Origin of the sequence: Microcoleus sp. B5-D4, from assembly GCF_036705145.1 — a bacterium.
In the GTDB taxonomy this organism is placed as follows: Bacteria; Cyanobacteriota; Cyanobacteriia; order Cyanobacteriales; family Microcoleaceae; genus Microcoleus.
In genome coordinates, this window is sequence record NZ_JAUBTV010000028.1 from 1 (window position 1) to 57,671 (window position 57,671).

Annotated in this window: 51 protein-coding genes and 3 pseudogenes (1 of these 54 running past the window's edge); 23 read left to right on the top strand and 31 right to left on the bottom strand. The window is 43.4% G+C overall.

What is annotated here, in order from left to right:
• Nucleotides 1-65: 65 nt before the first annotated feature.
• Complete coding sequence (locus QUB10_RS15120) at nucleotides 66-1,304, bottom strand: IS4 family transposase (protein WP_445300812.1); 1,239 nt, start codon at nucleotides 1,302-1,304, stop codon at nucleotides 66-68.
• Between the two features lie 878 nt (nucleotides 1,305-2,182).
• Between QUB10_RS15120 and QUB10_RS15125 the strand changes: the two genes are divergently transcribed.
• Together QUB10_RS15125 and QUB10_RS15130 are read left to right on the top strand one after the other, a co-directional pair.
• Nucleotides 2,183-2,317, top strand: coding sequence for a BBE domain-containing protein (locus tag QUB10_RS15125; RefSeq protein ID WP_333203309.1), 135 nt, complete (start codon nucleotides 2,183-2,185; stop codon nucleotides 2,315-2,317).
• A gap of 238 nt (nucleotides 2,318-2,555) precedes the next feature.
• The gene (locus QUB10_RS15130) at nucleotides 2,556-3,395 is read left to right on the top strand and encodes a hypothetical protein (protein ID WP_333203311.1); all 840 of its coding nucleotides are present in this window, start codon (nucleotides 2,556-2,558) and stop codon (nucleotides 3,393-3,395) included.
• A gap of 253 nt (nucleotides 3,396-3,648) precedes the next feature.
• On the opposite strand, the gene QUB10_RS15135 is transcribed toward QUB10_RS15130, so the two are convergent.
• Complete coding sequence (locus tag QUB10_RS15135) at nucleotides 3,649-3,954, bottom strand: Dabb family protein (RefSeq protein ID WP_333203313.1); 306 nt, start codon at nucleotides 3,952-3,954, stop codon at nucleotides 3,649-3,651.
• A 170-nt stretch (nucleotides 3,955-4,124) separates the two neighbouring features.
• On the opposite strand from QUB10_RS15135, the gene QUB10_RS15140 reads away from it, so the two are divergent.
• Nucleotides 4,125-4,310, top strand: a complete 186-nt coding sequence (locus QUB10_RS15140) for a hypothetical protein (RefSeq protein WP_333203315.1) — start codon at nucleotides 4,125-4,127, stop codon at nucleotides 4,308-4,310.
• A gap of 229 nt (nucleotides 4,311-4,539) precedes the next feature.
• Here QUB10_RS15140 and QUB10_RS15145 read toward each other — a convergent pair.
• Nucleotides 4,540-5,261, bottom strand: a pseudogene (locus QUB10_RS15145) (IS1 family transposase).
• 147 nt (nucleotides 5,262-5,408) lie between these two features.
• On the opposite strand from QUB10_RS15145, the pseudogene QUB10_RS34245 reads away from it, so the two are divergent.
• Nucleotides 5,409-5,585, top strand: a pseudogene (locus QUB10_RS34245) (helix-turn-helix domain-containing protein); the annotation flags it as partial.
• Nucleotides 5,586-5,622: 37 nt separating this feature from the next.
• On the opposite strand, the pseudogene QUB10_RS15155 reads toward QUB10_RS34245, so the two are convergent.
• Nucleotides 5,623-6,701: pseudogene (locus QUB10_RS15155) on the bottom strand (ISKra4 family transposase).
• Between the two features lie 346 nt (nucleotides 6,702-7,047).
• The gene (locus QUB10_RS15160) at nucleotides 7,048-8,721 is read right to left on the bottom strand and encodes an AAA family ATPase (RefSeq protein WP_333203317.1); all 1,674 of its coding nucleotides are present in this window, start codon (nucleotides 8,719-8,721) and stop codon (nucleotides 7,048-7,050) included.
• Nucleotides 8,722-8,882: 161 nt separating this feature from the next.
• Between QUB10_RS15160 and QUB10_RS15165 the strand changes: the two genes are divergently transcribed.
• From QUB10_RS15165 to QUB10_RS15175, 3 genes are all read left to right on the top strand, one after another.
• Nucleotides 8,883-9,614 (top strand): hypothetical protein, encoded by a 732-nt coding sequence (locus tag QUB10_RS15165; protein WP_333203319.1) that lies wholly within the window; start codon nucleotides 8,883-8,885, stop codon nucleotides 9,612-9,614.
• A gap of 284 nt (nucleotides 9,615-9,898) precedes the next feature.
• Complete coding sequence (locus tag QUB10_RS15170; RefSeq protein WP_015179737.1) at nucleotides 9,899-10,258, top strand: hypothetical protein; 360 nt, start codon at nucleotides 9,899-9,901, stop codon at nucleotides 10,256-10,258.
• Between the two features lie 185 nt (nucleotides 10,259-10,443).
• On the top strand, nucleotides 10,444-10,965 hold the full coding sequence (locus QUB10_RS15175) for a hypothetical protein (RefSeq protein ID WP_333203320.1): 522 nt from the start codon (nucleotides 10,444-10,446) through the stop codon (nucleotides 10,963-10,965).
• A gap of 250 nt (nucleotides 10,966-11,215) precedes the next feature.
• On the opposite strand, the gene QUB10_RS15180 is transcribed toward QUB10_RS15175, so the two are convergent.
• Together QUB10_RS15180 and QUB10_RS15185 are read right to left on the bottom strand one after the other, a co-directional pair.
• Nucleotides 11,216-11,836 carry a Uma2 family endonuclease gene (locus tag QUB10_RS15180; RefSeq protein WP_333118511.1) on the bottom strand — a complete coding sequence of 207 codons (621 nt, stop codon included), beginning with the start codon at nucleotides 11,834-11,836 and terminating at the stop codon, nucleotides 11,216-11,218.
• Nucleotides 11,837-11,988: 152 nt separating this feature from the next.
• A complete protein-coding gene (locus tag QUB10_RS15185) occupies nucleotides 11,989-12,222 on the bottom strand; it encodes a hypothetical protein (RefSeq protein WP_194012320.1) in 234 nt (77 codons plus the stop codon).
• A gap of 178 nt (nucleotides 12,223-12,400) precedes the next feature.
• Here QUB10_RS15185 and QUB10_RS15190 point away from each other — a divergent pair, with 178 nt between their 5' ends.
• Nucleotides 12,401-13,630, top strand: coding sequence for a hypothetical protein (locus QUB10_RS15190; protein WP_333203323.1), 1,230 nt, complete (start codon nucleotides 12,401-12,403; stop codon nucleotides 13,628-13,630).
• Here QUB10_RS15190 and QUB10_RS15195 read toward each other — a convergent pair.
• The 6 genes from QUB10_RS15195 to QUB10_RS15220 all read right to left on the bottom strand — a co-directional run bounded on the left by QUB10_RS15195 (nucleotide 13,572) and on the right by QUB10_RS15220 (nucleotide 19,448).
• Nucleotides 13,572-13,994: a hypothetical protein gene (locus QUB10_RS15195; protein ID WP_333083890.1), complete on the bottom strand. Its 423-nt coding sequence runs from the start codon at nucleotides 13,992-13,994 to the stop codon at nucleotides 13,572-13,574. The genes QUB10_RS15190 and QUB10_RS15195 overlap by 59 nt on opposite strands.
• A gap of 58 nt (nucleotides 13,995-14,052) precedes the next feature.
• Nucleotides 14,053-15,174 (bottom strand): DUF6753 family protein, encoded by a 1,122-nt coding sequence (locus tag QUB10_RS15200; RefSeq protein ID WP_333203325.1) that lies wholly within the window; start codon nucleotides 15,172-15,174, stop codon nucleotides 14,053-14,055.
• Between the two features lie 591 nt (nucleotides 15,175-15,765).
• Nucleotides 15,766-16,563, bottom strand: coding sequence for a mobilization protein MobD-like protein (locus QUB10_RS15205; protein WP_333083892.1), 798 nt, complete (start codon nucleotides 16,561-16,563; stop codon nucleotides 15,766-15,768).
• Between the two features lie 49 nt (nucleotides 16,564-16,612).
• The gene (locus QUB10_RS15210; protein WP_333083893.1) at nucleotides 16,613-17,125 is read right to left on the bottom strand and encodes a hypothetical protein; all 513 of its coding nucleotides are present in this window, start codon (nucleotides 17,123-17,125) and stop codon (nucleotides 16,613-16,615) included.
• On the bottom strand, nucleotides 17,118-18,758 hold the full coding sequence (locus tag QUB10_RS15215) for a hypothetical protein (protein WP_333203328.1): 1,641 nt from the start codon (nucleotides 18,756-18,758) through the stop codon (nucleotides 17,118-17,120). The genes QUB10_RS15210 and QUB10_RS15215 overlap by 8 nt, the downstream gene beginning before the upstream one ends.
• A 303-nt stretch (nucleotides 18,759-19,061) precedes the next feature.
• On the bottom strand, nucleotides 19,062-19,448 hold the full coding sequence (locus tag QUB10_RS15220) for a hypothetical protein (protein WP_333203330.1): 387 nt from the start codon (nucleotides 19,446-19,448) through the stop codon (nucleotides 19,062-19,064).
• A gap of 94 nt (nucleotides 19,449-19,542) precedes the next feature.
• Between QUB10_RS15220 and QUB10_RS15225 the strand changes: the two genes are divergently transcribed.
• The 6 genes from QUB10_RS15225 (at nucleotide 19,543) to QUB10_RS15250 (ending at nucleotide 22,799) form a co-directional block, all read left to right on the top strand.
• On the top strand, nucleotides 19,543-19,878 hold the full coding sequence (locus QUB10_RS15225) for a DUF3846 domain-containing protein (RefSeq protein ID WP_333203332.1): 336 nt from the start codon (nucleotides 19,543-19,545) through the stop codon (nucleotides 19,876-19,878).
• A gap of 164 nt (nucleotides 19,879-20,042) precedes the next feature.
• A complete protein-coding gene (locus QUB10_RS15230) occupies nucleotides 20,043-20,861 on the top strand; it encodes a siphovirus Gp157 family protein (protein ID WP_333203334.1) in 819 nt (272 codons plus the stop codon).
• A gap of 132 nt (nucleotides 20,862-20,993) precedes the next feature.
• Nucleotides 20,994-21,413: a hypothetical protein gene (locus QUB10_RS15235; RefSeq protein WP_333203336.1), complete on the top strand. Its 420-nt coding sequence runs from the start codon at nucleotides 20,994-20,996 to the stop codon at nucleotides 21,411-21,413.
• A gap of 14 nt (nucleotides 21,414-21,427) precedes the next feature.
• Nucleotides 21,428-21,667 (top strand): hypothetical protein, encoded by a 240-nt coding sequence (locus QUB10_RS15240; RefSeq protein ID WP_333103592.1) that lies wholly within the window; start codon nucleotides 21,428-21,430, stop codon nucleotides 21,665-21,667.
• A gap of 71 nt (nucleotides 21,668-21,738) precedes the next feature.
• Nucleotides 21,739-22,059 carry a hypothetical protein gene (locus QUB10_RS15245; RefSeq protein ID WP_333203338.1) on the top strand — a complete coding sequence of 107 codons (321 nt, stop codon included), beginning with the start codon at nucleotides 21,739-21,741 and terminating at the stop codon, nucleotides 22,057-22,059.
• A gap of 107 nt (nucleotides 22,060-22,166) precedes the next feature.
• The gene (locus QUB10_RS15250) at nucleotides 22,167-22,799 is read left to right on the top strand and encodes a hypothetical protein (protein ID WP_333203340.1); all 633 of its coding nucleotides are present in this window, start codon (nucleotides 22,167-22,169) and stop codon (nucleotides 22,797-22,799) included.
• A 218-nt stretch (nucleotides 22,800-23,017) separates the two neighbouring features.
• Here QUB10_RS15250 and QUB10_RS15255 read toward each other — a convergent pair whose 3' ends face one another.
• The gene (locus QUB10_RS15255; protein ID WP_041623929.1) at nucleotides 23,018-23,242 is read right to left on the bottom strand and encodes a hypothetical protein; all 225 of its coding nucleotides are present in this window, start codon (nucleotides 23,240-23,242) and stop codon (nucleotides 23,018-23,020) included.
• Between the two features lie 127 nt (nucleotides 23,243-23,369).
• On the opposite strand from QUB10_RS15255, the gene QUB10_RS15260 reads away from it, so the two are divergent.
• The 4 genes from QUB10_RS15260 (at nucleotide 23,370) to QUB10_RS15275 (ending at nucleotide 24,878) form a co-directional block, all read left to right on the top strand.
• Nucleotides 23,370-24,026, top strand: a complete 657-nt coding sequence (locus QUB10_RS15260; protein WP_333203342.1) for a hypothetical protein — start codon at nucleotides 23,370-23,372, stop codon at nucleotides 24,024-24,026.
• 45 nt (nucleotides 24,027-24,071) lie between these two features.
• Nucleotides 24,072-24,299, top strand: coding sequence for a hypothetical protein (locus tag QUB10_RS15265; RefSeq protein ID WP_333203344.1), 228 nt, complete (start codon nucleotides 24,072-24,074; stop codon nucleotides 24,297-24,299).
• A 34-nt stretch (nucleotides 24,300-24,333) separates the two neighbouring features.
• Nucleotides 24,334-24,546, top strand: coding sequence for a hypothetical protein (locus tag QUB10_RS15270; RefSeq protein WP_333103586.1), 213 nt, complete (start codon nucleotides 24,334-24,336; stop codon nucleotides 24,544-24,546).
• 176 nt (nucleotides 24,547-24,722) lie between these two features.
• Nucleotides 24,723-24,878 (top strand): hypothetical protein, encoded by a 156-nt coding sequence (locus QUB10_RS15275; protein ID WP_333083905.1) that lies wholly within the window; start codon nucleotides 24,723-24,725, stop codon nucleotides 24,876-24,878.
• Between the two features lie 138 nt (nucleotides 24,879-25,016).
• Here QUB10_RS15275 and QUB10_RS15280 read toward each other — a convergent pair whose 3' ends face one another.
• A complete protein-coding gene (locus QUB10_RS15280) occupies nucleotides 25,017-25,358 on the bottom strand; it encodes an HNH endonuclease (protein WP_333203346.1) in 342 nt (113 codons plus the stop codon).
• 420 nt (nucleotides 25,359-25,778) lie between these two features.
• On the opposite strand from QUB10_RS15280, the gene QUB10_RS15285 reads away from it, so the two are divergent.
• The gene (locus QUB10_RS15285; RefSeq protein WP_333103585.1) at nucleotides 25,779-25,970 is read left to right on the top strand and encodes a hypothetical protein; all 192 of its coding nucleotides are present in this window, start codon (nucleotides 25,779-25,781) and stop codon (nucleotides 25,968-25,970) included.
• Nucleotides 25,971-26,488: 518 nt separating this feature from the next.
• Here the strand turns inward: QUB10_RS15285 and QUB10_RS15290 are convergent.
• The 3 genes from QUB10_RS15290 to QUB10_RS15300 form a co-directional block, all read right to left on the bottom strand.
• A complete protein-coding gene (locus QUB10_RS15290; protein WP_333083908.1) occupies nucleotides 26,489-28,441 on the bottom strand; it encodes an AAA family ATPase in 1,953 nt (650 codons plus the stop codon).
• Between the two features lie 66 nt (nucleotides 28,442-28,507).
• Complete coding sequence (locus tag QUB10_RS15295; RefSeq protein WP_333083909.1) at nucleotides 28,508-29,011, bottom strand: hypothetical protein; 504 nt, start codon at nucleotides 29,009-29,011, stop codon at nucleotides 28,508-28,510.
• A gap of 155 nt (nucleotides 29,012-29,166) precedes the next feature.
• Complete coding sequence (locus QUB10_RS15300) at nucleotides 29,167-29,532, bottom strand: DOPA 4,5-dioxygenase family protein (protein WP_333083910.1); 366 nt, start codon at nucleotides 29,530-29,532, stop codon at nucleotides 29,167-29,169.
• A 130-nt stretch (nucleotides 29,533-29,662) separates the two neighbouring features.
• Here QUB10_RS15300 and QUB10_RS15305 point away from each other — a divergent pair, with 130 nt between their 5' ends.
• Both QUB10_RS15305 and QUB10_RS15310 read left to right on the top strand, forming a co-directional pair.
• Nucleotides 29,663-30,418 carry an alpha-L-fucosidase gene (locus QUB10_RS15305; protein WP_333203350.1) on the top strand — a complete coding sequence of 252 codons (756 nt, stop codon included), beginning with the start codon at nucleotides 29,663-29,665 and terminating at the stop codon, nucleotides 30,416-30,418.
• Complete coding sequence (locus QUB10_RS15310; protein WP_333203352.1) at nucleotides 30,336-30,866, top strand: alpha-L-fucosidase; 531 nt, start codon at nucleotides 30,336-30,338, stop codon at nucleotides 30,864-30,866. The genes QUB10_RS15305 and QUB10_RS15310 overlap by 83 nt, the downstream gene beginning before the upstream one ends.
• Nucleotides 30,867-30,989: 123 nt before the next feature.
• On the opposite strand, the gene QUB10_RS15315 is transcribed toward QUB10_RS15310, so the two are convergent.
• From QUB10_RS15315 to QUB10_RS15340, 6 genes are all read right to left on the bottom strand, one after another.
• Nucleotides 30,990-31,886 carry a GIY-YIG nuclease family protein gene (locus tag QUB10_RS15315; protein WP_333083913.1) on the bottom strand — a complete coding sequence of 299 codons (897 nt, stop codon included), beginning with the start codon at nucleotides 31,884-31,886 and terminating at the stop codon, nucleotides 30,990-30,992.
• A 207-nt stretch (nucleotides 31,887-32,093) separates the two neighbouring features.
• Nucleotides 32,094-32,798 (bottom strand): site-specific integrase, encoded by a 705-nt coding sequence (locus QUB10_RS15320; protein WP_333203354.1) that lies wholly within the window; start codon nucleotides 32,796-32,798, stop codon nucleotides 32,094-32,096.
• A gap of 301 nt (nucleotides 32,799-33,099) precedes the next feature.
• Nucleotides 33,100-38,667 carry an AAA family ATPase gene (locus tag QUB10_RS15325; RefSeq protein ID WP_333203357.1) on the bottom strand — a complete coding sequence of 1,856 codons (5,568 nt, stop codon included), beginning with the start codon at nucleotides 38,665-38,667 and terminating at the stop codon, nucleotides 33,100-33,102.
• 401 nt (nucleotides 38,668-39,068) lie between these two features.
• Nucleotides 39,069-41,402, bottom strand: coding sequence for an NAD(P)-binding protein (locus QUB10_RS15330; protein WP_333203359.1), 2,334 nt, complete (start codon nucleotides 41,400-41,402; stop codon nucleotides 39,069-39,071).
• 127 nt (nucleotides 41,403-41,529) lie between these two features.
• Nucleotides 41,530-42,777 (bottom strand): hypothetical protein, encoded by a 1,248-nt coding sequence (locus tag QUB10_RS15335; RefSeq protein WP_333203361.1) that lies wholly within the window; start codon nucleotides 42,775-42,777, stop codon nucleotides 41,530-41,532.
• Between the two features lie 380 nt (nucleotides 42,778-43,157).
• Nucleotides 43,158-43,433, bottom strand: a complete 276-nt coding sequence (locus QUB10_RS15340) for a hypothetical protein (protein WP_333203363.1) — start codon at nucleotides 43,431-43,433, stop codon at nucleotides 43,158-43,160.
• 25 nt (nucleotides 43,434-43,458) lie between these two features.
• Between QUB10_RS15340 and QUB10_RS15345 the strand changes: the two genes are divergently transcribed.
• Both QUB10_RS15345 and QUB10_RS15350 read left to right on the top strand, forming a co-directional pair.
• Nucleotides 43,459-43,638 carry a hypothetical protein gene (locus QUB10_RS15345; protein ID WP_333203365.1) on the top strand — a complete coding sequence of 60 codons (180 nt, stop codon included), beginning with the start codon at nucleotides 43,459-43,461 and terminating at the stop codon, nucleotides 43,636-43,638.
• Between the two features lie 15 nt (nucleotides 43,639-43,653).
• The gene (locus QUB10_RS15350) at nucleotides 43,654-43,830 is read left to right on the top strand and encodes a hypothetical protein (RefSeq protein WP_333203367.1); all 177 of its coding nucleotides are present in this window, start codon (nucleotides 43,654-43,656) and stop codon (nucleotides 43,828-43,830) included.
• A 733-nt stretch (nucleotides 43,831-44,563) separates the two neighbouring features.
• Here the strand turns inward: QUB10_RS15350 and QUB10_RS15355 are convergent.
• The 7 genes from QUB10_RS15355 to QUB10_RS15385 form a co-directional block, all read right to left on the bottom strand.
• Nucleotides 44,564-46,306: an EAL domain-containing protein gene (locus tag QUB10_RS15355; protein WP_333203369.1), complete on the bottom strand. Its 1,743-nt coding sequence runs from the start codon at nucleotides 46,304-46,306 to the stop codon at nucleotides 44,564-44,566.
• A 268-nt stretch (nucleotides 46,307-46,574) separates the two neighbouring features.
• Nucleotides 46,575-47,849 carry a response regulator gene (locus tag QUB10_RS15360; protein WP_333203371.1) on the bottom strand — a complete coding sequence of 425 codons (1,275 nt, stop codon included), beginning with the start codon at nucleotides 47,847-47,849 and terminating at the stop codon, nucleotides 46,575-46,577.
• A 302-nt stretch (nucleotides 47,850-48,151) separates the two neighbouring features.
• Entirely contained in the window at nucleotides 48,152-53,602 is a 5,451-nt protein-coding gene (locus QUB10_RS15365; protein ID WP_333203373.1) for an AAA family ATPase, read from the bottom strand.
• A 236-nt stretch (nucleotides 53,603-53,838) separates the two neighbouring features.
• The gene (locus QUB10_RS15370; RefSeq protein WP_333083927.1) at nucleotides 53,839-54,960 is read right to left on the bottom strand and encodes a 3-oxoacyl-[acyl-carrier-protein] synthase III C-terminal domain-containing protein; all 1,122 of its coding nucleotides are present in this window, start codon (nucleotides 54,958-54,960) and stop codon (nucleotides 53,839-53,841) included.
• A gap of 131 nt (nucleotides 54,961-55,091) precedes the next feature.
• The gene (locus QUB10_RS15375) at nucleotides 55,092-56,654 is read right to left on the bottom strand and encodes a long-chain fatty acid--CoA ligase (protein WP_333203376.1); all 1,563 of its coding nucleotides are present in this window, start codon (nucleotides 56,652-56,654) and stop codon (nucleotides 55,092-55,094) included.
• A gap of 7 nt (nucleotides 56,655-56,661) precedes the next feature.
• The gene (locus QUB10_RS15380; RefSeq protein ID WP_333203378.1) at nucleotides 56,662-56,994 is read right to left on the bottom strand and encodes a hypothetical protein; all 333 of its coding nucleotides are present in this window, start codon (nucleotides 56,992-56,994) and stop codon (nucleotides 56,662-56,664) included.
• Between the two features lie 230 nt (nucleotides 56,995-57,224).
• Nucleotides 57,225-57,671 carry the 3' end of an aromatic amino acid ammonia-lyase gene (locus QUB10_RS15385; RefSeq protein ID WP_333086334.1) on the bottom strand. Its footprint extends 1,251 nt past the window's final position, so 447 of the gene's 1,698 nt are visible here — the last part of the coding sequence; the start codon falls outside the window, past its right edge — the gene reads right to left on this strand; it ends in the stop codon at nucleotides 57,225-57,227.

Genomic DNA, 57,671 nt, shown 5'->3' on the forward strand with positions numbered 1-57,671 from the left:
AACCTCTTTAAATATACTTAATATTCTTATTATATCATATTAGTTATTTATGTAATTAATTTTGTTTAACTACTTAATTGACGCCATTGTCGCTGTTGGCGTTTTCCTGTAGTTGCCAACAGCGTCAATAACAGATTAAACTGCTGCCTAGTTGATTGGAATGAGAGTTCAAAAACTGTATTTTTTGACGAAGATACAGCCTGCCACATAATAGTACGCAATAAAGTGTAAGCTAATAAGTGTGTCCAAATTTCTTTTCTCACCATCACCGGAGTTTTAGCTGTTAATATCTCCATTTTTAACGTTGTTTTGAGATAGCGTAAATTGACTTCTGCTGCCGACCAACGAAACCCATATAAAGAAGTCAATTTTTCAACAGTGTAGCGTTTGGCATCCACTAATGTTGTCACTATAATGATCCGCTCAGCTCTGAAGCCGCGGCGCTTAATTCGTAAGCATACTTCCCGAACGATGAAACTAGACGGCAAGGCCTCGAATTCCTCATAAGTCATGTGGTTGGGACACTGTTGGGGCTTATTCCAGACGACTTTGTGATCGCCAATTCCCAACTTTTTTCCCCGTCTAAAGTCACTTTTACGGAGATGATTCTTACGGAAAACAGCATCTGCTCCTTGCTGTTTTACTAAAACTAAATCGACATAATTACCATAAGCTTGATCTGCCAATATCACATCGTCGGAGACTAAATTTGCATAAATCAAACGGCTCATCACAATCTCACTCGTCGCCAAAGAAGCTATGCCAGCGGATACCACAGCCCCAGTTAGTAATGAAAAGAGTACCACTATTTTAGCGATGGGAAATCCACACCCAGTTTTTTGATTGCTGTGTTGCGGATACTCAGCTTGATTGGCAGCAGTATCACTCATCAACACAGTTGTGCCGTCTAATACCCGCACCCGTCGTCCACACCATTGTTGTTCTATGGGAACTTGCTTTTCTAGTGCCTCTGCCACTATGGGTACTAACTGTTGGACAAGTCTTTCGGGTAGTCGCTTACGAGCTTTACTGTATGCCCCTGTGTCTGAAGAAGGAGACTTGACTCCGGCCGCACTCAACCACGTACTCATCCGCTTCACGGCTTGACTCAAACTTTTGTCGGGGTCGAGTACCTGGGATATCATCGCCCACAGGGTGACTATGGGTGTGTATATGCTTTGGTAGTACCTGATCTTCTCATTCGCTAGAAGCTCACCTACTAAGGAATCTGGCAGCAGCTTTTCCCAAGGTGAGGCAACGCTCTGCAAAAATTGTTGTTTGAGAATGCACGCACGATTTGGCATAATGGAGAGAGATATTTTGGTTTGTAAGGCAATTATCTATGTATATCTTGCCTTACAGATTTTTTTTGGCTCACTTTTTCAGTGCCATTGCTCCTAAGATAGCTATGCTGCATGAGTCTTCATAGTGTTGATACAGTTTGAGATTTATTGAGATGAAATCTAACAGTTTAAAGGCGAACAGTCACCAGAGCGATCGTAGGAATAAACCAACTTTCCGAACAACTTCCAACCCTTCGCCCGAACAAGTTACGAAGTTATCTAATTGATTTATTGATACGATTGTAAATTCGCACATTTTTGTAAATTTTACGATAAAACTTAATTTATAACTTTAGATAGATTTAACTTAGACTCGGTATAATTAAATATATTAAATGTTGTTGCCGATCGTTAAATTGGCTCGCGAGTAAACTGGAGAATAATTGTTGAATAAAAACTGTACTTACATCCTGTTCTACAAGCCACAATTATTTAAAGGAGAAAACGCATAATATTATGTCCGGTTGCATCGGCATCGCACGGGGTGGCGGGTTTAACTCGAAATAAATCGATTAAATTTACGTACATTTTCTAATGCTCCGCGGGTAGCGATCGAACGATAAAAAGCAAACTGCTTGCTTGTCCTCGACTTGTGAGAACATAAATATGAGATTGTTAGGAACACTGCTTCAAACTCGCTGAAAAATGTTTTTCAAGTTCGCGCACGTCTGGGAGAACACCCTGGTTGGCACCAACAGGAGCAGATGAATTGATGGTCAAAACCCAGATTTCTCACAAGTCTTGAATATCTAACCATGCCCACAACAACGCAGCAAAAGGAGAAATATCATGACAACACTGTTGAGCGAGCCAATTGAAAAGCTAATGCTGGTTCCTATGTGAATTTCATGACCGAAGACGAAGGCGATCGCGTTGCAGCGGTTTACGGAGCTAACTACGATCGCTTGGTACAGATCAAGAAGCGGTACGATCCCGATAACATTTTCCATCTCAACCAGAACATTAAACCCTGAGCTGGCTTTGCTTTTATGGGGCGGCAATCGCGATCGGATTTGCACAAACAATCGATCGGGGAGATCCACGAGGAGAAACAATGGACGGATGACTGCTTATATAACCCATTTGGGATCTCTTTTTGAGTCCAAACATTGTAGTTTTGTAAAAATGTGTCAGCACGACCATTTGATGATGGTGAATCAGAGCTTTGTTAGACTTGCATCATATTGGCGAACATCACAGAGGGTTTTAAGAATGGGATTCTTTCGGTGGTTTGGTTATCGAGAGCAAGAACGGCGTCAAGCGTATCAGAACTGGGCCGCAGAACATCCTGGGTGGACGTATCGTGATGATCGCCATGTTCGCAAGCTGTGGCGCGACTACCAGTTCCTAGCACCGTTGAAACTAGGGATTGGTCGATATGCGTTTGATGTATTTGAGGGACAATGGCGCAACTATATCAGCAAAGCTTTTACGTTTCGCTACGCAGTGCTTAGTCATAACGGTATAGGATCACAGGCTCAAGTACACTATCGCAGTGTAGTTCTGATGCATGCGCGTAGCACTTTGCCGTCCTTATCGATTCGACGTGCGGGACTATTGCACATGATTGGATTGCATCGTAATCCAGTGGGGTCTCAATCCAAAGAATTTGATCAGAAATTCGTTATCCAGACCACAGACCCAAAATTTGCAGGTGGCTTCCTCAATGAGACGATGATGCAGTATTTTTTACAGTCAGATAAAATCGAGCTTGAAGTCAAACAAGATGTTTTGGCACTTCATCAACCTGGTAGGTTACAGGTAGACAGCATTGAACCGTGTTTGGAGTTCCTTTCTGACATTGCAACTCTAGCTGAAGCGGCTAGTGAGATTCAGTACCGTCTAAAACGACTTGAAGAAACCAATCCTACGGCAACAGAGTATGAGCAAATTTCTTATGTCAATGATGCTGTTAAACCAGATATTAAACAACGTATGAGCGCTGCCTTTCGAGCAGGTACTGAAGCAGTGATTGATGAATTTGTTCTAGAGGATAAGCGCCTTAAAGTTGTGAAAGCTGTCATCAAAGGCTGGTTGCAACCAAATGGGTAAACTCCTCAAAAATGCAATACATCAACATTAAATCTCTAACCCATTTAATATCCTTTGTTGGGTTCTCAAGGCTAATATTCTCGATATTTTATGTTTTTTTTAGTTTTTGAACTACAATTTACCCCTCAATTCATAAGTTACTTGAAACGGCTTTCCCTAGCGAAGATGCCAGCTTCGTAACGTGCGTAAACCTGCCAGTAGATGGGGAACTGTCAGCGTCTAACGGTCAGCTCAGAATAGCGTAAGGTCAGTTTCAGTCAGCGATAAAATCAAATGCAACCGCGTCTTCAATGATGGCAAACAAAGCATTTTTAACGTTTTCGTGGTCAGGATGGGGTAAATAGCGATCTCGCGCTTCTGGATTGGCAAAGGTGGTGAGAAAACCGTGTGTGAAGCCTTTATTAAACCCTTCGGGACTGGAATAAGCACCACTAGAACAGTAATCAATTCCAGGAATAGATTGTTTTAATCCTTCCACTTTTTGCAGAACCTCAGCGATCGCAGTGTCGCTCACTTCTGGTTTGAATCTTAGGAGAACCATGTGATGTACTTGAGACATAGTATATGTACCTAGCGTTTGCTTAGTGTGTGCCAAAGTTTAGTCATTGATTCCTCGCAATGCCCAAACCGATCGTTGTCTGATGCAAAACCGAAAATGCTAGTCAACTAAGAGATTATCATCGTTGTCTGACGCAAAACCGAAAATGCTAGTAAACAAAGAGATGATCGATGAATACCACTCACTCCTCGTCCGCTCGTTTGCGAGAAACAATCTACATTCTAGGTTGCGGGAATTGGTTTCCCGTTGGCGAAGCAGCAGTGAAGTGGACAATGCGGGGTGAAAGTAAGAGTGGGAAATCCGTCACCATAGAACATCGTAAATTCAAAGGAGCAACATCATGTCTAAACCAGTAAAAACGCCATAGATATCGCAAATAGAGGTGCTAGCATCCGGTCTGGATAGTCCCCGCAAGTTGAGCTTCGGTCCCGATGGGGCAATGTATGTGACTGAAGCAGGACGAGGGGGAACAGGAGCAAGTATTCCATCTCCAAGTATACCGGGCGCGTTTTTGTCCTATGGCGCAACGAGTGCAATTACCCGAATTCAAAACGGGGTAGTGATAAATATGTAGTGATTAGATATTCATTGGCTCAAAACATAGTTGTAATGATGAATAAAATACCAAATAGCACCAATATGGTTTTCTAACTTTTTAGAAAATGAAAGAGTCTTTCTTACGAGACGAGAAACACGTTGGCGCAAAGTATTATTAAATCTTTCAATGTGATTAGTTTTTCCACTGTCTTTACCAACTGGCTGATGGCGTTTGCTTGGAAAAATACAAGCATAAGCCTGCCAAAAATCTGTATAGCAAACAGCACATTGTCGATATACAGGAGGTAGAGAATTCCATAATTGTTTTGCTCATTTTTCGCTACGAGCGCCAATATAAACACCAATAATTTCTCTGGTTTCTCTATCCATTGCTAACCACACCCATTGCTTATTTTCTTTGCAATCTACAAATGACCACAGTTCATCACCTTCAACATTCAATCTGACTTTTTTTTAGGTTTAACCTTTACTGTGCGTTCGATTGAGGCATATTTATTATTTATGTAATCCTGTAACCATTTTTGAGAAACACTTGTGCTTCTAGCTATACCAGCCAAAGAAATCTTCTCCAAAAGAAGTCGATCTATTAAATCTTTTGTTGGTGAGCTAATTAGTTTGTTGGTCGGATTTTCGACAAATTGGCGACCGCAACTTTGACATTTGTATTTTGGTTTTTTATTATGAATTTTACCATTTTTAACTATGTGATTTGAGCCACAATCAGGGCAGTCTGGTCGTAAAAATAGCATATTACATGACTAAACTAATGTTGGCAGATATCAAGGATTCCCGCAATAGTTACTTATGATACCATAAGTGTAACTAAATCTACATTCGAGCGCGTAAAGAAATATTAAAATCAAAAATTTTGATTGTGTTATTTATAAAATAATCCTATGTATTCAATTACTGTAATTAAACTTCACTACATATTTATTACTACCAAACTGAGAACTACGGATGTTCCACAAAAAGTCAAAGATCGAGCAGAAGTAATTAGATTAAATGCACATGGCTGGTACGTGGAAAAAATAGCTGCTCATTTTAATTGGACTCCACAAACAGTGAGAGAGGTTGGGAGCATATCCCTTTTGCAGTGAGTAATTATACTCATGCAGGTTTTACCTGATTACCAATTAAGCCGTTTAAGTAAGCACAACGATGAGCTAATACTTGTCCCACATGTTCTGATTTCCAACTCGCTCCTGATATTTTAATTCGTCTGCCTATTTGCTTAATCCCTGATTCTACCGCTCCTGAACCAATTGAACAGATGCCATCCCTTGAGCAAACTTCATAGTTAATAATCCTTTCTTTGTGCTTTTCTAAATATTTGCAAAAATTCCCTGCTGATTTTTTCTTGAGCTTTGTAAATAGAGCGATGGCACTCTCTACATTCCCTGTCCACAAGTATGCTTCTGCTTGCTTGAGTCGCTTAATTGAACCGCCTACTTTCTGAAGATTTTCAGTGAGATGATACCAATCGAGAATTTCTCTTCTCTCCTGTTCACAACTGATTTCCTTAAATATATTCCACACTCCATCATGTCCATCACCGTCTGACAAGTTACAGGTTTTGCTAGGGGTTGTTTATTTGCCCAATTAATGATGATATCATTTTGATTGAAACTAGCCAATATACCAGCTTCCGACACAATTGCTTTATAGTCTTTCCATTCAGACTTTTCTCCTTGAGGTGCCCGAGCGTCGTACTTTTCCACCATCTGCACTTAGCTCCGAAATATCTTCGGTTGATATCGGTTCGCTGAAGTCTTGATAATGTACTAATCTTTGTTGTGTTTTAGCCGGAACAGTCACTCCCGTTAGATACTTAATATCTTGGGCGGCATGCTTATAAGCAACATTGGCACTCAGTCTTAAGCAACAGTTTTCTAAATGTGGACTCAACCTACTAGCACTACCGCAGCCTAGTTTATCTGCTTGCTTCTGGGTGATACTTAAATTACCTAGGGTACTTTTTAATGTCTTTATTCTTCCTGCTTTTGTACCGCTAGCTTCTGAGATAAAAAAAATCCGATATGCGGTGTGACATGAGTCAAAACTTGCTCTCTGACTGCGAGTTCAATATCTTCTAATGTCTGCAAGGATTCAGGATTACAATCAGCATACAGGATGGCAGAAAGAGCATCTACATGTGTTTTAATTGCCTGTTGTTGTTCGGGTGTCAGGATTCTATCTCAAGTGGGAAGACATAATAATTATCGCCTATTTTACTGATGATAGCTAAAACCGTGATTCTGGTCTTTGTGGGTATAAATACTCATCGCACAAGTGACACGCTCCCTATCAGTTGGTTGTGGAAGTCGAAGGAGATTGAAGGGAATTGATAGCTATATCACACCGATGTATTGTATCCCACAATGGTTTTAAGCAATAGCGAGATAAATGCGTCCGAAGTAATAAGAGTAAGATGCGAATACTTCTCTTGTTTGCACCGCACCATCTAATGCGGCCGAAATCTTGGAATTGATTTTCGGTCCCAATAAAACCCTGCTATTGCTGTCGATCGTACACTCAAGTTTTCTCGTAAGCAGGTGGTCGATACTCGAATAATTCTTGCTCTGCCGCCGCAAATTTAGACCCATCCCTCCCAGAAGCAGGCCGAGCAAAGGACGCTTTGTTGCGAATCCCCTGGATATCTTCAGAAGAACGCTCAGACGACAGCACAAACTGAGTTCTCTGATAACGCAGATCGGCCAATTCAATTTTACCAGGTCGCCCTTCACAATAAGCTCGCTGGGCACAGCGTTTAACTGCGATCGCAATCTCAGCACTCGTTGCTCCCGCATAATCAGATAGTAGCGAATACCACTGCCTGTCGCTCCAAAGGTTCTCTTTTCCTTCCCCAAATTGCTCTGGGAAATACTTAGCCAAATGCAAATTGAAAATCTCATAGCGAGCGCCGCTGTGTGGCAAATCCACAAACCAGATTCCGCCGTCGTCAAATCTGCGAATAAGTTCAGCCGGCAGCATTTCTAAACGGTTAACAGTAGCTAACATTAACACGGGGCTTTCATGCTCCTGCATCCATGTGAGCAATTTCTGTGACAGCCGCCTAGCTGCACCGCCATCAGCATTTGATTCCCAGCCAGAAAAACCCTTGTCAAAATCGTCAAAAAATAGCACGCAGCCGCCCAAATTATCGGCTGTATCCAGCATTTTGTTGAGAGCGCGATCTGGATTAGAGGAACCTAGAATATTGCCCCAACTTGCTGCTAAAAGCGCATAACCTAGCTTCTTAGCAGCTAGCTTTGCGCTCAAACTTTTGCCAGTCCCCGGCGGCCCCCACAGCAGCATTCCTTTGGGAGGTCTGAGGTGATATTTCTTGGCATCAGCTTCTGACAGCTTTACGACTTCGCTCAAATAAGCGTCTAATAAATCTAAACCGCCAGCATGAGGCACCTCTGGAGAAGCAATGAACTCCAACCCCTGGTCTCGAAGTTGCGATATTTTATGCTCTAATACCAACTCTGCGATATGGACAACTGAAGCAGTCATAGAGAGCGATCGAGCTAACACTAATTCAATTTCAGCAGTTGGCAGCCCTAAACTAGAAACAGCCAGCCGTTTTTTAGCAGCTACCGCATCCGAGCCAAAATCAAGGGAACAATTGCGATCGCAAAAATTATCTACAAGAACTTCGACTTCAAAACGATCGGGTAACGGACATTTGAGTAGAGGAATTAATGGACTTAGCTTTGATGGCAATTGGATGTACTCGCCCAGCAGTACCCAATATTGGTGGGCCCAACGCCCTTTCAGCTCAAAGAATGCGTTAGCCAATTGAGAATAACGGCGGACAAGAGGCTGTTCGGTACTGTCTGATTCCAAAATATCCTCTAACAAAAAGATACCGGGGCAGTCATTTTCCAGCAGAAATTGCAGGACATCACTTTCGACAGATAGCTCAGTTTTGCATAAGACGCATTCACTATTATACATCTGGGAAATATCTGAAACGCTTGTCCTATCTGAATGACAACCTAAATTCGGGAGAGGTTTATCCAAACACCGCACCTGTTGAAGAGTTGCATAGCCTGGATTCCAATAATAAACAGGTAAACAACACTCACTGGCGTACTGATGAAATGATGACAAGATTTTTTGGCGATCGGCACTGTAATATTCAATGGCAACTATGGGAGTTTGAATGACTCTTAACTTAGACCAAGTATTGCAAACGTTCATGAGTTGATACAACTAAATAGACGAGGTTTAATATAATAATTTAACTAAGGTAATTAAAATTTAACTTCCTGCTAATGAGCGAAATACGCCCCTCAACTGGAGGGGGGAATTGTGCCTAACGGCACTCATAAATTGATGTTAAGCAAGTTAAATTGTCAATCATGGTCACAGCTAAAAAACAAACCGCAGCCACTCCTATTCGCTCTCAGTCACCAGTGCCTGCTAAATCTAAACCGTCTGAAAAGCAGAACAGTCAAACAGTCGCCAGTAACAATGGAGCAAAATCAAAACCTCAATCTAACCTCAGCCCGGAGCAACTTGCTGGCGAACTAGTCAAACAGATTCGCAATACAATTCATAAGAAGTACGGTGTGACAATTCAGCGTCGCGATAGCCGTATTTCGACAAAGGTTGGCCACGCAATTCGCGAAAAACTGGGATTGGATATTCAAGCTCAGTTGAATAAGCGCAACGGTAATGGCAATGGTAAAAAGTTCGACTGGCAAGAGTGGAACAATACTGTGTTTCCCAAGCTAGTTGGCCGGCCCGAGGAACTCAAGTATGGTGTCGAAGTTGTTGCCTTAGCGATGAGCCAACTTTACGATACAATTGCTGACAACCCGCAAGCTGCCATTGCCGATTTAATGGAGTTCAATGCTCAAAGCTTAAAGCGTCGCAACGAGTTAGCTAAATCCTCAGAAGAAGATACTGAAGAACTCGATGAGGACGACGAACTCGATGATGAAGATGATGAAATTGATGACATACTCGATGAAATTGATGAGGATGACGAAGACGAGGAAGGCGATGAGGATGAGGAGGAGGATGATGACGATGAGGAGGATGATTTTAGTTTAGACGAAGAGGAAGAATTTGAGGAAGACGACGAATAATTGCTAAAGTTTGATTAGAAAGCTCTGCTGAAAAAGCAGAGCATTTTTTTGCCTCTATCGAGGCCTTTTCCACGAATCGCGATGCTGGGTAATGATTGTCGCCACCGTCCGAATCAGGACGCTCTGGGAAGCATACCCAACAAATTCACAATCAAGGAAATTTTGACCTTGATTGTGAATTGGATTTTACCCACTCACCCACCCACTAAATTTTTTGAATTAATTGTAATTAGCGAACTGTCGTCGCTTTAGTTGTGAAGAAAAAACACGCTTGAGGGTTAATCATGGCTAATCGCAAATCAGCTCCAACTCCGATGCAAAAGCAATTTGCAGAAACTCTTGAAGAACAGCGCTTCGAGATGTTTTTGCACGTTGCCCGCGAGTTAACGGGACGTGCCAAACAACGACAGTTGCAGAAAGGTAAAGCTCTTGACTGGGAAGCGTTCAATACTTGGTTTAACAAGCAATATGAAGGCTACTCGGCTGACGAGATGCTTGAAGAAATCTTGAGCAACGTTTACTGGCTTTCATCTGAGCAAGCAGTGATTGACTTGCACTTCCGTTATATCGAATCGGCAGTCAAAGCTTCTCATAAGAAAAAGGCAACTGACGATAATGAAGAGATTGATGATTTTGTCAAATAATCAATGACGACCCCCGATAAAGGGGATAAAATCCTGCTCCAAGCAGGATTTGTTTTGCCCGCCCACCCACCCCGCCAGTTCCCTTTGCGATATTTGCGATCGCATTCTCAGAAGGCTTTAGTAATGTTTTGATATTAAACGCGAGCGCGTTTGAGAAATGTTCCACTTGCAAATAAATTATAATCATGTACGAACATATTCAGCATTTTCTCACCCTCACAATTGAAACAGTGGTAATTTTTGGTTATGGTGGCTTAATTGTTCACTATATCGCTACGCTGTTAGCATCGAAGCGGATGAATCCTTCTGAAAAACTCTCAGCAGAACTTGCCCCAGATTTTGTGCCTCTTCTCAATGAAATTGCTTCCTTTCCTGCTGTTGCCGAATGTGCAGCAACTCCAGAACCCACAGAAGAACAGCGCCTCACCTCTTCGCTACAATTTAAAGCCGAATTTGCTTCTAATATTCAACTCGATACCGATACATTAAATCTACCTTTCATTCAAGTCGATAGCCTGACTCTTCGACAATGCCGCACCGTTATTCGAGCGCTCAATTCCACTCTCCCACGAAGTGAGCATATTCGCCTGAAACTCAACAAAAAATATGTGCCAGCAAATTCGTTAAAATTTCAAATCAAGAAGCACTTTGACCATCGACCGCAGCAAGTTGTCTCCCTAATTGAGCAAATTTTGAAAGCTAGTTAAAATGGTCGGAGAATCAACGACTAAATTAGTGTTTTTTTTCAAAAAAACTTCTGGTAACGAGTTGATAGAAAGTTTTTTTGAGTGAACCCTCTCTTTCCATATCTGGCGATTAGTTACTTTTTTCACCATTGCCAAAGGGAATCAGACCCCTGCCAATCTGTTCTATCAACTCGTTGAGACTCAATCCCAGTTCAATGGCGATCACACCGCACGAATTTCCTCCATCCTACCGACGTTACCTGGATATAAGCTACATAGCAGCATATCTGCCGGCAGCGAAGATTTTTTGTGCGGTTAATTGCAAGTCGGGAAAGATTGAGGAAATAAGCCGATCGTCATTTTGAAACAACTGTTTTTGATACTCGTCTTCTCGCAGCGTACAAATAGTAACTGTCGGTTGTTTGGGTTTGCCAATATATTCTCTGCCACCAATGCCCAGATAGTCAACAATCCAATACTCAGGCACTCCTAGTATGGCGTAATCTTCAACTTTGCGAGCGTAATCGTTCTGCCAGTTGGTACTAACAACTTCAGCAATCAGTTTAATAGAAGAACCTGATGTAATTACAGGTTCTTGGTGCCATAAAGGTTCATTAATTAGTCGAATTTGGTCTAATACAAGCACATCGGGGCGAAAGGCTGTTGCTGTTCCTAATAGTTTGATGAGACAGCGAGGGGGGATAAGGTAGGGTAGATCCAGGCGGTCAATTTCTACATTCAGTTTTCGTCCCAGAAAACCGGATACTTGTTCGTGCGGCCCTGTTGGTTCCATTTCGGTTAATTCACCATCAATCAGTTCGTAGCAATCGCTGTCGCCGTAGTTAGTAATAAATTCATCAACAGTTATAAGTTTTGGAGGTGATTGAACCATTATATTTTTTCCTGATACATTTATACGGCAAAAAACCGTAATTTTTAACAAGTTTTTACAGATAAAAACCCCGTCATTACTATCAATAAAACTTCTAGTAACGAGTTGATAGAAAGTTTTTTTTATCTAACCTCCCTTTCCATATCTGGCGATTAGTTACTTTTTTCACCATTGCCAAGGGGAATCAGACCCCGGCCAATCTGTTCTATCAACTCGTTGAGACTCAATCCGCGTTCAATGGCGATCGCGCGAATTCCTTCCCATCCTACCGATGTTACCTGAATATTTCTTTGCTTCTTGGGTTCTTCATAGCGGGGTTGTCCCCCAGAGCGGTTGAGGTTGGCTAGTGAGTTGGGATGGGGGTGAATTCCTTTCCTGGGTGACATAGCGTCGATAGCATTTCCTTTTTTTTACTATTTTCGCATTTTCTGGAGGCTTCTCGACGATAACTATGTTAGTGTTGAATAGTTCAAGAAAATTCCTGCCCGCGCTGACTCCCCTACTCCGGTTGCGGTCGAGCGCGGGCGAGCCTTGCATTCAACAAACTCGCCAGGAATGCGTCAAATGCAATCAGAAGCAGACGATCGGGAGCAGCAAGCGTTAATTGTTTTGCCGGGGGGTATTGGAGGGTGTACCTCTTGTGCTGCGAAACAACTGCGAATCGACCCCGAATTTCAATCTCTCATTCCTCCCCTGAGTAAAGACGAAAAAGCCGCCCTGCAAGCGAGCATTCTGGAGGAAGGATGCCGCGATCCGTTAGTAGTCTGGGCCAAGGAAAAGCTTCTCATCGACGGCCACAACAGGTTCGCCATCTGTACCGCGCACGGCATACCATACAAAATTGTAGAGATGTCTTTTGACAGTCGGAATGCAGTCAAGGTCTGGACGATCGCCAACCAACTGGGACGGCGCAGCTTGACGCCAGAATCCGTTAGCTACCTGCGCGGCACCTGGTACGAGCTGACCAAGGAATCTCACGGGGGCAAGCGTTCGGCAAACTGTCAAAATGACAGTTTGACAGACAAAATATCGCCAGATAGAGCAAGCTGTCAAAATGGCAGCTTGACAGACAAAACAATGCCAGATGAGGCAAGCTGTCAAAATGACCACTTGACAGACAAAACAATGCCAGAAGGAGCAAGCTGTCAAAATGGCAGCTTGACAGACAAAACAGCACGAGAGTTAGGAGAACGGTTCAAAGCTTCCCCCAGAACGATTTACCGGGATGCCCAATTTACTCGAGCTGTGGATGCTCTCAGTTTTATTGGAGGGGACGAAGTGAAGTGGAAAATACTGAATCGCTCTGCTGGGCTGACCAAGAAGCAGGTCATCGCTTTGGCAAACGACACTCGCAGCAATCCGGCTCAGGTTGCCAAAACTTTACAGGGGCGCGACAAAAAAGTAAAACCTGAAGGCGAACCTAAGATCGCCCACCACCTGACGCTCAAAATTGGTTCCTTGGTGGAAGTGTACGCGCCCGATCGCCAGGACGTTAACGGTCGGTTGGGGCGCATTCAGTCAGTGGGCGAGAAAACGGCTACCGTGTGGATGCGGCACATCCCTACTCTTGCCATGAATTTGCATACCTTCAAACACTCGGCTCTTACTGCTGTACCGCTCGAAAATCAACCCGGACTTCAAGAAATTTGCGATCGCACTGACCGACTTCACAAATTAGGAAATCTCGATCCGTTTGAAGTAGAAATTCTGAACTTGTTAGAAAGAGCAACGGCTCTTACTCCCACCGAATTGCAGTATTTAGAACACATGGAGAACAGACACAAGCTTGATTGAGTGCCTCACAACTATTTTCCCTTTTGAGAACAGCAATAACTTCGGAAATTTTAGTTGATTCACTTGACAGTTCAAACACAGATTCAATCAATTTTTGTTGAGCTGCTAATTGTCGCAGTGAATAACAAGCGAGCGCTCGCACTCGCTCGGGAGACTTGCTAGCATTTTTAGCAGCAAACGGCCCCCAGAAAGCACTCAGCACAATCTTAATCTGTTCCGATATTGGGTATGTTTGACTCAAACAGTAATCCCAAACCATCTTATCGAATGGGTCGTCTAGTGCAACTAAAACACCCGATATTTGCGACTGCACTTGCTTCTGATTTTGGTCAGGTAACGGCTGATTGTTCAAATTGGCAATCATAGATTTCTCCTGTTAAGCTAACTTATTTACATCCCTTTCGCGACTTTACTATTGGCCATCAAGGAACAAACTCTCGTTCTTGAGGGGAGCGAATCCACAAAGTACAAAATCCTTTTTGTGCAGGTTTCCCCTCTACTGTCAGCGTCACCCCCAATCGATTTATCTCAGTTTCACACAGTTTTTTGCCACCTTTCTCGCTCAACAAAGCTTGATTCCAGCTCATAAGTTGGCGAGCATATTTCCCTTCATTGCTTGTAGCCCACTGAATTGTATCCGCGTTCTTGCGAGCAAACTGACCCTCTTTGCTCAGCCCCCATTCGAGCGCTACGGCTTGTTCTAAAGTGAGCTGACGCGGCCCTTTTGGGTCGAGTTCTGGCGCTGGAATAAACCGGGGTAGCGCTAACCCGATAAACGCGCCGATCGCCATTGCCCCTAAAACCACCCCGCTCCCAAAAATCACCGACCAAATATCGTGAGCAACTTTCTCTAAAGCTGCTTGTCGCACTAGAGTGTAAACTGAGTTGGAAATGTGGCGATGTTGCACCTTAACAGCCGCTTTTCCCTGCCGTTCTAAAAACTCTCTGCTTTCTTTTTCCCAATTTTCAGTAAGCTGGCGAACTTGTTCCAATTCTTGAGAGATGACAGCTTGAGAATCTTTCAAATCACCTTGCCATTTAGATTGCCAATTCTTGAAAAACTGGTCAATCTCTTGCGGTTTTTTTTCTAACAGTAGTTCGAGTTGACCTGTCGCCAGCAATACGATAAAAAGTGGGTCATTTTTATTGAGACCGTATCGGTAAGCCGTCTGAATGACGTGAGAGCGAAATTTGGAGTCTTTGCTCTTGAGTACCTGGCTGATTAGTGACTCAGTATCTCTCTCGTACATGGGAGGGGCAGATAAAGGATGTCTGTTCAGAGCTTCTCTTTCCCTCGAATCATCGTCTATGAGTTCCCAAAACTCCTCTTCATTTAGCTTACTCCCATCTGATTTCAACTTTTCTTCTACTGCATCTTCTGGGAATGTATCTGGAGAATCGGGCAAATTTTGCGAATTTTCAGCGGATTGTATGGAATTATTTTTGGTATTATTAAGTCTGCCCTGTTCCCTTGGCGTTTCCAATATCTCGCCCAACTCTTGAGAGTCAACTTCGGAAAGTTCTTCTAAAAGTCGCTCGGACATTTAACCTCCTAGCTAATTAAAATCCAAATCTTTATGCTGTTCTGCATCGCGCATTCTCTAGTCTAATAGGCTTGGGATAACAACAATCTGACTTCCTTTCACAAGTCTCTATCTTCCAAAAAATATTGAAATGAAATTCGTCTGAAAGCGCTAACCCAAGCGTATTGTCTTATAGTCTGAATTCACATTTTTTCCCTCCCATAACGAGTTCATTACACATCGACTGTAAAATTTACATTCCTGGACGTAAATTATCGGTTTAGACACTACCTGTAGTAGTAAGATGCGTTTCGGCACACCCAGCCCGCTGGCCCAGTGGTGAAGAAGTTCTTGAAACCCTCGAAATCTCTTAGCGGGCGATCGATCAATCTTCTTATTTTCAGAATTTAAACGCAATAAGCAACGTTTATTGCTAAGAACCAACGCCTGGGATAACACAACTGCGTTGATTGCACTCAGCCAGCGGGCTGGTTTCGGCACACCCTATCAGTAGAGTCTGTGCGTAAGCCTTAATTTAGATTCTTAAAAGCTTACGATACCTTTTTTACAAATTACAGCCTCCTGAGATTTTACAACCTGTTGCTTATTTTGTTACTCATTTTGGGGCTCATTTTCTATTGGCATTTCCTCATTTTTTTTTCGTTCATAGGGCACAATGACTTCTTTTTTATTGCGATTAGGCGCGTTGTTAAACAAGCCTACATCTTCTATCAGACGGAAACAGTCTTCCAGAAAAGTATGCAATCGCTGCTGACTAATCAAGAAGAATTCAGAGTGTTTCATTGCTTGAGAAAATGACAACCGCTTCGTATCAATAAACTTGCGCTCTCTTGCACTCAGAGCCGGCAAATCTACCACAGGAATTCGGTAATTATTAATGAGCTTGTTCATTTCCTTATGGCTTTGTACGTGCGACCAATCTTTGCAAACTCCAAAATTGCGGACAAAAATGTGATTGAGCTGACCTTCAAAGTAGTTGAAAGAGTCAATAAACATTTCAATGCTGTCCGTCGTGCCCCCGCAAATAAACCACTTGCATACATCAACTCCTGACTGCTCTTTAAAATCAGGAGATGTTAAATTAGCTTCGTCAATCCATTTGTTGATAATGCTGTAAACCCGAGCTGGTAAATTGACAATCACAGGAGTTTCTACTGCTGTTTCAAAAATAATATCGATATCGAAAAACTTCTCTTCATCTTCAACTAAAGCTACGATTTTTGCATTGTGTTCAGGATAGCGCTGCTGCACATCAGGATTTTGAAAATCGCCATCAATTAACGTGTACAGCAGTTCATACTTCTGATTGAATTCAACCAGAATCCGAGTTAGCATCGACTTGCCAACGCCACCTTTCTCGCCGTCAACCAAGTGAATCATGTTAGTCATTTCATTCCTCCTTGCTGGATGTCGATATCTATTCAAGACTTAATAATTTTTAACTAAAGCTAGGCCCGACCATTGCTGGATCGAAACCAGCTAAGTTAAATGCGCTGTTTTCAAACTCAACTTCTCCCGAAAAGTCCTCTGGTTCTTTTTCTTCGGGCAAACTTGCTGACTTTGAACTCTCAGGGGCAGTTAATTCTGCAGCAATAGATGCACTTGAATTCGATAAGTGAGGGAAAGTAGCTAAAGGAATTAAACCCGAAGAAATACCAGGGGCAATTACTCCTAACTCGGTACAGTTAAATCCCGCATCTCGGCAAACTTCATCTATCTGCCTGAGCAAAAAATTAATGCTTTCTCGCCTCAAATACTCTAAGTCTGTAGTAGAATGACTACCGCTATTGCGTAAAGATGCTAACAGCCACCGCGCTTTGATTAGAGGTAAAATCGTTTCCTTGAAACTAAAAAAAGGATGATTTTGCAGGTAAGATAGCAAGATAGCGTCTTCGGAATCTGGCAAAACTTGACAGCGCCAGCAAAATTCCTTGTAGCGTTTTCTAGGCATAATTCCTCACCTTTTTTCCAGCACCTCGGTAGGGCCCTCCCAATAAGAGAGCTGCATCTAAGTTTGCTTCTGATTCCTCTAATGAAGGTTTTGTATTCGACGACGACTCATCACTCAATTTATTAGAATCATCTAAGCAGCTATGTTTGATACTTGAATCAGCCTTTTGTTGAGCGCAGTTTTCAGTGTTTTGTTCAGTAATATCTTCAGTCTTTTGTTCAGTGGGTTCCTCAAATTTTTGTTCAGTAATATCTTCAGTCTTTTGTTCAGTAGATTCCTCAAATTTTTGTTCAGTAGATTGCTCGGATTTAGCGTGAGTAAATTGCTCAAATTTTAATTGAGTAGGTTGCTCGGATTTTAGGTGAGTAGGTTGCTCGGATTTTGGGTGAGTAGGTTGTTCAGATTTTGGCTTTGTAGATTGTTCAGCACATTCTTTTACACTCTGTATATCAGTCGTAGGGACTAGAGCATCTCCTGAACTGGAAGTTGTATCTTCTGCCCTCTGAGAAGTTGCCGCAACAGAGCTTTGCCTCAGTACCTCAAACTGAGATTTGAAGTAAGAAAATAGTCCGTAAACATCAGCTATGCGGCAACCTAAACCATCAGGATCGAGCGTTTTTGGCACTGTTATACCTGCGTGCCAAGACAGCGAATAATGGGAAAACTGATTTCGCAGTTCTGGCTTCATATATTCAGAAGTCCCCCCGCAAAATACAATTTCATCTAAATCGGGCGGCAGCACTTCATTAATCCAATGAGATAGCATTCGAGCGTAGTCGAAGCGAGACAGCTTGACTGCTTCAATCAATTGGTCAACTTCTCGATCTTTCGCTGTCTCCTCTCGATTCCGAGCAATTCGGTAAAAGTAAGGGCGGTTGTAGCTTACGCCCGCTTGAGCGATTGATAAAGCTAAACGGGAAGCATCGTAGTTAGAGGTTCGCTCTTGAACTAGATCCACCAACCTTACCATTCCTAAGTCTGAAGTTTTGCCCTTACCGACAGCACCGCGTGCCGAAACTATTACCGAAGCATTGCGAAATCCCACCATCACAAAGGCAGTTACCCGCTGCTTGAAGGCTGAACCTAAATTACTGTTGTGGATCAAAGCAATGCCGCCGCCTTCTTGCAAAGCTTGGGTTTTGTCCAGTGTGACGGAGAGCTTGCCGGTGGGTGTCTCAAATGAAGCAGAGTATTGACTTAATAGCTCAAAAAATTGCTTGGAGTCATTAAATTCGCCTGGGGGCAAGAAAACGGAGATCGCAGCGCTAAATTGATTGCCTAAATCTAACTTCCGCGACACTACCCACAAAGCTGCTAGAGCTTTGTACAAAGCGCTACTGTACTTCAGTCCCGCCAAACCGATGTGAGCATTGAATTGCGCTGCTGCCAGGTAGCCAACGGCTCGGCATTCATTACCAATTGCCACCCAAGCAATATTTTCGGGAGATGCTGATGCGAGGTTGGGTTGTGTGAAACAATTGGCTATGTCTTGGCTCACTGGCCCCACCTGCGATTCCATTACAAAGGAGTTCGCTTTACTGCCTGCTTGCGAGCTTTGGCAGAAAACTCTAGTAGATAAGCCGCCAAAATCTATAGCCAGAATCGCATCTGGTATTGATGGTTTTTTCTTCATAAATGCTGGCTTTTATTACGTTATAAAATAATAGTATTGGCTTCAGTTTAAGTCTGACCTCACCAAATCCGGTGGTTTTGGATAATTAAAATAGCCCCCTCCAAATGGCGGGGACAGACTGCCTTTCAAGGAAAAAATCTTGGGTGGATTATCAGGGAAAGAGCTTTAGAGTTGTGAGAAACGGTGTAGGTATTGTGAGTGACATACCGAGCAGGTACGCCCAAAGTATCTTCAATAAAGTGTTTGAGTTCCGTGTGGGAGTAGCACTTCTCGAACGTACCCCACTTGGTAATTACGCCATCGTTATAAGCAATACCCGCATGATTGGTCGATCGCGGGCGTGATAGCACTAACCACCAGAGTTTGGCGGGTTAAGTGGTAAGCAGAGATGAGCGCTTCATACCGAACCATGAGAGTTTCAATAGTGCTGAGGACATAAATCAGGGTGACAATATCAGCCGCTTTTTTGATTCGGGGAAAGTAGTAAGGCTCGTAACCCCGGGAGCGAAAACCCATTGCTTGGAGGAAGCGGACATCATCCCCACGACCACATCCATAATCCAAGTGTGTGTGGTGGTGTTGGAGTATCCCCCCATCAATAGTAGCAGCCATAGGTAAGCTTAATTCATTGCGCTTGAGAGCGGCTTTGTGTCTCGGTATTGTTCTCTGGTCTAGTTGAGTTGGTGTCATACTAAATCAACTTAATATCAAGAGTAATTTTAAATATACCAATAATTTAAATTAAAGGGCTACCGCTAGGGTGTAAAAAAATAGGGAGTAAGCTATGCTCTACGCTTTGATTAATTCAACAGGAATCCACCGGCTGGAAGTAGAAGAAAAGTTGGAACTGGCAGATTTGCAAAACCGAGTGGGCATTGCAGGTGAACCTGCGTTCATAGAATATGTCCGGAATCAATTTCCAGAACCCGCGATAGACCTAATCTGTGATGAGGAATTCTCATTCAAAGAATTGCCCTTAACCTGCATTACCAGCCGAAGGATTGCCCTCTACGGTCAAGTAATCGCTGCTGCATCTACGGATGATGGTGAAACAATAGGGTTGACCGAAGTTCAGTTTCAATTAGTCGCGACAAATCTGATTATTGCGAGCCGGATCTAATCTATCATGCCTCAAGTTTGCGCTTGGGGCAACTTTTTTATTTAAAATAATATAATAATAACGTCTTACTAATAGCTAATAATTTATAAAATTAATAACTAAAATAACTTAAACAAAATGGCTAGCGCAATGGGTGTAAATCACAATTAGAACAATTGTGACACATGCCCAGAAAGAAGACACAATTACCCGCATCTCAAGAACCTGTCACATCGAGTGAATCTACGGCTAATACGCCCAATACGTCCTTATTGGATGTTATTTGCGCTCAATTACTAGCAACCTCAGAGCGGGGAATAGAAGCACTGACCGCCCTCAAAGCTCAACTAAAAGCACAATACGACACCCCCGAAACTCCTGAAACCGACTCAATTGTGCAGCAAGCATGGCAACACATGAACCCAGACCAACGTGCTCTGATTTCCAGTCGCTGTGAGGCTCACCGAGGACACACTAAGTCATTGCATCTACTCACTGTACAACTGGAGGACTTGGATAAGCTAATCGACAACATCGAAGGTGAAGAAATCACACCCGAATTAGAAGTAGCGGTGCAACAACTCTTAGAACAACGGGGTAGTACCTACGAGCAATGGCTTTCCAAGGTTGATAACTACTGCGCTGCCATTACCAACCGCCATGCCCTGAGCCAACAACGTAAATCTGAAGCAGAACGCCTGAATAAACTCGCAGCTACCGACAGCAAACGAGTGAATTGGATGAAAGCGCAGCTCAAAAAGTGTCTCAAATCTCAGGGTGTCAAGAAACTAAGCCTGCATCGCTTCCACTTAACTATCAGCAACAATGGCGGAGTTTTACCCCTCAAACTCCCTTGTGAAGTAAATCAACTTCCTCCCCAGTTTCAACGCATTGAAGTATCGCCCGATAATTCAGTCATCCGACAAGCCTTGGAAGCGGGAGATATCGAAGCTCAGAAAGTTGCACAATTCGGAGAAGGCGAAACTAAGTTGAGAGTTCTATAGATTGCCCTTAAGCAGGAAATAATCACTTTTTACAAAGGACTCTTTTCTGCTTAATGTTAACCTCAAAACCAAAGAAATTTTAATAAGATAGCTGTCGCTAGTGTAGAAAAAATAGTAAGTTAGAGGTACACAATGCACTGCTGTTTAGGGTTAGATTGTACTCAAATGGGTTTAGATGAAGGCGGAGAGTGCATCAACGAAGAAAGTTGCTACCGTTACACAGAAGCTTGGAATTTGTACGAAATAGTGCTACTCAAAGGATTCCCAGGTGCGGTGTATCTTTGCTGGCATAGCAAGGATAATGCGAACACCGAATGGACTGATGAAAAGTGGGGGTTCAAGCACCTCAACAACTGCGATTGGTTGCTGCACAGCAGCGCATCATTGAATGCCTTTGCAGAATGGCAACACGCCTATTACAAACTAAGCTCTAGAAACAACACCAAGTACGTTCGGAGTGAGTTATTTGATGAGTTTGAAGCGTTGAGAACGCAGGTAAACACGGAGTACGGGAAACGACAAGAAAGCAGCGCTCTCATCCTATTTGAATAACAGAACACATAAAAATGACCAGAAACATTCACACATTCCTCAGAACGGCTTGCTTCGTGAGATGCCGTCACCCTTCCCATCACGAACGAGGATACACCTTAAAGCATCATAAACTTGAGGGCATCATTCAAGTTTGGTTCAACTCTTTTGAGCTGTTGGATGAGGCAGAAAAAGTTTTGAGAACAGAAGGGCTTGAACTCAAGATAACTTTGGCTTATCAATCTAACGGCTGTTTTCTTTCGATCGATTGTTAGATAGCTACTACACTCTTGGATTAATGGAGTCATAAAATATGCAGATTTTCTCATTGAGAAAATACAATCCCATGTCTCATTCCAATCGGATGGTATCGCGCTATGAGTATCCCTACTGCTATCACGACAATGTGTATAACTTCAAAAAACTGATTTATCCAATCAACCCGTTTGATGATGGGGTATGGATTGAAGCTAGTCGGGTTCCGCCTGAAGTGTTCGTGCAGTCTATTAAAGTAGAGTTGATTCTGAGAGATGCGAAAAATCCTTGGCTGAATGCCATCAAAAATGATTCATCAGAAATGATGGTTCGTGTTGATTCCCACTGGATTCAAACATTTAAAACACCCCTATATCTGGGAGGAAACTCAAATGAACTAACAACAAAATAAAGAGCAATTCGTTGTTGAGCATTGACTGAAACAACGGTAGATATTGAATACACGAAAGGGCAAAAAACCAGCGTTTCCAGGCCCTTTTACTTGAACAAGGAGGAATCATGTTAGGAACACACTTCATCGAATTACCCGTAGCGATGCCACCCATGTTACCTGAGATGGTGGGAGTCAGCAACACTCAATACTTTGCTCTTTATTACCAAGGAAGCAAAGCCACATGGAGTAATGGCAGAGCAATGGCTACGTTTAGTTACTACGCCGTGTATGCGCCACTGATAGAACACATAACTCTCGCAATCCACTTAGAGCCTTATAACTTTGGTTCCGATGATGAGCTGCCAGAACACGCTATTTTATGCGACTGTGTTCACCATAAAATGTATGTCGGCGCGTACAAAGAAATTGATTATTTCCTGTTACAGCAGCATCCCCATGAGCCGTCCCAGTTGACCGCCCAAGAGTTTGAAGAAGCCGTGAAAGCGGTGGAAAGTATGACCTTAGAGCAAATGCAGCGTTTGGGAATGTTCGAGATGTTCGGCAACACCAATCCCCAAGCGCGCCTCGCAACCGCAGAATTGGTGCAGTGGCTAGACCAACAAATCACCGAAGAATTGATACAGCAATATATCCAATTAGCTAATCGGGGTAATTGGACAGCGGTGAGGGCATTAGACACCCTCAAGCGTAGAATCTCAGAAGGTAAGAAATACCACCAGCAATTAGAGAGCAACTAAATTATCTATGCCGGAGAAGTCTCGATATTACAGCCCCGGCATGGGTACAAAACACCCATAGTGTAGCAAACGCGGAGTTAGCCCATGAAGCGATTGACTTGCAGGGATAAAGCAATTTATTCAGTAATTTTCTTGATGCTTGGCAGCTTTCTAACAGTAACGAATACCTTTAATTCTGGGTGTCACCTCGTTCGAGGCGTTTTGACTGCCTCAACAGCTCAGGTGTCGAGTTTATCCTTAGCCTTGTTTGCCCTAAGCCGATCGTTTACCAAGCGTTTGTTGCTCTGTTCGGTATACGCTGCAAACCCGAGTACCCAGAGCATCCGGTGCAATTCGGCAGGCTTCCAACCCTCATCCTTGGCTAATTCTTGCATTTGCTCTAAAAGCGGAGCAGGCACGGAAAAATCTATGCGTACCATTTTAGGAGCATCAATGTCGGGCATTTTCAATTTCCACAATTCATATACTGCTTATCCTACAAGGATTTAGGGGTTCCTAAGTCCTTAAGGATTCTCCCTCATGCCCAATAGTTCACTTTGAGGGTATACACAGGGACTCAGAAGGGGTACAATGTGGAAATTCATCCAAAACCAAACCCCGCCCCCTCTGACTCGCAATCTTCTGGGGCGGGGTACGGCACTCACAATGGAGATTTCCTCTATGTTCGCAGATTACGGGCAGCCATCGCAACCCGCTCAGCCAAGCTTTGTAGAAATACCCAATCCCCGCGTCACCACCACAATCGGACGCATGGAAGTGACCGACGTTCGCCTTGAAACCGTCACTGGTCGTCTGCTGGATGATCAAGACAACCCGTTAGAGGAAGACGGACAGCCAGTTTACATCTGCGTTCGGAAGTTAGAGATTTTGTGTTCCACCGAACGAACCAACATGATGAGTTGGTGGGAACTGAGGGAACAAGCGATTGCGGGACACACAACGCCCCGAAAATATTCCCTCGAATCCTTAATCAACAGATTGGACGGGTTGAAGTTAGACCAACTCTACGCTTTGCGAACCTTCGTTTGTTTGGAGAGCGACCCCTTCCAAGCGTATTCCGGTAGCGTCAACAACGATTTATCCCACTTGCAGGCTTGGTTCCCGACGGTGCGAGCACTTTGCCGCGTCGAACAAAACCAACTAGCAAGCGCTCTGTGCTGGCGAATAGCTAGCGACTCCAACGCATCAATCCCACCCACACCGGGCGACGTCCGGGACGATCGATAGCGATCTCGCCAGTTTCTTCCATCAAGACACCAGTGAGGAATGACTATGACCAACGGCAATGGGTCTAACGGCGTGTCGCCCCAGCCAGATCCAATACAAAAGTTAACGGAATATGTCGAATCTTTGGAAATTTCTCTGGAAATTCAGGAGGATAAAACAGACGTTATTGAAGATCAGGTGGCAAATCTGACCGAGCAGATAACCGAGTTAAAACAACAAGTAAAACAGATGTATGGAGATGAAGAGGACTGGGAACGTATGTCAAAGACTTGACGGACTTATCGCACGCCGTCAGGCTAAAAACCGATTGCAACTGTCTAAGCTGGAGCGAACCAAGCGCTTGCGAGATGAAGCTGCTTTGGGTAGACCTTTTAGAAAGTCTCCCCTGCTAGACTTCGTTGATGACTTGGTGCATAGACCCCCAAATCAAGAACAGATGCGCCAGCTCAAAGAACTACTTCTAGAAGAACAGAAAGCGATCGCTAAACTCATTGCCTTAGTTGAGCAGCACCTAGAGTAGTGGTCTGCCGTTCGCGAAACAGCCCAGCCACATCCGCTGCTGGGTGAGTTTTGTTTTTTGTGGATGAGGCGCGAGATCGTTCGGGGCTTCTTAATTTCGCTCGGCAAACGCGCTGCTTGGATTAGCTGCAAATTGGATGAATTTCCAGCACTCGTGCCTGGCTTAAGTGAGTGGAAATGAGAGCTCCTGAAAGAACTATCCAACCAGAAATTTCCGTAAATATTGAAACATCCCAAGCAACTGAGTTGGCTCCGAATCAGGAATCAGAAGACTCTCAAGAACTGTGGGAATTAGCCAAGAAGCGGCTCAAGCGAATCCTGGCAAACCGATGAAGTTACTGCACGGGAAGATACTTAAACAAAAATACGAAATTTCCTCTTCAACGGCGAATACGCTCGCGCTGGAAAACTGTAAAGCTACCTTTAAACAAAGTAAGCGGACACCAGCGGATTCGGATCGGATACATTGTTTCATGCCGATTCCAGAGAGCACTCCATAATATCCCAGTCAATGCCATCATCGGGGAACAAGGATAATTGCCCTGGCGATACGTTTGATTGACCGCGATTGTGATAGGACAGGTGACACGCGGTACACAGAGCGATTAAGTTTTCAGGGCGGTTGTCCTCCGGTATCCGATTGCGATGGTGCACCGCCAAAGTTAAAGCACACCGTTCAGATTTGGTTAAGCCGCTTTGTTTACCGGGTCGGAGGCATTGTTGATGGCACTTTGCACAACGCCAAAGAGCGCTTTCTTTCACCGAGAGCGCAATCTCTTGCCAATTGTCGGGATACCTCTTTGGTTTAGGCATAGCGGTAAAAGCTCATCTTTTCAAAATAGGGCGATCGCTCTGTTAAGTAAATTCAATTCAAAATTATCAGCAGCTAATCAACTTCAACACTGTCTTGATTCTCCCACAGTAATTCTGCCAATAAGCGAAAATCTTCAACGGTGGGCTTATACTCACAAGCTACGAACCATGCTTCGGTTAAAGTAGCCTATTGTTCGGGAGTCTCAGGTTTTTGGCGCACGGCTGGTGAAGAAATTGGTTCTGATGCGGGCTTCTGATGGGTTAATCCCCGATCTTACCAGTTGTAGTTCAAAATTAAAAAACGAAATTGGAGTTTGTATTCTGAAGCAGGGTTTGCACAACTATCCGCCGATTGCAACAGGTCCAGTCGAACTCTATTTTGAATATATTCCCGACCTTGAAAGCCGAGGGGAAATCATCATGATGAGCTGGGAATTGGGAAAGTCTGGCGCGCAATATGTTAAAGATACGTCCATTCGTTATCCCTTTCCTCCTCCCAATCAAAATATGCCTTGCCGACGAAATGTCTGCATCAGGGCTTCTATGCGGAGTCGGGCCCAGAAGGAACGTATTTTGCGATCGGAACATCCCATCAAACGGATTGCCCGTTAAATGGTTTGTAGAAACGAGTATCTTGAAATGCTCGGTAAATTTAGTTTCACGAACAACTCAGGAGCGATCGCCTCACACCGAATCATCGATCCACCCGCAAGCCGAACAATCCCAATGCACCGGGGGCGTTTCATATTGGGGATAAGTCATTTCACACCGGGGACATCGATCGGTAAATAGTGGATGGGTATCCAGCAGCTCTAACTGTTGCAAGGCGTGTCCACCGCTGCCGGGCGTTGCAGGATAAGTTCGCCGTCATAGTAGCTTGCACCCTCGGGTTCCCAGAGTTCCTCCGGTTCAGCGTTAGGGTTTTCTTAAAAGTCGGGGCAAGTGTCGGTGTCTGAGCCTGTGGCGTGGACGGCACAAACTAAGTAAGGATTGATTGCGCGCGTAGAGAAGACAGCGATGGCTCCGCCCCGGCTTACGCCTACGCATTCGGGAAGTTTGGGCATGGCGGGTGGATTGGGGTTTGGTTTAGTTTCTCCCAGAATTGGATATTGGAAGCGATCGCACTCGCGTCAAGACACCGCTGCTTTACCCGCATCAAGGATACCTCGCAAAAACTGGACTAATTCAGCAAATTGCTCTGGGTTATTTTCAAGCAACCATTCTGTAAGCATTACTGAGTGCGTAGTTTTCCTAAACTCGACCCGCGCTTCGGATAACTCGGAAAATAGCACATCGAGCAGTTTAGCTGCGTTAATATTTGCGTCAACGTATTGGGGATTTGATAAATCCTGCTGAGTAGTATCTTTCGATAAAAAATCCTTCTTTTCCTTTAACTTAACCTTATTGGTTTCCAGCCCTTCTCGGACTGCTTCGCTGGTAAGAGGTTGTTCTCGCCCCGCATCTTCTCGATTGAGAACGGCTGCTATAGCATCGGGATAGAGCAGGTAATTTTCATACATACACCTTTCCAGAAAATGAATTGGCTCTGGACTCCTTTTCCGCAAATCCGTGAGATCCTGTTTAGTTCTATTTTCCCGGTCAAACACAAATCCAACAGCAGGAGGGTACAAATTATTCCCACCGCTGAGCCGTTGGTATAAGTCAAACATAACATCAGCAAAGTGAGCCTTCTTTCCCGATAAATCCCCCGTGTTTTTGATGCTGACAATTTTAGTTACTGTCAAAAGTTTTGGAGCTAGCTTTTCCAATATGAGCGGGAAGCACAGTTCCTCGGTCGGCCCTTCCACCCAGAGAATGCTATCAGCACCGAAAACATCAGACAAACTCACTCCCAGTTCGGCTAATAGAGAGCGCTGTTCCTTAATATCTTTTGCATTCATCGCTGATGCTTGGGTTTGGCCATCCTCATATCGAAGTTTCACAATAGTTGAAGGATTGGCAGCGGAAATAATCTCAGCCGAATGAGTGGCAATAAAATATTGGTGCTGCGGAAACTCTTTGAGAATTTGTATCAGCTTCTTGGCCGCCCCTGGATGCAAATAAGATTGGGGTTCGTCAATAATAATCGGTCTGTGTTCTGGGGAAGCCAGTACCGCGTAAAGAATCGCCAGCACTTGACCGGTACCAGTTCCACAGTCTGACAAGCTAAATGCCAAGTCTTCTCTGCCGCTTTCGAGAGATTTTGTAGGCCAAAGTAATATTTTAAGATCGGGAGGCTGACGAGTTTGCTTCGATAAAATTTTAGTTGAAACCCATTCAAACTGTGGAAACATGGTAGAGACGTGCTGATTGAAACTTTCGTACAACTTTTTTTTACTGGGCGATTCCAATAAATGAATAACTTCAGCCAGGTTTGAAGCGCTTGAATTGAGATTTTCATCATTTCCAATAGAGCATTGTCCAACGAACCGCTGGGCTTGAAGTTGGGAAACGCGGTTTGCGAATTCGTCAAAAAGCGTTACGAAAAAATTTTCCTCTATATGCCTGTCTGCTTCATCAGTTTCTTGGCAGAATGTAAAGCGATCGTTCGCATCTTTTTTTATAAGATTTTTTTGGCTCCCTCTATTAAACCCCATCCTCATTGGGTCTGGCCGGTAGTACGTTAACTCAACAGCCGGATCTAAATCTTTGATTGAAATGCCATCCCGGTTTACTGAATGAACCGTTGATTTTGAAACAGTTAACTCTACATCGCTGGGATTGTCCATCCACTTTTGGAATAAAGCAAGCACTTCGGATGCGGGCAAGTACGAATTGCGAGCCGAAGACAATCCTACATAGTAGTTGGGTGATAAATTATCGAACAGGCTGTGAATTTCTGCTTTTGTGAAGATTAAAGTTACTTTGGCGACCGATTCTCGGATTGGCGTTGAATTGGGTTGCGGAAGCGTTTCGATACTGCGGTGCGGGCTTGTCTCAAAGCTCAAGCTCAGAGCTTCCAGCAGCGCTGTTTTCCCTGAATTGTTGGCTCCCACAATAATATTGATGCCGGGTTGGAATTCTAACACCCCAGACTCCCGGAATGACTTGTAATTAAGTAACTGAAGACGAGAGATGTACATAGCTGTGTTTAGGGGCAAACTTTAATCAATAAACTAGCGCAGTTGCAGGAGCGATCGCACTCCTGGTCAGTTAATCCCATCTGGCAAGTACAAATCATCACCGGGCAATCTCCTGCCCGTAATCTCTTGCCGGTTCTCCAACATAACTGACTCAAAAGATTCACCAAACCGCAGATTGTACTCAGGTTCAGTACGCTTGATGCTGAATGCTGCGTCAGCCCGCCGTTCGATGGATTCTGCCATGCTGGCTTGCACTAAAGCTTGAGCTTTTACGTTGCCTTTACCTACTTCATGCAACCAATATGCTGTAGCTAATGCAATGGGAATAGGCTTGATTAATTGAGCGTTGCCTTCAACTGGAATGCTTTGAGCTTGCGTAAAATTATATCCGCCAAAAGGCAGAGCCAAGGGCGATTTCCCAGTGAGAAACCGGCTCAAGGCGCTGCCCTTTTTGTCCACCGCACCCATAACCCCAATCGCATCGACTTTGTAGCCGCCGTCGGGTAGTTGATAAACATGAAGTGGAATTGCACCTAAAAGGATGGTGGCGGAAATAGCTTTAACTGTCATTTGTTACTTCAAATAAATTACAATTGCCAAAGATTAGCCGGTTTTTGACTAATTAATCAACGATATCTCTGAGCAAATAATTTAGTTTGCGGACTACCGAACCTAGCAAGTAGTGTTTGCTCTACATAGAGCAATCCACCGCTGAGAATGATGACTTAGAACTTCGCGTTGGCTGTCCTAGGTCGCAGGACTTCGACATTCAGCTCTAGTTTTTCTCCCAGCCACAAAGAATGTGTTGTATGGTCTGCCAGATCGTCGCCTGTTTCGGGATGGACGAGAATATTTAGTTCCTCGCGGTGGAGCATCAACCAGGGAACTACCATGCCAAACTGCGGGGGTAAAAATGCAACTTGATACATCGCTTGGGGGTGGGGGCCGATGGGGCAATCGTGCCAGCGCCCTAGCTGCACCTCAAACCGAGCCAATCCTTCGCGCACGCGCTCTGCGGCATCGCGGCTGGCTGTGTCAAAGTAAATATGGGCGTGAAAACCAACAATTTTGATGGTGTCTGCTTTCATCATTTTCAGTGGGGTATTATGGGGAGGTTCATTGCAGCCAAATCCCACAAAGAAGTATACTCTAGCTGATTAATTTTACCTGCGAGTAAACATTACTCTTTCAGCAATGCCGCCTATATTTCAGCGTAAACCAATGACTCAAGAAAATAACTGGTTTGAGACAGCACGATTGGGAATGTTTATTCATTGGAGTCATAGCAGCCAGTGTGGGTACGAAGTATCTTGGCCGTTGGTGGGAGGCGTCTTTAGCTTGCCGTACTGCCAAGATGTCCCGGTAGCGGATTATCACCGCACCGCCCAAACTTTCAATCCAACTGAATACAACCCTCAAACTTGGGCACATTTAGCGAAACGCTTGGGGATGCAGTATGTGATTTTGACGGCGAAACATCATGATGGATTTTCCTTATTTCATACCCAGCAATCCGACTTTTCTATCGAGTATGCGCCGTACAAAAAAGATATTGTCCGAGAATTTGTGGAGGCGATGCGGGCTGAAGATTTGCGAATTGGGTTGTATTTTTCCTTGATTGACTGGCATTACCCTGACTACCCGGCTTTTACAGAAGCCGACAAACCGTATCAGTTTGGGAAGTTTCGACAGCCGACGAGTTCCCAGTGGGAGCGCTACCTTGAATTTATGTTCGCTCAAGTCCAAGAATTGTTGAGCAACTACGGAAAGATTGACTTGCTTTGGTTTGATGGGGGTTGGGAGCGAAAGCCAGAGCAATGGCAAGCTAGACAGCTACATGAAATGATTCGCTCGCTGCAACCGCATTTGCTAATCAACGATCGCCTCCCTGGATTTGGAGACTTCGATACCTGCTTTTCAATTCATTCCTCCCCAACCGCCTCCGCGTACTTGGGAAGCTTGCCTAACTCTGAATGAAAGCTGGGGGTACAACCCGAAGGACACCCAATTCAAGTCAGCTCGCCAACTTATTCATACCCTCTGTGAAGTTGCAGGTAAAGGCGGCAATCTGCTGTTGAATGTCAGCCCTATGGGCAATGGGCAGATTCAATCTGAACAATTGGAATTGTTGCAATTCGTAGAAGCATGGATGAGTGTCCATGCCCAGAGTATTGTAGGAACACAGCCGGGACTGGAACCTTGGCAATTCTACGGCCCTTCTACTCGGCGGGGCAATCGCTTTTACTTATTCTTGCTAATGAAGCCCTACGAGTCAGTAACAGTAAGAGGTGTACCCATTAAACGGATTCAAGCAGTTTATTTTGTAGGTGGAGGGGAATTATTACAATACTCAACTCGCTGTGCGATTGTCGATTCTATGTTAAGTGCCGATCCAAGGCGGGGAGTTAACGATTCAAGTGCCTGAAGAAGCTCTCAATTCCTATGCTACGGTGGTTGCAGTTGATATTGCTCCAGCCAACGATAACGATACTTAAAGGAAGATTTGACCAGTATAGCGATCGCACTTTTTCACTTCCTACCCCACTCGTCAGATCGCATCCACCTCAACCTCACTCAGCACTTTAGGTTCCATCCCATACAAATCATTCAGCACGGCTTTGACATCAGGAAACACAAAATATTCCGTCAGCTTGCCAATGCGATAATTAAACGCTTTGTATCGGTGTTTGAAGTACAGCTCCACATTCCCCCGATGTTCCCACAATCCTAGTAAGTTGACAACCACATCCGAGTAATGCGCTCTCACATCCCGCTGCACTTCGGCGATTCTCTCCTCAATCAATCGAGTAGTAATTCCAATTTTATAGAACGTGTTCCCGTCAGCTTTCACCTCCAGGAAATAGAGCGAATTGACCAAAATCCGACGAAGTTGTGCTCGATAAATCAGCAAATCAGCCCGCCGTTCTTCTAAACAAGATAACCCCGCAGCTTCAGCAATCTCTACAGAGCCTTCTAACTTCACTAACTCTGACAGCAGCAAGGGTTCTTGGACTTGGTTGAACAACGCCAGGGGAAGCGCACCCACTGGAATTTTGCCGAGGTGAGTAAACTGATAAGAGCGAGATCCCTCTGATTCCAGCAATCCTTTCAACTGCCACCGAAAGTTTACCAAGTCTTTGGGAATCGGTCGCTTTTGAGCCCCGTACTCTTTCCACAGCACTTTCAACTGTTCCAATTCCTCTCCCTTAAGCTGGATGGTGAAGTTGTCGTAGAGGGGAAGCGATGGGAAAGCTTTGGTTTTAATCCGCTGTGACACGGGCTTGCAAGTCTTTTCGGTGTGGGCGAAGTGATGTTCTTTCACCGAACCCTTTTTTGCTGTCAATCCGCCACCGCAGTAGAGACAAGTTAGCTGAGTTTTTCCGCGCACAACTTCATCAATGCTCGTCAGTTCACCACTGAGAGCAACACCAAATTTAAGCCACATTGTCTGTCAATTCTCCTTTGAGCCGGTTTTGTAGATGCACCTGCTCCACACGATGGCTTACGCCCCGCTTCGCTACGAGAATTGTAACAACAAATCCAGGGGGTGAAGGCTTCTGCCTTGGGTAAGAAAGCGATCGGCACTCAATGCTCTTGATGCGACTGTCAATCCAAAATCTAAAATCTAAAATCTAAAATCTAAAATTGCTCGTCACCAGTCGGGAATTTCTTGGGCCGCGTCGTTGGATTGGTCTTGTGACAGTTGCTCTCTCGCTAACGGCACACTGGGCAATTCATGCTCTAGACCGGGAAATGTACCTTTTCCGGTGTAGGAAAGCATCGATAAAGAGGCGATCGCTCCTTTGACTTGCTCCGGCTTCACCTCTAGGTAGTGCTGCAACTGTTCGAGGTTGTTGTGACCGCTGATTTCTTGAATAATTCGCAGCGGAATTCCCGCGTTGCTCATCTGGGTGAGAGCCGTTCTCCTAAAACTGTGGGTGGAGGCTCCCTCGATGCCGGCGCGATCGAACGCTTTTCTCAAAACCTTGTCCGCTGAGTCGGGATGCAAATGCTTCCAGTGGTGGGAAGGGTGGCGGCCGGGGAATAAATAAGTTTTGCCGGCGTGGGGTTTCCAAGATGTCAGGAGACTCCGCAAATCCTCGATCACCGGAATCGTTCGGGTTTGGAGTTGACCTTTGGTGTTGCCCTTGCGGAAGTTAATCGTAGGTCGGACTGTACAAGAGGCAGTGTAAATATCGATGACTTCCAGGGAACAAGCTTCGGCAATCCGGCAGGCGGTGTAGAGACAAACGCCGAAAAGCGTGCGATCGCGCTCAGAAAGCAAACCTTTGTTGAACAGCAGTTCGATTTCCTGTTGCGCGAGTATTTTTGCTTGTCCGTGCCGTTCTATCTTCATGCTTGGTGTATACTCGACCCGATGCTCCAAAGTCTTGCATACTTACTGCATTGCTGCACCGGTCTGGGGGTATTTCTTAACGCGGTGGCTGAGGGCGAGCGTCATAAATTAGCCCAAGTGCAGCTAACGCAGTAAAGATGCACTCATTCACATTTATCGGAGCAATTAGCTTAACAAAAGTAGTAGGATTAAGGATACTAAATGGGTCGATGCACTTCTAAAATTGGTTGACAACCTGCTGTTACTGTTGTAGCTCCAAATTGTCCTAAAAACTCAACTAAATCATGTACTAACATAACGTCTATATACCCCGAGATAGGGGAATCTCCAAAACAAATTCAGCTCCCCGCCTCGGTGCTGAAATGCACGTTAGCGAACCGCCGTGTTTTTGTACGATAATTGAGTGCGAAACAGACAAGCCCAGACCAGTCCCCGAACCTACAGGCTTAGTTGTAAAAAAGGGATCGAATACCCTCACGCGGACTGATTCACTCATTCCAAGTCCGTTGTCTGCAATTGAGACGATCGCGCTAGTGCCTTTTACCTCTGTGCGAATCCGAATCGCAGGCGTTGGACACTGCTGGTTATCCAACTGTACCAGCCCATCGATCGCATTGCTTAGAATATTCATAAACACCTGATTGAGTTCTCCAGCAGAACACTCGACTAAAGGCAGGTTCCCGTATTCTTTAACAACTTGGATTTCTCTGCTCCCAATGCCTCCCTCGTCGCCGCTATCATCTCCATCCCCCAGCTTTACCGCTGAGTTCAGGCGGTGCTGCAAAATCAGCAGCGTGCTCTCAATCCCTTCGTGAATGTCAACCCGCTTCATCTCGCTCTCTGCAAGGCGCGAAAAATTCCGCAAACCTATCACAATATTGCGGATGCGCTCGGCTCCAACATTCATCGACTTCAGAATTTGCAGCAAGTCTTGTTGGAGGAAATCAAGTTCAATTTCCTCTGTTACTGCTGCCAATTCAGGAGTAAGATTCGGGTAGGTTCGCTGGTAAATATTGATTATTTGCAGCAAATATTGCATATATTCAGTGGCGTGAGTAAGATTGCCATAAATGAAATTAATCGGATTGTTAATTTCATGGGCAATTCCAGCAACTAGCTGTCCCAGACTTGACATTTTTTCAGTTTGAATCATTTGAGCCTGAGTCTGCTGCAATTCAATCAGAGCATTTTCTAGCTGAACTGCTTGTTCTTTTAACTGCACTTCTGACTGCCTCAAAGCCGATTCAGTAGAGATTCGCTCGCTAATTTCCTGCTGTAGGAGCGCGTTTTTTTCGGTAACTTCCCGCGTTCTCTCTTGCACTTTCGCCTCTAAAGTCTGGCTGTACTCCTGCAATTTTTCATTAGCTGCCGACAAGTTTTTATAGAGAAAAGCGTTTTCTAAAGAAATGGCAGCTTGAGTAGAAAGAAGCTTTAAAACTTCCTGCCTTTCTACTGTGAAAACACCCGCTGCCAGATTATTTTCTAAATAAAGCACAGCAATTAAAGTACCTTGATTAATAATAGGCGTACATAAAATAGACTTAGTATTGTTTTTGACAATGTAAATATCATTTTTGAATAGTTCATCCCTCCCGGCATCATCTAAAACAACATCTGTTTTCGTTTGGACTACATAATTTATTAGAGACAATGGCAAATCTGGACTTAAAGCGATTGGAAGCGACTGCTGTACTATTATCCAATCTCGTTCAACAGAACCAGACGCTTCTATCAACAAGTTGCCATTTTTTGCTAAAATTAAAAAACCGCTTTGGGCGCCAGCGTTCTCCATCAGAATTTTTAGCAATTTTTCTAGCAATTTACTCAAAACAACTTCGCTCGCTAAAACTTGCGAAGCCTTCATTACTGTTGCTAAATCGAGGAAAGAATTACCTGTAGTATTGTTTGTAAATGTTGTAGTTTCTGTAGATGTAGTTCTCTCAACGCTGGCGTTCTTAGTAGCAGATATCAGAGAAAGAAGCGGAGGATATCTTGACTCCAAATCGGCAACCTTAGTCTTCGCTCCCCACCGAACGTAGCCGTAGTATGCTGATGCCATGTAAGTCTGACCGATTTCCTCTCTTGAAGCCCCTAAATAAAATTCAGCCGCCAGTTCGTAAGCTAAAGCTTCCTCCTGAACGTACCCCTGTTTTTTAGCTCCCGCGATGGCGAGATCGTAATACTCCATCGCTTCCCAATTTTGCCCTTTCACCCGCGCTATTTCTGCCTCAACCAGATCGTATTTATGCTGATAATTAGCCGGAGCATGGTAAGCCCAGCCCTTCATTTTTTCTTGATTCAACTCCACAATAGCCAGAGCTTCTTGTTGCTCGCTCTCCCTCCCAGATTCAGCCTGATCTCGTACATGGGGATACTGAGCCAGAAGAGCTAGCGAATAGTAGAAGTTGTGAACGGCAACCGTCATGTGTCCGGGTGCTGATGCTTTATATTTTTCAGCGATTGAAGCATTTTCAATGGCAGCAGCAAACTCTTTAAATAAGTAGGATAGAATTGCTTTAGCAAGATAGGCAGCAAAAAGGGATATCTGGTTATTTGCTGTTTCTAAGAGCGGCAGCATTTCTACTTCATCAAAGCTCTCGCCAATTAAGCAACATTTGTCAGCAGTAGGTCGGAAAAGATTCAAAACTAGCTGCCTCCATATCTTAACGTAGTAAATGCCAAATTCTTGTTTGAGTTTCAGCAGTAAATCGAGATAATGAGCTTGGCGCGACTCTACAGATTCTAGGTAGTTGCCAATTAAAAATATATGAGCGCAAGAGTTCAAAGCACAATAACCAGCATATTCTACATCTCCAGTATCCAGACCGCTTTGAACCCCTTCTTGCAAAGCATCTATTGTTTCCCTAGCGTGTTCTTTCCAATGTCTGATAGTAACGTTAAACAGAGTGTACACTTTAGCTGTGAGTTCTTTAGCATTAAATTGCTCTAACAGCTTCAAAGCTATCTGACCGGAATAATATCCTGCCTCTAAATCTCCAAGTGCTGCACATAGGAGCAAGCCATAAATGCTGTAAGCGTAAGCTGCTAGCGCTGAATGACCGTTTTCAATGCAGAGATTAATTTGAGTCAATACAATCTGCAAAACCATCTCAGGCTTGGCAATAGAAGCGGGAGCTGAGATAGTCACCAGTAGCCGCATCGCCGCCAGCTTATCAGGAGCGTTCATTTCGGGAACATTTTCCAAATCTGTCAGCGCAGGCAATTTTACTGAGGTATTCCCGTCTTCTAGCAATTTGGGAGAAACCCCCAGCATGGACAATATTTCCCAACCCGTATCAATAGCTTTAATGAGCTGGTTTTGAGCGACATAAGATTGAATTTTTAGCTCGTATACTTTCACCTTATCAAGTAGGGTTTCTGCCTCTTGTAGAACAGTTTCAGCTAGTAGTTCAGAGCGCTTAAAATGGGTGTTTAAAAATTCTGTCTCTACTGCTTCTACATGGAGGTTGAGAGTCAATTCATACTGACTCTGCCAGCTATTAGCAGCAAGGAGTTCCAAACCAATATTTAGATACCTGGCAGCAGCTTCGTAAGCTGTCGCTGCCTTTGCTTTCTGACCGGCAATTAGATTTAGGAAAGCTAGTTCATCTTTTTCTACTTGCCCAACTATTAAGTCAGTGCTAAAATTAAGTTGATTGACCAGAGCAAAGATATTTTCTTTTCTGTCTTCAGGGCTGGTATTTTGCAGCAAAAGTTTGCCAATGCTCAGGTGAGTCGATTTTCGATCGGATTCGGGAATCAAAGAATAAGCGGCTTGCTGCACGCGATCGTGCAAAAACTTATAGTCTACCCTGGAATCGCTGAGAATAAGTTCCCCTAGTTCCTCCTGTTGAAAAACTAGCGGGATTTTGTAGTTTCCACTTAGAGGCAAAATTAAACCAGACTGAAGTGCCGGCCACAGAGCAGAAGCAGTAACTGATTCTGACTCTTCATTCACAATTGCCAAAACGCTTAAATTAAAAGTGCTGCCGATGCAAGCCGCCAATTTTAAGACTTTTTGCGTTGATGCTGGTAGCTTTAGAATATTCTTTGCTATCAGTTCAACGATATTGCAATCCGCAATGCCAATGGTTTGAATAAGTTCGATATCCCACTGCCAAATATCGATAAAAGTGTCGTAAGTTAGCAGTCGTTCGGAATCCAGCACTTTCAGCAGTTGAGTCAAGAAGAAGGGATTGCCTTGGGTTTTATTGAAAAGCAGTTCTGAGAAAGATTTTATACGGCTAGCTTCGGGAGATTCGTTGAGCGTGTCTGCAATTAGCTGCCTGACATCGTTTAGGTGTAAAGGTTTAACAGTAATATTATGGATGGCAGCCCCACTTTCTCGAATCTTTTCTAATGTCTGAATCAAGGGATGAGCTGGATTGACTTCGTTATCCCGATAAGCTCCGATCGTTAACAGATATTGGCTGTCGCGATCGCTCATCAGCAGTTGGATTAATTTGAGGGATGCTGAATCAGCCCACTGCAAGTCGTCTAGGAAAAGAACGAGGGGGTGTTCGGGTTGACAAAAGACTTTGAAGAACTGTTGAAAAACGCGATTAAAGCGGTTTTGGGATTCATAGGAACTCAGTTGTGGTACTTCTGGCTGATGACCGACAATCAGTTCAAGTTCGGGGATAACATTAATAATTAGAGAACCATTTTGACTCAGTGCGGTTAAAATCTTCTCTTTCCAAACAGCTATTTTTTCAGAATCTTCTGTTAATAGCTGTCGCAAGAGTGACTGGAAAGCTTGAATCAGCGAAGCGTAAGGAATATTGCGCTTAAACTGGTCAAATTTACCAGCAATAAAATACCCCCGCTTGGCTGCAACAGGTTTGTGAACTTCATTCACTAAGCAAGATTTCCCAATTCCCGAATAACCGCTGACCAACATCATTTCGGCTGTACCGAGGCTGGTTCGTTCAAACGCTTCCATTAATACAGCTACCTCTTCTTCCCTACCGTAGAGTTTCTGCGGGATCAGCAGTTGACCGGATAAATCTTTAGACCCTACAATGAATGGTGAAATTGTGCCGAATTCCTGTAGCTGAGTTAGGCAATTTTCTAGATCGGCTTTTAATCCCTCAGCAGTTTGATACCGCTCTTCTGCTGTTTTGGCTAATAATTTGAGCGTGATGTCAGAAATTGCTTGGGGGATTTCTGGATTTAACTGAATCGGCGGAACTGGTTGCTTTGCTAAATGGCAGTGAATCAATTCCATTGGGTCAGTAGCTGCAAAAGGTAGGGAACCGGTCAGCATTTCATAAAAAGTTGCACCCAAGGAGTAAAAGTCGGTACGATAGTCAATCGACCGATTCATCCGACCCGTTTGCTCTGGAGATATATAGGCTAGCGTGCCTTCCAGACAATTAGGATTGTTAATTGTTTGGTTTTCTGTACCCAGGCGAGAAGAAATGCTAAAATCTATAATTTTAACCACCCAAGTTGCAGTATGGACAATAATATTTGGTGGCTTAATATCTTTATGAACGATCTGCTGTTTGTGGAGTTGCCCTAAAGTTTCCGCTAACTGAATTGCTATTCGGAGAAAGCCGATAAAATCGTTTTTGAGAGAAGCAAGGATGTAATTTAAAGATTGAGCGCCAAAATCTTCCATAATTAAGGCGAAGCTGTTCTGGTATCTTTCTAGCTCCAAGCACTTAACAACTCCTGGGATGTTCAAGTTTTTCGCGATTTCATATTGATACTTTAAATTAGCAACATCAATAGGATGTGGATACTTAGAACTTAGTAGCTTAACAATAACAGGCTGTTGGTTCTGAAGCTTCAGCCCCCGATAAACAACTGTTTTAACGCCTTCATTAATTTTTTGAAAATTTGTGTATCCCGGAAGTTTTAGCATATTTTTTGGTGATTAATAATTCGTTGATAGTGGCTTTAACAGAATTTACGCAACATCACCGCAGGCAGGGGGCAACGCGAGGGGACTTGCCCCTACAAAAGGCGCTCGCCTTCTGCTGTTCGAGGTAAGCCCTGTTTAAATTATTCACTCTTATCGGGCAATACTGCGGACTGTTGCGGAGGCGATAGCCCCCGCAGAATCTGGAGAGGTACGTTGTTGGGCGGGGCCTGAGAAGAGCGCACAAGCGCAACAACGTACCTCTGACCCCAATTCTGCAGATCGCAATCTCTTTTCTGTCTGAAGTATAGCTCGGGAATTAAAGATATTATTCCGTTTCGGTGTTAGCTTTTTTTTCGCTTCGAGCGCTGTAAATTCATTGCTGTTGCACCCTGACACAGGTGTCAGAACCAAGCATCCCTCTCACCGATAATTTGTTTTCCATACTCAATCTCAAAAATTTGTTTTAAAATAGCACGGGCAGCCTGCATAGCTGACATAACGGTTGCTTCGACACAGCCGGAATTGTAACCGTTGTCGATCCAGTCGCCCGTCAAGTAGAGGTTAGCGAAGCCTGATTCATCGGTTTTGAGCCGATATTTTGTACTTCCGGGAACAGAAAGCACGTAACGCTCTGAAGGATCGATGTTGACTCGCCAATATTGGGAATAGAAACGTTTCTGTCCCTGCTGGTTTTTTAGATCGACAAGCAAATCCCAATTTAACCCTTGAGGATTTTCTGGGGTGGTGGCTTTAGGCCACAGGTTGCCAATTTGGTTTTCGAGGAAGTTGATCGCCTGTTGTTCCACTTTCTCCTGTTCCCTTTTTGGGAAATCGCGATCGCTGCTGGGAGGAATTCCTGAGTCGGCTATTACGCCTGTAAAATAAGCAAGATTGTAGGGATAATGTTCAGAAGACCAATTTTCGCGCTGGATCAAATCACTCATATCGGCATAAGTATCGAGGGGTTCTACATAAGAACCGACCACAGGACTGCCCCCCCTCCACCCCAACTGCTGTAAATTAGATTTAAGCCACAACTGTCCGCCTTGAGTTGGAACTGTTTCGATTTGATTCACCATATTAGCCCATTTTTGATGAGCCGGATTTTTTTCAGCATTAATCAAATCGCCGCAGATAAAGGGGAAAGCTCCTAGAGAAATGCCGAGAATTACCAAGTCAAAATCTTCTCCAACCTTCAGAGTGACTGGGGTTTCCTTATCTTGCCAGGGACTCCAAAAAGACTCCAAATTTACCTGCTGTTGCTGGAGTTCTTCACCTTCTATAATTTGCTCGTAGCGGGGTTTGCTCGGCCAGCAGAGGAGCCTCTTAACTTTAATCAGCGGCTCGTATTCCCGAGCTGGTTCTTTGAGATTCACCTGGCGTCCCAAAGAAATGCTAGCGATCGACTGCTGCGAATCGTCAAGGTGCAACTGTTTCACGCGGTGGAAAAACTCAAACTTGACACCCCGACGTTTTAGCACTTTATAAAGCGGGGCGAAAATCGTATCTCCCATACCAGCTTGCATTTTCCACATAATCGCCCCGCTGTACTGGAAAATTACGGTTGTTAAGATGCGGATTGCTGTTCCTGCTGCTAGTCTGGGCTGATGAACGTTCCCCCCTGGAAAGGCATAAACAAGGTCATACAAAACGCGGATAAATGCTGAATTGATGCTGGTTTCCCCGGCCCCGTGTTTTTGCAGCCACTTTCTATAATCGTATTCGTCTAAAGAGTCTAAAGAACCAGAATAAATTACTTCATCTACAAATAATCCCCGAATGTTGGCAAATGCTAAGTCTAACAAAACTAAAATCCGAAATGTATCGTCATCTTGCTCAATTTCTGCCTCGATAGAGCTTCTCAACCGCTGCATAAATTGCTCTAAAAGCTTAAGAATGATCCTGTGGTGTTCGGGGCGATGAGCGCGGGTATCGTCCGGCATTGATTTTGCTAACTTGTAGGCCAGATCGAGAAATGTTCCTTCTGATGTTAAATCAATAGTGTCTAAGGTAGTTCCTATCTGTTTTATAGCATTTTCCAACCACTGACACCAGCGGGCAGGTTCTTTGAGAAGTAACTGCACCAGTTGGTCGGGAAGGTGAAGCGGTGCGATTTCTGAGGTGAGTTTAAGAGTTTCCCCGCCAATATCTATCTGTTTGGCAAGAAGTTCTAACCAGTTCGGGATTTGCTGATTACTGGATAATCTGTTAACTGAACACTGAGATTTTAAAGAGTTTGAACCTTCAAATCCATCGTGCATCAATTTGAGCAGGGAGCAGATATGCTCCCACATCGAGAAATAGCCCCCTCCTTCCCAAGGAAGCAATTTATTCGTGGGAAAGTTGAACGGCCATTGAACCCAGCGACCGTTAATATATTCTTCGAGAACTATGAGACTGTGAGGCTTGAAGGCATCTTCTACGCTCAAAAATGGGCCATCTTCTCCTAATTCGTCGTAGCACTGCTTCATCAATCGAAAAGCATTCTCGTAGAATCCAAAGAAAATGTGCAATCCATGTTCTTCAATGCGGTAGGTAGGTTCGTGGTACGGTGGGTTCGCCTCCACGCTGCGTCCTGATGCGCCCTTACCTCCGAGACGCCAGCCCTGCTGGTACACGGTAATGTCGTAGAGGGCATTCCACCCAGGCTGGCTGGTGAGTTCAAATGCAGTGGTTAGGGAGGCTACTCCCCCTCCCAAGATGGCAATTTTTTTGAGTTTGGATGCTGAGGTCATGTGTTTATTTATATTATCTAGTTTCAAAAGTATATCCTTCAAAAGGAAGGTGGCGAGCCAATGCTGTTATGCAATAATGGCAAGTTATTGTCCACTTTTTAACAACCTGACTCACAAAAAGGGTAGCCTAAGAATGCGCTTTCCAAACCGTAGTACCATTTTCGACTGTGAAATCAAAGTTGAGCCAGAAAACCAGCTTCGGCTGTATGTTTACTGATTGTTCTGTTTGTAGGCTGCCTTTATAAAGTCCCAGTTCCTTGACAATAGGGTGGCTGGCAAAATCGTAGATTCCCACCTCGAACTGAGAGCCAAAAGAATCAAAACTTAGGAGTTGCCCTGCGTGAAATTTTGACACTCTCATGGGAATTTCTACGATAGCTTGATAGCAAGCTTGTCTCCCGTTTTCTTCATCGCGGAACTGTTTGAGCATGACTACAGGAATTTCTGCATTTAGCAAGTATTCTAACAAATTTAGCGGCAGCCATAAGCCGGGAACTTCAATGATGCCGTCGTTCGCGAAAAGTAACTGCGTGATGTTAGTTACTGCTTCGGAATAACTCGCCCAATTTTTAGGTAATTGGCTTTTGCTCTCTACATTTTTGGACGATACTCTGATGAGCTGTTCCCATTTTGCTTCTGTTTGAGCCGTTAACGTTTTCCACGTATAAGTGTGCAAACTGAACGGTTCTTGCAACCGATCTATTGGGGGAATGTTGAAACTTCCAATTTCCTTCGGGATGCCGTATACCTCGCGCCCTGAAACTAAAGCCGGTGAATTGCTGACAAATATGTAGGGGACGAACCAAGCAAAACGGTCTATTTTAAAGACTGGGCCGCATTGTTTCCCGACCATAGTCAAGACCCAAATAACAACTTCCTGCTCGTCAATATAACCCCGATCGCGGTCGGGCTTGTCTCTAGAAGCAAGGGAGTCTATAGTTCCAAAGGTTAGTATGATATAGTTTGTGGCTGGCCGGTACTCGACTTGTGGGCTGGCTAAATTATTGAGGTATTTGTCGCACAAATTCTGTAGTTGGTGCAAAGAACTTTCTAGCACAAATCCATAGAGGTTTGTACCTTTGATATCGTAGGGTTGTAGAAAACATTGCTCGTTAGCTCGTTCAATGTATTGCGGAGGTTTTGAATGGTTACTGCCGCCCGATAAAAATGTCTCACCAAATTTATGTGCTTCTTGTTCTATGCTTTCGCCTCTGGCAGCAAGGTCTTGGAGGAGTCGCTCTGGCGAGCCTGGCGGTTGTGCGAGGATGTCGGCTAATTTTTGCGGGTTATGGAGCAGTTCCGCGATCGCGCTGCTTGCTCCTAGTGCCGTGCGAAAGCCTGTTTGCAGAAGTTGAGCGGCGCTGTTAACATTCATTGCTTCATAACCTCATCATGAGTTAGCTTGCAAACTTTTTATATTTCAGTCATATCACAAATACCGATCGGTTCGATCTGAATTAACGCCAATTTTCTCAATCACAAACTCTTTATCAAGCGATCGAGAAAGCAAACCGAGCTCACAACCCACCTATACTTCATGTGACCGTTGGGGTGATCCATGTGGTGTAAATCTGACCCGACAGCGGAGTCGGTCAAACTTGCTGCATTACTGCACTGGTAGGCGGAGATGGAGCGATTGCGGCGGTTGGGGGCGCTCATCATAAACTAACAGACCGCTGCCAACACGGTAACGAGCGTTTTCCAGTATTAGAAAGTATGGAAAGTGAAGAGATCGCTCCTCTGACTGGTTGTGCCCTAACCTCTAAGTATTTCTGCAACTGTTCGAGGTTGCGGTGCCCGCTGATTTCTTGAATAATCCGCAATGGGATACCCGCGTTGCTCATCGCTCGTCAGGGCCGACCTTCTGAGGCTGTGGGTGGAAGCGCCGATGATGCCGACTTTTTCGCAGGCTTCTTGGAATAGATGACAGGCGGCTTCCGGGTGCGCGTGTTTCCAGCGGTGGTTGAGGTGGCGGCTGGGGAATAGGTAGGGGTGTTCGGGATGTTTGTAGGTTTCTAACAGCAGCCTCAACTCTTGAATGATCGGGATAGTGCGGGTGCCGAGCTTGCCTTTGGTGTTGACGAAAGCGGATGATCATTTCGGAACGGATGACATTCGCCGGGGTAAAGACATCGATGACTTTCAAGCTGCACGCTTCGGCAATGCGGCAGGCGGTGTAGAGGCAAACTCCAAAGAGGGCGCGGTCGCGGTCGCTTTGCAAACCTTTGTTAAATAAGACTTCGATGTCCTCTTGAGTGAGTATTTTGGCTTGTCCGTGACCCTCGATCTTCATGCTTGGTGTATACCCGACCCGACACCTGAGAGTTTGCCGCAAATACTGCATTACTGCATCGGTCGGGAGTATTTCTTAATGCGGTGGGTGAATGGGGTGAAGGGTTTGGTTCGGGCGATCGCTCCGGGGGTTTGATATGTTTGGTTAAGGGGCGTTGCTTAATCAGGCTATGAAAAGAATCACTTAAAAATGCCAAAGCTTTGTAGATACTGGTTTCTATGACTTGCATATTTAGCCTTTCATATCCTAAATCAGCAACGCCTTTTTGACAGGCTGACCTCCTTTCGATCGTCCTCAATTTTCAGAAAACCGTAATCGCTGATTTACCAGACCAACCAAAAACCTTCCACCGAACAACGTGGCGGAGTTGTACTCACATTGTTCGGTCATCCGCCAGTAGCAAATCCAGGAATTACACAAAACCTATCTCTGCTACTGGCGAGTAACAAATTCCACACTTACGGAAAACCTAATTTTTCAGCAAAGGTTAACACAAAAGTTATAGTTTGTGTGCAGATTTTTTGCCAATGTTAAGAGTAATCTGAAGCATAATTAGATGTCTGAGAATGATTTGTTGTACGATAGCTAAAAAGCCGTAAGGGGTGAGATTATTGACAATACAACTTATGTATTCTGAATCTATCACCCTATTATTCTGGTTTTAATCCTATAGAATTAGGGTGTCACAACTAAAAGCTTTTTTACATCAGTTCTCGCCAACCACTACCCCGATAGTAGATAGTTTGCTGGCTACTGCACGCTTATTGGGTCAATCCTAAGCACTTAAAAAGCTGGTTTGGTAGCGGCTAACACTGTACTCAATAAACCAGGAATAGGCTATATTAGTTAGCGTTGAAATCTCCGCCGTTTAAGGATCGCTCAAAAGCGTTGCAGCACTCAACATAGCAACAGCCCCTGCCTCCTCCAAAGGTCGCGAAAACAAGTACCCTTGATAGGAACTGCATCCCAAAGAACGGAGTATAATTAGCTGCTCTTGCGTCTCCACCCCTTCTGCGATTGCCTCTAATTCCAAAGAACTCGCCAGATTTAAAATCGCCTGCAGCAAAGTCAAATTTTTCCCTCCTTCCTCCAGGCAGCAAACAAAAGAGCGGTCAATTTTGAGAGTATCAATCGGCAGCAACTGTAAGTAAGACAAATTTGAATAACCCGTGCCAAAATCATCCAAACACACCTTAACCTGCCGAGCTTTTAATAGCTCTAGCACCCCAGCAGCCTCCTCAGCATTTTCCATTAAAACACTCTCGGTAATCTCTAACTTTAAAAATTCGCCCTTTAAGTTATGCACTCGCAGTAGTGAGTCTAAAAGCGGTAGCAAATTTGGAGCAAATAGCTGAATTCCCGATAAATTAACACTCATATTTAAAGGCAAATAGTCAGGAAATTGCAACTGCCATTTACTTAAACAAGCCACTGCTTCCGATAGTACCCACTCCCCTAGTGCCACAATCAAACCCGTTCTTTCCGCCACGGGAATAAACTCGCTAGGAGAAACCAAGCCGCGGGTCGGATGCCGCCATCTTACCAACGCTTCAAACCCCACTATTTGACCAGTTACAAAAGATACAATGGGCTGATAATTCAGGTAAAACTGTTGTAAATTAATTGCATTTTGCAAGTCATTTTCCAACTGGAGTTGCTCTAAAGCTCTCGACTGCATACCAACATCAAATACAACAGTGCTAGTAGCACCCCGAACAAAAGCCTCATGTCTAGCCGCGTCAGCCGCTCGCAGTAAATCTTCCGGCTCTTTGGTGCCAATTGCACCTAAAGCAATGCCAATACTAACGCTAGAAAAGACCGCAGTTCCATTTAAGTTAGACGGTATTTCTAATGCTTGACGAATGTGTTCTGCTGCCTCTAAAGCTAATTGAGAATTAGTAATATTTGCCAGCCAAATGGCAAACGCATCTTCTCCCACTCTTGCTATAAGATTCATATTTAAAGCCCAAGCCTCTAACCGCCGTGCTACTTCTACTAGCAACTGCTCTCCTCTAGAATGACCTAAGCTATATTTAACAATTTGATAACGGTTAATAGTCAGCAATAAAATAGCTTCTAAATGACCCAGTTCTCTTATAGAATTCCTGCCACTACGCATCTCCTTTAAGAGCAAATTACGGTTAGGTAAACCTGTCACCTCGTCGTAAAATGCTTGGTAGCGGATTTGTGCATTCGCTGTAGCAAGTTCCTGCTCTTTTTCCCTAGCAAGTCGCACAAACTCTAAAGTTTTATTAATGGTAACTTTTAAGTCATTTAAATCAATGGGCTTCGTTAAAAAATCAAAAGCACCCCTATTCATAGCTGTCCTAATATTTGGCATATCCCCATAAGCTGAAACCACTATAGCTTTGAGCGTCGGGTCAATAGCTGGCAAATTTTCTAACAAAGTTAACCCGTCCATTTCGGGCATATTAATATCAGTTAGCACTAAGTCAAAAGAGCCATTAGCGTGCAATTTATCTAAAGCTTGCACTCCATTTATCGCAAAATCAAACTCAAATTCTTGAGTGCTGATTTGACGCCGAAATAGCTGAAGGATTAGATATTCTAAAAGTGGTTCGTCATCAATTACTAAGATTTTAGATGTCATGGAATTGCTCTTGTTAGCAAGTAGCCAGGAGTTGAATTCTCTTGTAGGGGCAATCCCCCTGTGGTTGCCCCCCTGAGATTGCCCCCTGGGGTTGCACCGTAAGTAAGGTTGGGGCAGGCAGGAAAGCACTGCTCCAACAGAAAACTCCTCATTTTGAGGACTTACGCTCCTAAACCGGGTCGATCTAAAAAATTGAAGATTCTCACTATAAATCTACGAAGAAACCCGGTTTAGGAGCGTAAGTGTTGACTTGATCAGTTCCCAACCCTTAAGTGGGAATTTCAATAATAAATTCCGTTCCCTCGCCTGGTGTAGAGTTACAACTGAGCCATCCCCCGTGTTTTTCTTCAACAATAGACCGCGAAATTGATAAACCTAATCCCGTCCCTTTACCCACAGATTTTGTAGTAAATAAGTGGTTAAATACCCGCCCCTTCACTTCTTCTGTCATCCCCATCCCATTGTCTGCAATAGAAATTATAACATGAGAAGCGGAATTCTCCTTGATAATTTTTTCACTCTCATCGGTAAGGAAAGTGCGAATCCTGATAAAATTAGGATTCGCCTTAATTTCATCGCGACTCCGCCCTGAATTCCACTCATCCAATGCGTCAATGGCATTAGCAATGATATTTAAAAACACCTGATTTAACTGTCCGGGATAACACTCTACTGGGGGTAATTCTCCGTAGTTTTTTAGCACTTGAATTTCGGGTTTACCCTCATTCGCTTTGAGCCGATGTCTCAAAATTAATAAGCTACTATCAATTCCTTCATGGATATTGAAACGAACTTTGGATTTAGTATCGGCCCGCGAAAAAGTCCTCAGAGAAATGCTGATTCCCCGAATGCGCTCAGTTCCTTCTTTCATAGAACTGAGCAGTTGTGGCAAGTCTTCTAAGAGAAAAGGGAGGTCAAGAGCTTCAATTTGAGTTTGTACTTCTGGATTATTTAGGGAGCAGTGTTCTTGATAAATATTGAGAGCAGTCATCAATTCTTGAAAGTAGCTTTCGGCGTGTTCAATGTTTCCTATAATGAAGCTGATGGGATTGTAAATTTCGTGGGCAACTCCGGCAACTAACTGGCCGACGGAAGCCATTTTTTCGTTTTGAATGAGTTGAGTTTGCACCTCTTGAAGTTCTGTTAAATTTTGTCTGACTTGTTTGACAGTTTCTAAGGCTCTTTGGATGGTGATTTCCATGTCCTGAAAATCAATGGGTTTTGTCAAAAAGTCAAAAGCTCCCCGGTTCATGGCAGTTCTAATGTTTTGCATATCTCCATAGGCGGAGATGACGACTGCTTTTAATGTATTGTCGATTTCTGAGAGTTTTTCTAGTAAAGTTAACCCGTCCATTTCGGGCATATTAATATCTGTTAGCACTAAATCAAATGGTGGAGATTCTGCAATTTTTTCTAAGGCTTCTCTGCCATTGTGAGCAAAGACAAATTCAATTTCTTTGACCCGAATTTTTTGCCTGAATTTTTGTTGAATGACGTATTCTAAAAGTTGTTCATCATCGACGACTAGGATTTTTGCTGTCATGGGGAGCTATCCTGTATCCTATGGTAGAAATAACTAGGGTCACTAGCTTAATATAGCGCGTTGTTTAAAATTTGTAAAGGATTCAACTTATTAATGAGGATGTAGTCAGGAAGAAGGAAGAAAACTTATGCAATCACCTTTTTAGTCATCCGTCTTTTACGTTTAATTAAAGGGATCTACTTAAGATGCACTGTATAATTATAAGCCGTGCTGGTGGGTTGGGTTTGTGTAGAAGCGGTCTCAAACTTCGAGTAAAGTTATTGATGTAGTGTTTTAGCGCCTCTATCGTGCGCCAGAGCTATTTAACTTTTGGGCAAAGTAATGATAAATTCCGTGTAATTTCCGGTTTCGGTTTGCACTTCCAAATTGCCCCGATGTTGTCCAACAATGATATCGTGAGTGATGGATAAACCTAAACCTGTGCCCTGTCCGGGAGGCTTGGTAGTGAAGAAAGGGAGGAATATTTTTTGTTGATTTTCTTTAGGAATACCGATGCCATTATCATGAATGCGAATTTCTATTGCAGTGGCTAGATTTTTAGTGGTAATAGAAACTGTGGGAGTGAAATCTCCGGTTACTTTAAATTGTTTAATATGGGAGGCATAGCAAGCATTATCGATGATGTTAATTAAGGCGCGACTGAGGTCAGAAAAAGCGACATCTAGTTCTTCAATTGATTGGTCATAGTCGGTTTTTAGGGTAAGATTGAAGGTTTTATCTTTGGCACGGATGCTGTGGTAAGCTAATTGTAGGGCTTGAGCAACGAGGGCGTTGATGTCGGTTTTTTGGCGGCTACTGCCCTCGCTGCGAGCGTGCATTAGCATACTTTGAATAATGCTGTTGGCACGTTGTCCTTGTTCGTTAATTTCTGATACGTTGCGCTTAAGATAGGTGAGGTTTTCGTTAATTAATTCCAGAGATTCTGAGTCTAAGTTTTGGGATTGGCGGTCTATTTCTTCTGCGATTTCAGATGTTAAGTCTTCTGAGAGAGTAGCAAGAGAAGTGACGAAGTTGAGGGGATTGCGGATTTCGTGGGCCACACCTGCGGTGAGGGCTCCGAGGGAGGCGAGTTTTTCTGAGGCTACTATTTGTTTTTGAGCTGTTTTTAATTCGGCGGTTCGTTCCTCAACTTTCTGTTCTAGGGTTTCCGAATAGGCTGCAAGTTGTTGATTCGCTTGTTCTAAGTTTTGGTTGAGTTGATTGACTTCTGCGTAAAGTTTTGCATTGCTAATAGCGATAGCAGCTTGTCCCGATAGCATTTGTAAGACTGTGAGTCTGTCAGCGGTAAAGGCGACGGTAGTCAAGTTATTTTCGAGATAGATAATCCCTGTAAGTTGACCTTGATTGAGCAGGGGTGTACACAAGATTGATTTGGACTGATTGTGTTGGATGTAGGGGTCTTTTTTAAAGATACCTTCATGGCTGGCATCGTTTAAAACGACTGTTTCTTTAGTGCGGGCAACGTAGTTGATAATCGCGGCTGGAACTGCATTTTCAAGGAGAGGAACGGAAATAGTTTCCTCTTCTAGTTGTTGAGGATGGGTCAATACGGTGAGGTCGTTACCTTCCACGATTCCGGTGGCTGAAATCACCCACTGATTCTCACTTGGGTGAGATAAAAAAGTGGGTTTTGTGAGCAATGAGCCGCGAGTAGCTCCGGCATTTTCTATGAGAATGGTCATTAATTTACTTAGCAGTTCGCTGAGAACAATTTCCCCAGATAACGCCTGTGCTGCTTTCATAATTGTATCGAGGTCAAGTGCTGTTGAATGGCTGGAAGTAGAGGTTGTCGTCCAGTTTGAGGTGGTTGTGCTAATGGGGTCGAGGCTGATAGTTTCAGACTGCTGCGTGCGGGATATGAGATGGGGATATGTTTCTTCTAAGTCTCGGACTTTGGCGACTGCTCCCCAGCGAATGTAGCAGTAATAGGCTTCGGTCATGTAGGTTTTGGCGACTTTTTCTCTACCGATGGCTAAATAAAATTCGGCGGCGCGTTCGTTAGCGAGGGCTTCTTCTTGGATGAATCTTTGTTCTTTGGCTCCATTGATGGCTCGTTCGTAGTAGGTTATTGCTGTCTCGTTTTGTCCCAATACTCGCGCTTTTTCTGCTTCTACGAGTTCGTATTTGTGCTGGAAGTTCATCGGGGCGTGGTGCGCCCAGTTTTTCATTTGTTTTTGATGAGATGCTACTTTTTTTAGGTATTGCTTTTGTTCGGTTTTGGTGGTGGCTGGATAGTGGATGAGGAGGGATAGGGAATAGTAGAAGTTGTATGTACTTGGCAGCATAGCACCACTCAAGTTTTGCTTGTATTTTTCTAGTAAAATAGCTGTTTCAAGACTCTGATCAAAATGTTTAAATAAAAAAAATAAAATAAGTTTAGCTAAAAAAAAATAAGCAAGTGCTGTATTATTATTAGCTTTTTTTAAAATAGATAATTTTTGCAATTCATCGAAGCTTTCTCCTGTTAGTATAGTAGTATTAGTAGATTCATTTTTTATATTTAAGACAAATTGATTCCAGATAGCCAAAAGATCAGCCGTAAATTCTTGCTTGTAATTTTTAAGTGCTTTTAGATAGCGCTGCTGAACATTAGCAACATATTCTAGGTGTTCACCGCTCCAGAAAATATTAGTAGAATGGTACAACGCTGCATAACCTGCATATTCTAAATCTCCGGTTTCTACCCCACTTTTAAAAGCCTCAGTTAGAGGAATTATTGTATTTTTTATGGGTTCTTTACACTCTCGAATAAAATGGTTAAATGAATGGTATACCTTAGCTTTTATTTCTTTAGCGTTAAACTGCTCCAATAAAGTCAAAGCTAGTTGTCCAAATTGATACCCAGAATCAGTATCTTCTAGCACTCCACAAAGCAACATACCATACATACAATAACCCTGAGCAGATAAAGCTGCATTCCCATATTTGACAGAAAGATAAACAATTTTAAAGACAACAAGTGGAAAAAGAGCGGGACTAGCAGCAAAAGCTGCCGGAATAATATTCATCAAAATCCTTATAGCTGCCAGATGATCGGGGCTGGTCATCTCTGGCAAACTTGCTAAATCTCGAATTTGTTTTCTCCCTACTATAAATTTAGTACGAAATAATTCAAGCATTATACTGATATTGTTTGGATGGAGAGGCAAAGATATTCCCAATTTTTTTAGCACTTGTAATGCTGTTTCTAAGGCTTTTTGAGGCTGATTTTGGGATAAATAAAACGGAATTTTTAATTCATACACTTTGATTGTTTCAAGTAGGGTTTTTGTTTGTGAAATAACAATTTCAGATAGTTTTTGTGTCTTTTCAAAATTAAGATTGAGGTATTCTGCTTCCAATGTTTCTAAGTAGATATCTCGCGTCAATTCATAGTGACTTTGCCAGCTATCTTCTGGCATAAGTTCTAATCCCACATTCAAATATCTGACAGCCACCTCATAGGCTGTCGCTGCTTTTGCTTTGCGTCCAGCAATTAAATTAAAGTTAGCAAGTTGATTTTTTTCTGACTGCTGCGTAATAAATTCTACGCCAATATTTAACTGATTGACAATATCAAATATATTCTCTTCCAAGGCGTTTTCTGCGTATTGATCCAACAAGAGCGTACCAATTTTCAAGTGCGTTGCTTTTTTCTGAGTTTCAGGAATCATTGAATAGGCTGCTTGTTGCACCCGATCATGTAAAAATTTGTAGCCAACTCTCGATTCATCAAAAAGTAGCGTCTCCTGCTCTTCTGACTGAAAAGCCAGAGGGATTTTGTAGTCGTTACTTAGGGGCAATATTAGACCTGATTGAAGTGCTGACCACAAATTATCGGCTGTCTCTAGCGGAGATTTTTTATTAACAATCGCGCAGACATCTAAGTTAAAGCGGTTGCCGATACAAGCAGCTAATTGTAATATTTGTTGCGTAGACTCTGGCAGTTTTTGAATGTTTTTAGCTACGAGTTCCACAACATTATAATCAGCAATTCCCAGGGATTGAATCTGCTTGAGATCCCATTGCCAGCGAGTTTTTATAAAATCAAACTTTAACAGTTGTTCAGAGTATAGAGTCTTGAAAAGTTGTGTTAAGAAGAACGGATTACCCTGAGTTTTATTGAAAAGTAAGTCTGCTAATTTTATGGAATTGTTATCTCCCTGAAGAGTATCGGCTACTAATTGGCGGACGTTGCTAATATCTAAAGCCTGGAGGACGATATTATTTACAACCGCACCTGTTTTTTCAATCTGTTCAATGGTTTGAATCGTCGGATGAGTTGGGCTGACTTCATTATCTCGATAAGCTCCAATTAGTAATAGATATTCGCTCTCGGTGTCTGTGATCAAGAGTTGGAGCAACTTCAGAGACGCTGAATCTGCCCACTGCAAATCATCTAGGAACAGAACAAGCGGATGTTCGGGCTTAGTAAATACATGAATAAATTGTTTATAAACTCGGTTGAAGCGATTTTGAGATTCAGTTGACCCTAGCTCGGGAACTTCTGGCTGTTCGCCCATAATCAATTCTACTTCAGGAATCACGTCGATAATTACCCGTCCATTTTGTCCCAAAGCTTCTACAAGTTGCTCTTTCCAAATTTCTATATTTTCAGAGTTTTCTGTTAACAGTTGCCGGATTAATTCTTGAAAAGCTTGAATTAAGGCTGCATAGGGAATATTTTTTTTAAATTGATCGAATTTCCCGGCAATACAATAACCGCGCTGGCGTACTATTGGTTTGTGAACTTCTTGCACAACGCAGGTTTTTCCAATGCCTGAATAACCGCTGACAAGCATCATTTCTGTTGAGCCAACTGCAACTCGTTCAAAGGCTGCCATTAGGGTTGCAACTTCTGTTTCTCGTCCATATAGTTTTTGAGGAATGAGAAATTGACCAAATCGATCCAACTTACCCACTGTGAAATCTTTAATTTGTCCAGATGCTTCTAATTGTTTAAGACATTCTTCTAAATCACCTAAAAGTCCGCGAGCGCTTTGATATCTGTCTTCAGCAGTTTTGGCTAATAATTTCATTACGATGTCAACAACAGCCTTGGGAATTTCGGGATTTAGCTGATTTAGCAAGGGGGGTTGTTTCGCGATGTGGCAATGCACCAATTCCATTGGGTCGTTAGAATTAAAAGGTAGCTGACCCGCAAGCATTTCGTAGAAGGTAATGCCAAGGGAGTAAAAGTCTGTGCGGTAGTCAATTGAACGATTCATTCTCCCCGTTTGTTCGGGAGACATATAGGCGAGAGAGCCTTCGATATAGTTGGGGTTACTAATAGTAGAATTTTCTTTTTCTAGGCGTGTGGCGATGCTAAAATCGATGAGCTTGATTTGCCTATTTTCTGGTTTTATGAGGATATTTTGGGGTTTAATGTCTTTGTGGATAATGTGGTTTTGATGCAGTTCTCCGAGAATCTTAGCGAGTTGACTGGCGATTTGAAGAAAGTTAATTAAGTTCGTTTTTTTAGAGTTAATATATTCCTTGAGGGGCTGTCCGCCCAAATCTTCTAAAATCAGAGCAACTCCGTGTTCATAAGGTTTTAATTCGATGGGTTTGATAATGCCTGGAATGTTTAAAGAGTGGAGGATTTGATATTCGTGCCTGATTCGGGCGATTTCTTCTAGGGTCGGATACTCAGCTTTGAGAGTTTTGATGATGACAGGAGTGTGTTCTAACTCGTAGCGACCTTGATAAATAACAGTTTTTGTACCTTCGTGGAGGGAGGCGATCAGTTGATATCCGGGTATAGGGGTTCTCATGGTATATTTTTAAAAGGGGTATGGTACTGAAAGAGCATGATATTGATGAACCCTGAGTTGATATATCATGTTATCAGTTTTTGATATTTTACCTTTGTCTCGAAGATTACTTTCGATCTAAAACAAAAACTTAAGGTTTAATTAATTAAATCTTAAGTTTTGACAAAATATAGTTAGCGGATAAAAAGTCGAAGCTTTATCCGAACACAACCAGACTAGCGCAGCTCCCTAATCTATTATCGTGCGCCTACAAGTGTGGCTATTAATTTTTCTGAGGGGGTTGGAGCAGACCCTAGAGCTACATCGCCCCATCGGATAATACTGGCAGCGGAACTGCCAGAAAAACCGTGCGAATAAATCATCACTAAATCGTCTTTTCTGATTTTTTTCAAGGCCGCTGCATGATATAAAGCAGCTATAGCTGAAACTACGGAAATATTAGCATACGTGGGAAAAATGTCGATAGTTTTTTCTTTAGGTATATTTAGTTCTAAAGCACAAAAATCGACATAACCTGCTGCTGGCGGGTAAAAAATGAAGTAGTCTATATCCTCCACTTTCATTCCAGATTTAGACAAAACTTTTTGGCAGCATTGCTGGAAATATTTAATGAATAAAGAAGTGGCGTATTTCACTGTCTCTTTATTCACTGTAATGAATATTCTTGGATTGCCGATTTTATCCACTGTAAATCTGGAATAAACTATTCCACAGGTATCATGAGTGTTTGTGGAATAGGAATTGAGTAAACCTTGTCCTTCTTCTAGTTTCTCAACAATGAAAGCGGCGGAGCCATCTCCAAGCGTGAATGAAAAAGAATTAGTATATTCTATGTGCTGGGAATAATTGCAGGATAAGGAGACTAATACCCTTTTAAATCTTTTATCTCTGATTAACGCAACAGCATTGTCTAAGGCTAATAGAGCGCCTCCACATGTGGCGTTCAAATTCCAAGCCGCACCTCGAAAACCTAATTTTTGTGAAATAAAAGTAGCGTTGCCAATCACTAATTGTTCGGAAAACATAGCACAAGAAATTAGCAAGTCAACATCGTTAATTTCTAATTTTTTGGCTTGCAATACCTTTTGAATAGCTCCACATTCAAGAGAAATAGAAGTTTCGCCTTCAGCCAAAACTCTTCTTTCTAACGCTCCCCTGAATATATCTTCTCGGTAAGGTTTTACTGCCTGTACCCAATTGAGATTTTCTTGAAAATCATTATCAAACAGTCGCACTTTTTGATTTTTTTGCTCAAGCTCAGCTAAGAACTCTGGATAATTCTTTTTCCAGTAATCATTAGTACGTACGCGCTCGGGAAAATTAACTGCTATTGCGCGGATTCCTACAGCTTGGTTCATCTTGACAAGACTCCTTTGAACAGAAATAAAGAACATGGAAATTTGGACATTTGCCAGCTCTAGGCTCTAACTCCTAGAGCTGGCAAATTTAATGCTCATTAGCTAAGAATTATCTCTTAACAATGAGCAACTTAACTATGCGCCTCGCGCAAAACCCGCCTCAAAACTTTCCCCGTCGCATTCTTTGGCAGCGAATCAACAAACCGGACAAGGTGAGGAACCTTATAAGCAGCTATCTGCTTAGAGCAGAAAGAAATCACATCCTCTGGCGCGACAACTTGCCCATTGTTAAGGACAATATTAGCCAAAATCCTCTCACCTTTCACTCTGTCAGGAACACCATAAATAGCCACTTCCGCCACCGCTGGATGTTGAGAAATTACCCGCTCTAATTCACTCGGATAAACCTTAAATCCAGAAACATTAATCATGTCTTTTAAGCGGTCAACAATGTAGAAATAGCCCTCTTCATCCATGCGGCCCAAATCTCCAGTATGAAACCAACCATTTGACATAACTTGGGCCGTTTCAGCGGGACGGTTCCAATAGCTCGACATCACATTAGGCCCGCGAATAATAATCTCGCCAACTTCGCCGATATCAACTTCTGAACCCTCACTATTCACCACCTTCATTTCCACATTATCAATGGGCATTCCAATTGAGCCCGGCTTATATTTCAAGTAATGGTTGTAACAAGAAAAAGGCGAAGTTTCCGTCAAACCGTACCCTTCATGGATCACCAGACCATACTGTTCTTGCCACTGCTCTACAACTTCCAAGGGCATTCTGGCAGCAGCACTAAAATAATAGCGTACTGAGTTAAAGTTGCATTCATCCGGTGACATTTCTAACAGCTTGGCAAAGGCGGTCGGGACTCCAAAAAACATTGTAATCTGCTCTGCAGCCGTTACTTGCAACACTTCGGTCGGATAAAACCTGCGCTGCAAAATAATAGTCGCACAAGCATTCAATCCCGCATTCAGAATAAAATTCTGACCGAAACAGTGAAACAAAGGTAAATACAAAAGTAACCGATCCTCAGCCCTCATACCGCAGCAGTGCTTGACAGAGTGCATATTTGAAGTCACATTCCCATGAGAAAGCACAGCGCCTTTAGGAAAACCCGTCGTCCCCGATGTATAGATAATTGCAGCGGGTTCTGTAGGTTCCATTTCAATAGCTTTAGCTTCAGTGGAAGCATTTGCTATCAGTTGTAACAAACTGATTTCTTTACAGCTTAAACTCAGCTTGCTCCCAGAAATATGAGAAGAATGGCTACCAACCACAATCGGGGGTTTAATAACTCTATCTTCAGCAATCAAAATGTATTGAAGGTAAGCTAAATCATCATCAGGCACTTGCATTCGCAATGATTCTGTCGCAATTACTATCTTAGCCGCACAGTCATTGAGAATAAACCGAACTTCATCGCTTTTGAGCATTGCATTGATAGAAACTGCTACAGCCCCGATCTTTAAGATGCCCAGATAAGAGATGACAAATTCGGGAATATTAGGCAGGAAGAGAGCGACGCAATCTCCCCGTTTAATCCCCAATCCTTGCAAACCATTCGCAGCGCAGTTTGCTAATTGATTTAGCTGCTTGTAAGTAAAAGATTTACCTTCAAAAATTAAGGCAGTTTTCTGAGGGAAAAATCTACACCCTCTCTCGATATGCTCTGCAATGTTCATCTCTATTTTATTCTCGGTAAAATTGCCGCCAAACAATAGGTTTCGTGTTCAAGATTTGGATGCACTGGTGCACCGTCATTAAGACAAATCGGAAACCACGACCTAAAGCTTTTGCTCGCTCTTTTTTTTCGGAGGAAATATCCCCCACGCAACTCGGATGGATTGTCTGAGAAAATTGTTGCCAATCCCTCGGTTCAAGTTGATATACTTTGACGCATTGGCGAACAGCATCAGTCAAAAAATGTTGCTGACTTGACAATTTTTCTGCTTTTTTACTGGGGTAAATATCTCGCTGAAAAGCAGTTTCAGAGATGTTAACTGAAATATTGTGAGTAACCATTGTTGTGCCTTTCTAGTAATATTTAACAATCCTTTGCAACCGCAAAATTTGACTGCTTGCGTAACAGACAAGCAGCTCTTAACGAGTGAAATTTTCAACTCATTTTTCCAACGTTTTGCAGACTATTCTTAGCTACAAATGACCTGTTTTACCTAGGACATGAGAGGGGGAAAAGGAAAGAAAATAATGTAAATTTTTGACAACAATTTTTCCCCTTTTCCTTCCTCTTCCTACTTCAAACTTGATAAAATCTGATTCACAGCTTGCACAATTCGTCCTTCCTGTGCAATGTCAGCAGCAATCATGGCAATGTGCAAATCTAAAGATTGCTCGTTGTCGTTCCAGATGTAAGACTTGTCAACATTAGGTGGCTGTCCCACAACTTTGCGCACAGCCTCATATAGCGGTAAGCTAAGTGGCGACAAACACTCGCGCGCGTCATAGTGACCGGCGACTTGATGGGTTCGCAAATCAACAGCTTGGACGGCAAACATTAGGGAAATTGCCATATACTGCTGGAACAATTCAATTGAGCGACGAGCTAAATTAGCTGAAGCGAATCCTTGGCTATTGATATTCTGATTGAATTGTTCGGCGTGAGTGGGAAAGCGGTCAGCAATTGAGTTTCCGTAAAAAGTCAACAGCGGCATAATGGAATTTCCCACTATTTGCAGACC

Bases quoted from the DNA above. Each gene is read 5' to 3' on its own strand.
- QUB10_RS15140 (WP_333203315.1), top strand. From the start codon at position 4,125: ATGAATACCACTCACTCCTCGTCCGCTCGTTTGCGAGAAACAATCTAC.
- QUB10_RS15255 (WP_041623929.1), bottom strand. From the start codon at position 23,242: ATGCCCGACATTGATGCTCCTAAAATGGTACGCATAGATTTTTCCGTG.
- QUB10_RS15365 (WP_333203373.1), bottom strand. From the start codon at position 53,602: ATGAGAACCCCTATACCCGGATATCAACTGATCGCCTCCCTCCACGAA.
- QUB10_RS15325 (WP_333203357.1), bottom strand. From the start codon at position 38,667: ATGCTAAAACTTCCGGGATACACAAATTTTCAAAAAATTAATGAAGGC.
- QUB10_RS15220 (WP_333203330.1), bottom strand. From the start codon at position 19,448: ATGACACCAACTCAACTAGACCAGAGAACAATACCGAGACACAAAGCC.
- QUB10_RS15360 (WP_333203371.1), bottom strand. From the start codon at position 47,849: ATGACAGCAAAAATCCTAGTCGTCGATGATGAACAACTTTTAGAATAC.
- QUB10_RS15120 (WP_445300812.1), bottom strand. From the start codon at position 1,304: ATGCCAAATCGTGCGTGCATTCTCAAACAACAATTTTTGCAGAGCGTT.
- QUB10_RS15265 (WP_333203344.1), top strand. From the start codon at position 24,072: ATGACCAACGGCAATGGGTCTAACGGCGTGTCGCCCCAGCCAGATCCA.
- QUB10_RS15375 (WP_333203376.1), bottom strand. From the start codon at position 56,654: ATGAACATTGCAGAGCATATCGAGAGAGGGTGTAGATTTTTCCCTCAG.
- QUB10_RS15240 (WP_333103592.1), top strand. From the start codon at position 21,428: ATGACCAGAAACATTCACACATTCCTCAGAACGGCTTGCTTCGTGAGA.
- QUB10_RS15380 (WP_333203378.1), bottom strand. From the start codon at position 56,994: ATGGTTACTCACAATATTTCAGTTAACATCTCTGAAACTGCTTTTCAG.
- QUB10_RS15280 (WP_333203346.1), bottom strand. From the start codon at position 25,358: ATGCCTAAACCAAAGAGGTATCCCGACAATTGGCAAGAGATTGCGCTC.
- QUB10_RS15160 (WP_333203317.1), bottom strand. From the start codon at position 8,721: ATGAACGTTTGCAATACTTGGTCTAAGTTAAGAGTCATTCAAACTCCC.
- QUB10_RS15300 (WP_333083910.1), bottom strand. From the start codon at position 29,532: ATGATGAAAGCAGACACCATCAAAATTGTTGGTTTTCACGCCCATATT.
- QUB10_RS15330 (WP_333203359.1), bottom strand. From the start codon at position 41,402: ATGACCTCAGCATCCAAACTCAAAAAAATTGCCATCTTGGGAGGGGGA.
- QUB10_RS15165 (WP_333203319.1), top strand. From the start codon at position 8,883: ATGGTCACAGCTAAAAAACAAACCGCAGCCACTCCTATTCGCTCTCAG.
- QUB10_RS15170 (WP_015179737.1), top strand. From the start codon at position 9,899: ATGGCTAATCGCAAATCAGCTCCAACTCCGATGCAAAAGCAATTTGCA.
- QUB10_RS15275 (WP_333083905.1), top strand. From the start codon at position 24,723: ATGAGAGCTCCTGAAAGAACTATCCAACCAGAAATTTCCGTAAATATT.
- QUB10_RS15215 (WP_333203328.1), bottom strand. From the start codon at position 18,758: ATGAAGAAAAAACCATCAATACCAGATGCGATTCTGGCTATAGATTTT.
- QUB10_RS15175 (WP_333203320.1), top strand. From the start codon at position 10,444: ATGTACGAACATATTCAGCATTTTCTCACCCTCACAATTGAAACAGTG.
- QUB10_RS15225 (WP_333203332.1), top strand. From the start codon at position 19,543: ATGCTCTACGCTTTGATTAATTCAACAGGAATCCACCGGCTGGAAGTA.
- QUB10_RS15205 (WP_333083892.1), bottom strand. From the start codon at position 16,563: ATGACTAACATGATTCACTTGGTTGACGGCGAGAAAGGTGGCGTTGGC.
- QUB10_RS15135 (WP_333203313.1), bottom strand. From the start codon at position 3,954: ATGTCTCAAGTACATCACATGGTTCTCCTAAGATTCAAACCAGAAGTG.
- QUB10_RS15355 (WP_333203369.1), bottom strand. From the start codon at position 46,306: ATGACATCTAAAATCTTAGTAATTGATGACGAACCACTTTTAGAATAT.
- QUB10_RS15190 (WP_333203323.1), top strand. From the start codon at position 12,401: ATGCAATCAGAAGCAGACGATCGGGAGCAGCAAGCGTTAATTGTTTTG.
- QUB10_RS15315 (WP_333083913.1), bottom strand. From the start codon at position 31,886: ATGTGGCTTAAATTTGGTGTTGCTCTCAGTGGTGAACTGACGAGCATT.
- QUB10_RS15320 (WP_333203354.1), bottom strand. From the start codon at position 32,798: ATGAAGATAGAACGGCACGGACAAGCAAAAATACTCGCGCAACAGGAA.
- QUB10_RS15230 (WP_333203334.1), top strand. From the start codon at position 20,043: ATGCCCAGAAAGAAGACACAATTACCCGCATCTCAAGAACCTGTCACA.
- QUB10_RS15335 (WP_333203361.1), bottom strand. From the start codon at position 42,777: ATGAATGTTAACAGCGCCGCTCAACTTCTGCAAACAGGCTTTCGCACG.
- QUB10_RS15235 (WP_333203336.1), top strand. From the start codon at position 20,994: ATGCACTGCTGTTTAGGGTTAGATTGTACTCAAATGGGTTTAGATGAA.
- QUB10_RS15295 (WP_333083909.1), bottom strand. From the start codon at position 29,011: ATGACAGTTAAAGCTATTTCCGCCACCATCCTTTTAGGTGCAATTCCA.
- QUB10_RS15195 (WP_333083890.1), bottom strand. From the start codon at position 13,994: ATGATTGCCAATTTGAACAATCAGCCGTTACCTGACCAAAATCAGAAG.
- QUB10_RS15290 (WP_333083908.1), bottom strand. From the start codon at position 28,441: ATGTACATCTCTCGTCTTCAGTTACTTAATTACAAGTCATTCCGGGAG.
- QUB10_RS15130 (WP_333203311.1), top strand. From the start codon at position 2,556: ATGGGATTCTTTCGGTGGTTTGGTTATCGAGAGCAAGAACGGCGTCAA.
- QUB10_RS15200 (WP_333203325.1), bottom strand. From the start codon at position 15,174: ATGTCCGAGCGACTTTTAGAAGAACTTTCCGAAGTTGACTCTCAAGAG.
- QUB10_RS15210 (WP_333083893.1), bottom strand. From the start codon at position 17,125: ATGCCTAGAAAACGCTACAAGGAATTTTGCTGGCGCTGTCAAGTTTTG.
- QUB10_RS15180 (WP_333118511.1), bottom strand. From the start codon at position 11,836: ATGGTTCAATCACCTCCAAAACTTATAACTGTTGATGAATTTATTACT.
- QUB10_RS15370 (WP_333083927.1), bottom strand. From the start codon at position 54,960: ATGAACCAAGCTGTAGGAATCCGCGCAATAGCAGTTAATTTTCCCGAG.
- QUB10_RS15245 (WP_333203338.1), top strand. From the start codon at position 21,739: ATGTCTCATTCCAATCGGATGGTATCGCGCTATGAGTATCCCTACTGC.
- QUB10_RS15185 (WP_194012320.1), bottom strand. From the start codon at position 12,222: ATGTCACCCAGGAAAGGAATTCACCCCCATCCCAACTCACTAGCCAAC.
- QUB10_RS15260 (WP_333203342.1), top strand. From the start codon at position 23,370: ATGTGGAAATTCATCCAAAACCAAACCCCGCCCCCTCTGACTCGCAAT.
- QUB10_RS15285 (WP_333103585.1), top strand. From the start codon at position 25,779: ATGATGAGCTGGGAATTGGGAAAGTCTGGCGCGCAATATGTTAAAGAT.
- QUB10_RS15305 (WP_333203350.1), top strand. From the start codon at position 29,663: ATGACTCAAGAAAATAACTGGTTTGAGACAGCACGATTGGGAATGTTT.
- QUB10_RS15250 (WP_333203340.1), top strand. From the start codon at position 22,167: ATGTTAGGAACACACTTCATCGAATTACCCGTAGCGATGCCACCCATG.